Source organism: Citrobacter sp. C348 (assembly GCF_047467975.1).
Classification (GTDB): Bacteria; Pseudomonadota; Gammaproteobacteria; order Enterobacterales; family Enterobacteriaceae; genus Citrobacter; species Citrobacter gillenii.
In genome coordinates this window covers 743043-800713 of record NZ_JASJUJ010000001.1, presented here as the reverse complement: position 1 = coordinate 800713, position 57671 = coordinate 743043, and the positions used below count along the sequence as shown (strand labels likewise).

Below are 57671 nucleotides of genomic sequence, written 5' to 3'. Positions count from 1 at the left end.
TCTATGATGCCATGCAGGCGCTGGTTGCTGCGCGTAAGCTGTTGGCCTACCACGACCGTTCTGACGGTGGTCTGCTGGTGACGCTGGCGGAAATGGCCTTTACCGGTCACTGCGGTATTCAGGCGGATATCAGCACGCTCGGCGATGACCGCCTGGCGGCACTGTTTAACGAAGAGTTAGGTGCGGTGATTCAGGTTCGCGCGGCGGATCGTGAGGCGGTAGAAGCGCTGCTGGCACAGCATGGCCTCGGCGACTGCGTTCACTATGTTGGCCAGGCTGAAGCCAGCGACCGTTTTGTGATTACTGCCAACGGTCAGACGGTGTTCAGCGAAAGCCGCTCCACGCTTCGTATGTGGTGGGCAGAAACCACCTGGCAGATGCAGCGTCTACGCGACAACCCGGAATGTGCCGATCAGGAACATGACGCCAAAGCCAACGATACCGATCCCGGTCTTAACGTAAAACTGTCGTTTGATATCAACGAAGACGTTGCAGCCCCGTACATCGCCACCGGCGCACGCCCCAAAGTGGCCGTGCTGCGCGAGCAGGGTGTTAACTCTCACGTTGAAATGGCTGCGGCGTTCCACCGTGCGGGCTTTGACGCCATCGACGTTCACATGAGCGATCTGCTGGGCGGGCGCATTGGTCTGGGGAATTTCCAGGCGCTGGTGGCCTGTGGCGGCTTCTCTTACGGTGACGTATTAGGTGCCGGTGAAGGTTGGGCGAAATCCATTCTGTTCAACAACCGCGTGCGTGATGAGTTTGAAACCTTCTTCCATCGCCCGCAGACGCTGGCGCTCGGGGTGTGTAACGGCTGTCAGATGATGTCTAATCTGCGTGAACTGATCCCGGGTAGCGACCTGTGGCCACGTTTTGTGCGTAACCACTCCGATCGCTTTGAAGCGCGCTTTAGCCTGGTAGAAGTAACGCAAAGCCCGTCGCTGTTGCTGCAGGGTATGGTGGGTTCCATGATGCCGATTGCCGTTTCTCACGGTGAAGGGCGTGTGGAAGTCCGTGATGATGCGCATTTGGCGGCACTGGAAAGTAAAGGTTTGGTGGCGTTACGTTTCGTCGACAACTTTGGCAAGGTCACCGAAACCTATCCGGCTAACCCGAACGGTTCGCCAAACGGGATCACGGCGGTGACCACCGAAAATGGCCGCGTAACGATCATGATGCCACATCCGGAACGTGTGTTCCGCACGGTGAGCAACTCCTGGCACCCGGAAAACTGGGGCGAGGACAGCCCGTGGATGCGCATCTTCCGTAACGCGCGTAAACAACTCGGCTAACACGACCGTGTGATGTTCAAGGCCCCTCCACGTGAGGGGCTTTTTTTATGTTGTAGGTCGGATAAGGCGCTTACGCCGTCATCTGGCAATGTGCGCGATACTGCCTGATGGCGCTGCGCTTATCAGGCCTACGGGGAAGAGCGGTTGTAGGCTGGATAAGGCGTTTACGCCGCCATCCGGCAATAAACTCAGTGTTTGTGCCGCAAAATTAAAGTGTCGGGAATTCCCGACATCGAGGGTAGGGTGGCGTCGTCAAAAAGAGACATTTAATTAATTGATTTATAAGTGTTTTGTTTTTAAGTGCTACAGTTGTTGCTAATTAGCGACACATGGCGTAAAAAACAGCCAAAACCATTCATCGATTAAATGAATATATTTTGTATATTTATCATTGTGTTAATATAATGTTTTGAATATTGGCACGCTTGCTGCATAATACTAAGCAGTGGCTCATTCACCTTCTTATGTCAGCCCCTTCGGGACGCGCTACATAAACTTCGAATGACGCACAACAAGGTGCCTGCCGTCCAACTTCTGATATTTGCCTTGCGCATATCAAACTCCGGGCGAAACGTCGAGTTAGGCACCGCCTTATTCCATAACAAAGCCGGGTCATTCCCGGCTTTGTTGTATCTGGCGTTCCCCTCAGTTAGCATCGTCCTATCCCTTTTCGTTGAGAGTAACGCCTTGAAGCGCTGGTCTGTTTTCCCCCGGTCTTTACGTCAGTTGGTTACGCTGGCATTTTTGCTGATCCTGCTGCCTCTGTTAGTTCTGGCCTGGCAGGCATGGCAAAGTCTGAATGCCCTAAGCGCCCAGGCGGCGCTAACCAATCGTACCACGCTGATTGATGCCAGGCGGAGTGAGGCGATGACTAACGCGGCACTGGAGATGGAACGCAGCTATCGGCAATACTGCGTGCTGGATGACCCGACACTGGCGAAGGTTTATCAGGGGCAGCGTAAACGTTACAGCGATATGCTGGATGCCCATGCGGGTGTGTTGCCTGACGTCAAACTCTATCAGGCGCTTCGCCAGGATCTGAACGATCTCGCGCAGTTGCAGTGTCAAAACAGCGGCCCCGACAGTGTGGCGGCTGCACGTCTTGAGGCTTTTGCCAATGCCAATACCGAGATGGTGCAGGCCACGCGAACCGTGGTCTTCTCGCGCGGCCAGCAGCTGCAACAAGAAATTGCTGAACGTGGTCAGTTCTTTGGCTGGCAGGCGCTGGTACTGTTTCTCGTTAGCCTGGCGATGGTGCTGCTGTTCACGCGGATGATCATCGGTCCGGTAAAAGCCATTGAACGAATGATCAACCGTCTGGGGGAAGGCCGCTCGCTGGGCGATACCGTATCGTTTACCGGTCCGCGAGAGCTGCGATCGGTGGGGCAGCGTATTATCTGGCTGAGTGAGCGCCTGTCGTGGCTTGAATCTCAGCGGCATCAATTTTTACGCCATCTTTCACATGAACTCAAAACGCCGCTGGCGAGTATGCGTGAGGGAACCGAACTGCTGGCCGATCAGGTTGTTGGCCCGCTGACGCCGGAACAAAAAGAAGTTGTCGGCATTTTGGATGACAGCAGCCGCAATCTGCAAAAACTGATTGAGCAACTGCTTGATTACAACCGCAAGCTGGCCGATGACGCGATTCAACTGGAAAGGGTTGAAATCGCGCCGCTCGTGGAGAGAGTGGTTTCTGCACATAGTCTGCCCGCGCGCGCCAAAATGATACATACTGATGTGGCGCTGGCAGAAAGCGCCTGTCTGGCAGAGCCGGTGCTGTTAATGAGCGTGCTGGACAATCTTTATTCCAATGCGGTGCACTATGGTGCTGAATCCGGTACCATTTGCATCCGCAGCAGCTTGCATGGTGCGACGGTGTACATTGACGTAATGAATACCGGCGAGCCGATTCCGCCAGCAGAAAAGACCATGATCTTCGAGCCTTTTTTCCAGGGAAGCCATCAGCGAAAAGGGGCGGTAAAAGGAAGCGGATTAGGACTCAGTATCGCCAGAGATTGCATCCGCCGTATGCGGGGGGAGCTGTACCTGGTCGACGATTATGCGCAAGGCGTTTGTTTTCGCATCGAACTGCCGCTATCTGCAATGAAAAACCATTAAAAATGAATCTAAGTCTGGTGAGTATGCCACACGTTGTTGTCCGAATGCTTAAACGACATTTTTTCCGCCGCGCATTATTGCTAAGCTTGCCGTGCCTGGCGCTGGTGGGGTGTGTGCCGAACGCGGTGGATCATATTATCGGCGATCCTTCACAGGAGAAAATTCCGCCCCATCAGTTGGCGGATTACCTTTCAACCGAGTGCGCAGATATCTGGTCACTGCAGGGGCAGTCTACGGACAGCAATCCGTTGTACTGGCTGCGTGCCATGGACTGTGCTGACCGCCTGATGCCAGTTCAAGCCCGTAGTGAAGCCAGTACCCAGCTCACTGACACCTGGCAGGGCGCGTTCAAGCGCGGGATCCTGCTCGCCAGTGCCAATATCACACCGCCGGAAAGACGAGATGTGGTGACGCGACTTGATGCGCTCAGTCCGCAAATTCCGGCGCAGGTACGGCCGCTGTATCAGGTCTGGTTTAGCGGCCAAACTCTGCAGTTACAGTTGGCCGAAGAGCGCATGCGCTACAGCAAACTTCAACAGTCGTCAGACAGCGATCTTGATACTCTGCGTCAGCAGCAACAGCATTTGCAGACGCAGCTCGATCTCACTACCCGCAAACTGGAAAATCTGACCGATATTGAGCGTCAGCTTTCCACGCGCAAGCCTGCCGGCAGTTACAATCCTGATGCGCTGCACGGGAATGAAAAACTCTCCACACCTGACGATGCCGGGGGCACCGGGTCCTCGAGCGAGGAGGTAACGCCATGATAAGCCGTAAACCCGCACATTTGCTGCTGGTCGATGACGATCCGGGATTGTTGAAGTTACTCGGCATGCGTTTAACCAGTGAAGGCTACAGCGTCGTGACGGCGGAAAGCGGGCAGGAAGGGTTACGGGTGCTTAACCGTGAAAAGGTGGATCTGGTCATCAGCGATCTGCGCATGGATGAAATGGACGGCATGCAGTTGTTTACCGAAATCCAGAAAGTCCAGCCGGGTATGCCGGTTATTATCCTGACCGCGCATGGTTCAATTCCGGATGCGGTAGCTGCAACTCAGCAGGGCGTGTTTAGTTTTCTGACCAAACCGGTCGATAAAGACGCGTTATACAACGCCATTGACGGGGCGCTGGAACAATCTGCCCCGGCGACCGATGACGGCTGGCGCGAATCGGTTGTCACCCGCAGCCCGTTGATGCTGCGTCTGTTAGAGCAGGCGCGTATGGTGGCGCAATCGGACGTCAGCGTGCTGATTAACGGCCAAAGCGGTACCGGCAAAGAAATTTTTGCCCAGGCTATCCATAACGCCAGCCCGCGCGGCAGCAAACCTTTTATTGCGATTAACTGCGGCGCGTTGCCGGAACAATTGCTCGAGTCCGAGCTGTTTGGTCATGCGCGAGGCGCGTTTACCGGGGCGGTGAGCAATCGTGAGGGGCTATTTCAGGCCGCCGAGGGCGGGACGCTGTTTCTGGATGAGATAGGCGATATGCCCGCGCCATTGCAGGTGAAATTGCTGCGTGTGTTGCAGGAGCGTAAAGTTCGCCCCCTTGGCAGCAACCGTGATATCGACATTGACGTGCGGATTGTCTCCGCAACGCACCGCGACTTACCCAAAGCGATGGCGCGGGGCGAATTCCGTGAGGATCTCTACTACCGCCTTAACGTGGTGAGCCTGAAGATCCCGCCGCTGGCTGAACGTACGGAAGACATTCCCCTACTGGCAAACCATTTGCTGCGTCAGTCCGCCGAACGGCACAAACCGTTTGTGCGCGCATTCTCGACCGATGCCATGAAGCGTTTAATGACCGCCAGCTGGCCGGGCAACGTGCGTCAACTGGTCAACGTTATCGAACAATGCGTGGCGCTCACCTCATCGCCAGTGATCAGTGACGCGCTGGTGGAGCAGGCGCTGGAAGGTGAAAATACCGCCTTGCCAACCTTTGTTGAAGCGCGTAACCAGTTTGAACTGAACTACCTGCGTAAGCTGCTGCAAATAACCAAAGGCAACGTGACCCACGCAGCGCGAATGGCGGGGCGCAACCGCACCGAATTCTATAAATTGCTTTCTCGACATGAGCTGGATGCAAACGACTTTAAAGAGTAGCACCGTAAATACGACTGATTTATGATACGGTGAGCAGCCGGTTACGCGATAAAAACGACAGGAAAACCATGAAAAAGATTGATGCGATTATTAAACCCTTCAAGCTCGACGACGTCCGCGAAGCGCTGGCAGAAGTGGGCATTACCGGTATGACCGTAACGGAAGTGAAAGGCTTTGGCCGTCAGAAGGGCCATACCGAGCTGTACCGTGGTGCGGAGTACATGGTGGATTTTCTGCCGAAGGTAAAAATTGAAATTGTGGTTACCGACGACATCGTGGATACCTGTGTCGATACCATTATTCGCACGGCTCAAACGGGTAAAATTGGCGACGGTAAGATTTTTGTCTTTGACGTGGCACGCGTGGTGCGTATCCGTACTGGCGAAGAAGACGACGCAGCAATTTAAGCCGCGCCGTGCTTGCCGGATGGCGGTGTAAACACCTTATCAGGCCTACAAAACCCCGTAGGCCTGATAAGCGCAGCGCCATCAGGCATGACGTAATTACAGGACTTTATGCGGACCGAAGCATTCGTAATGAATATTCTCGTTCTTTACACCCAGACCGATCAGCTGCTTCGCGGCAAACTGCATAAAGCCGACCGGACCGCACAGATAAAACTGCATCGCCGGATCGCTGATTGCACCTTCCAGTTTATTCAGATCCATCAGGCCCACGCTGTCATACGCGCCTTTTTCACGGTCTGCTTCATTCGGTTCACGATACCAGGTGTGGGCACTAAAGCGCGGCAGTGAGTTGCCCAGCTCATTCACTTCATCAGCAAAGGCATGCACATCGCCGTTTTCTGCCGCGTGGAACCAGTTTACCTGCGCCGTGTGTCCAGCTTTCGCCAGTGTATCCAGCATTGCCAGCATCGGGGTCTGACCAACGCCTGCGGAAATCAGCGACACCGGAGTATCGGTGGCGACATCCATAAAGAAATCGCCTGCCGGTGCGGCTAAATGAACGATGTCACCGACTTTCGCATGGTTATGCAGCCAGCTTGAAACCTGACCGCCGTCTTCACGCTTAACTGCAATGCGGTAGCCCTTGCCATCCGGTTTGCGGGTCAGAGAGTACTGACGAATTTCTTGATGTGGGAAACCTTCCGGCTTAAGCCAGACGCCCAGATACTGCCCCGGATGGTATTCAGCCACCGCACCGCCGTCGACGGGCTCAAACTCAAAGCTGGTAATTAATGCGCTACGCGGTGTTTTTGCCACAATGCGGAAGGGACGAGTACCTTCCCAGCCGCCATTTTTGTTGGCGTTCTCACTGTAAATCTGCGCTTCGCGGTTGATGAAGACGTTAGCCAGCACGCCATACGCTTTACCCCACGCGTCCAGCACTTCTTGCCCTGGGCTGAACATCTCGTCCAGCGTTGCCAGCAGGTGACCGCCCACGATGTTGTACTGCTCAGGCTGAATCTGGAAGCTGGTATGCTTCTGGGCAATTTTTTCGACCGCAGGCAACAGCGCCGCCAGGTTGTCGATATTGCTGGCGTAAGCGGCGATAGCGTTAAACAACGCTTCACGCTGATCGCCATTACGCTGGTTACTCATGTTGAAAATTTCTTTGAGTTCTGGGTTATGCGTAAACATGCGATCGTAGAAATGGGCGGTCAGTTTCGGGCCGGTTTCGACCAGCAGGGGAATAGTGGCTTTCACTGTAGCGATGGTTTGTGCGTCAAGCATACGGTCTTCCTTTATCTGAGGCTTTAATGATGTATGTCAAATACATCTTATAAAAAATACCCCTGCATTGTAAATGGTTCTTTGTAACTTTGCGCTGCAAAGGTTACAACTTGAAAAATCTGCATCACAAACCTGAAAAGAAATCCGTTGAAATTTGCCATGTCTTTATTCTCCAAAGCCTTGTGTGCCGTGAAGGTAATCGTTTGCGTAAAATCCTTTGTCAAGACCTGTTATCGAAGATTGATTCGGTTATACTGTTGGCCGTCGTCCAACAGGACTGCCTTTTTAGGCCGAAATTCTATTGTTAGCTGAGTCAGGAGATGCGGATGTTAAAGCGTGAAATGAACATTGCCGATTATGATGCCGAACTGTGGCAGGCTATGGAGCAGGAAAAAGTACGTCAGGAAGAGCACATCGAACTGATCGCCTCCGAAAACTACACCAGCCCGCGTGTCATGCAGGCGCAGGGTTCTCAGCTGACCAACAAATACGCTGAAGGTTATCCGGGCAAGCGCTACTACGGCGGTTGCGAGTATGTGGATATCGTTGAACAACTGGCGATTGACCGCGCGAAAGAGCTGTTTGGTGCCGACTACGCTAACGTCCAACCGCACTCGGGTTCTCAGGCTAACTTCGCGGTCTACACTGCGCTGCTGCAGCCGGGCGATACCGTTCTGGGTATGAACCTGGCGCAAGGCGGTCACCTGACTCACGGTTCCCCGGTCAACTTCTCCGGCAAACTGTACAACATCGTCCCTTACGGCATCGATGAATCCGGCAAGATTGACTACGAAGACATGGCTAAGCAGGCGCAGGCCCACAAACCGAAGATGATTATCGGTGGCTTCTCTGCGTATTCCGGTGTGGTTGACTGGGCAAAAATGCGTGAAATCGCTGACAGCATCGGCGCATACCTGTTCGTCGACATGGCACACGTTGCCGGTCTGATTGCTGCAGGCGTCTACCCGAACCCGGTTCCGCATGCACACGTTGTTACCACCACGACCCACAAAACCCTGGCGGGTCCGCGCGGCGGCCTGATCCTGGCAAAAGACGGCAGCGAAGAGCTGTACAAAAAACTGAACTCCGCGGTGTTCCCAAGCGCGCAGGGCGGCCCGTTGATGCACGTGATCGCGGCAAAAGCGGTGGCGCTGAAAGAAGCGATGGAGCCAGAGTTCAAAGTTTACCAGCAGCAGGTTGCGAAAAACGCCAAAGCAATGGTTGAAGTGTTCCTGAACCGCGGCTACAAAGTGGTGTCTGGCGGCACTGAAAACCACCTGTTCCTGCTGGATCTGGTCGACAAAAACTTGACCGGTAAAGAAGCCGATGCGGCGCTGGGCCGTGCGAACATCACGGTTAACAAAAACAGCGTACCGAACGATCCGAAGAGCCCGTTCGTGACCTCCGGTGTCCGTATTGGTTCTCCGGCAGTGACCCGTCGCGGCTTTAAAGAAGCGGAAGTGAAAGAACTGGCTGGCTGGATGTGTGACATTCTGGACAACATCAATGATGAAGCCACTATCGAACGCGTGAAAGCGAAAGTGCTGGAGATCTGCGCACGCTTCCCGGTTTACGCATAAGTCATACGGATTGCCGGATGGCGGTGTAAACACCTTATCCGGCCTACATATGAGTAACTTGTAGGCCGGATAAACGCAGTGCCATCCGGCAGTTATATCGACTTAAGCGTCACCGTCTCATCAAGTAAAGCCGCCAACAGCGGCTTTTTCTTTGCCTGAATCCATTTGCGCAACTGCCGCATTTCCCGTCCCTGGTTGAGCGTTACCGCGCCGACTATCATCTCGTTTTGCAGGTTGAACCAGATAGCCTTGCCGTCATCTGGACTGCCGCGCACGACCCAGCTATCACCACGCATATCGCCAATAAACTGCAGGTTGTCGCTGAACTGATCGGTCCAGAACCAGGGCGGAGGTAGCGTCGGGAGTGTCAGCCCCAGCATGGCCGCCGCGGCAGTTTGCGCCTGATTATTGGCGTTTTCCCAGCTTTCGCAACGTTGCAGCGTACCGTCTGGCGAACGCTGTACTGCCACATCTCCGGCGGCAAAAATGTTCGGATCGACGGTTCGGCACGACGCATCAATGATAATGCCGTTTGCCACATCAAGACCCGCTTCACGGGCAAGCCCGTCGTTGGCGACAATCCCGATCCCGTAGATCACGCTATCAACCTGAAGCTGCTTACCGCTTTGCAGCGTGAGGGCGACGCGTTCCCCGCCAGCCACCTGTTCAATCGCATTATTCAGCAGCAAATGTACGCCAGCCTGCTGGTGGCGGGCGGCGAGATAACGTTGTATCGCTGGTGGTGCGTTGCGACCCATCACCGTGGCGGCCCGTTCAATGACGGTGACCTGACAACCGCGCTGCGTGGCGCTGGCAGCCAGCTCAAGTCCGATGGTTCCGGCTCCGACAATGGCGATCGACTGCCCGGGGCTGAGCGCGTCTCGTAGACGCGCTGCATCTCCGGCGTGGCGCAGCGTGAAGCCGCGGTCACCGAGCGTATCCAGTAATGGGAACGGGCGTGCCGCTGCGCCTGTGGCAATCAGTAATTGATCCCACGGGTAGGTCTGTCCGTCAGCCAGTACCAGCGTTTGCGTTTCTCGCCCGAGCGTTTGAACGGTGACGCCCAGATGCAGCTGAACATTATTATCCCGCCACCAGTCTGCGTTCAGCACCGGCTGCAGCTGCGGCACGTCGTCCAACAGCATGGTTTTGGAAAGTGGAGGGCGTTCGTAGGGCAGATGCGGTTCATCGGAAAACAGATGGATCTCGCCGTCAAACCCCTGTTGACGCAGTGCGGCTGCCGCCATTGCCGCGGCCTGTCCGCCGCCGACAATGGCGATGATATTGTGGTACATAATGCCTCCTCAGAGATCCAGTCCGGCGGCAACGTGACGAATCCCGCGAATGCCCAGACCGGCGTCGGCATTGATCATCACGCCGCTCAGCGTGCGGTTATTGCGCCGTGACGCCAGCATCACATACGGGCCGGTAAAATCTGCCGGCTCCGGGAAAAACTGCAGCGGCAAAATGGCGGCAATTTTTTCTGGCGTTAGTGACTGCATAATCGATGTGTCGCTCTGACCCAGCGCCTGCGGGCCGCGCAGGTCGGTCGCCATACCGCACGGTCCCACGCCGTTGACGCGAACTTTGGGTGCCAGCTCGTAGGCTAACTGGCGAATCAGACCGGTTGCTGCATGCTTGCTGGCGGTATACAGCGGACCGCCGCCGCCGGGGTACCATGCCGCGTTGGACAGGGTAAAAATGATGCTGCCTTCGCTGGCGATAAGCGCGGGGGCGCAGGCTTTGGCCCCCAACAGATAACCCAGCACGTTGACATTGAATAACTCGTGAAAACCGGTTTCCAGTGCTTCGGCAGAGGTGCTCACCAGCGAGGCATTGTGATCCCAGATCCCGGCATTGCCGATAAAACAGTCCAGCTTACCGAAGTGAGTGAGAATATGATCCACTGCGCGCTGATAGTCGGCGTAGCAGGTGACGTTCCCCTCCACCGCCAGCACATGCTCACCAAAACGCTGGCGCAGGTAGGCGACTTTGGCAGCGGAGAGCTCCAGTGTAGCGATCCGCGCACCTTCTTCAATAAAGCGCTCGACCAGCGCCAGGCCAAGGCCGGAACCGCCGCCGGTAATAAAAACGACGTTATCGCGTAAATCGCTCATCAGGCCCCCTCAGGCATATCAATAAATACCTCGCCGCCTTCCACATGTACCGCATAGGTGATCAGCGGATCGGTGGCGGGCAGGCACAGCGCCTTGCCGGTTTTCAGGCAGAAACTGGCGGCGTGCAGCGGGCACTCCACGGTGGCATCGTCTTCCAGGTACCCTTCCGACATCGAGGCATTACCGTGGCTGCAGCGGTCGTTAATGGCATAAAACGCACCGCCAACGTTAAACAACGCGATGACCGGCGAGGTGTCGAGCCGCAGCGCTTCACCTTCCGGCAAATCCCCTACGGGGCAGGCAAATACACGATTCATCAGAACAATACACTCAGGTTATGGGAGGAGATCACCGCCTGATCCAGCACGATCTCACGCTCCAGTAAACGCCACTCATCGCCCGGCAAGCGGCGTACTTTGTCCACGCGCATGCCAACGTATAAGGTTTCATCCCGCTCTTTTTGTGCGCGAGACAGCAGGTAGTTCAGTCGGACGCGAAACACATCGGGAACGTCGGTTTCACTGACCTGACAGTTAGTGATCAGATGCCGGGTGCGCGACGGCGGCTCTTCCGCCCAGGCCATGCCGGTTTCCAGTCTTGCAATACGGCGCTCGAGCTGATCTTTGTTGTCGTTGAAAATCCAGGTGGTCGGCGGCTGCACCCCTTTGCGGCGGTCGCGGGTCTGGGCATTCACCGTGGTACGCATGGTGTAACGGATCTCGTCATCAAGCTGCGCCAGCCAGTCGCGAAACTTCCAGTCGTCCAGCAGGCTGGCTTCGTGGTAGAGAAACTGGGTAATGCGATGATGCAGTTCCAGAGAAACTAACGCGCTCATTTCATTACCTCCTGCTGGTAAGCGGTGGTTTTTTCCTGCACTTCCTGCCAGCTTTCGCTGCTTAGCAAATCGGCCCAACGCTGGTACATCCCGCGTGCGGCCGTTTCCGAGAAGATGTAGTTGGTGATCCCCGGAATGCCGTCTTCACGACGTTTTTCCTGACCCAAGCCCATTTCCAGACACAGCTGGCTGTTCCGCGCGCGGTGGCCTTTGAGCAGCTTCTGGATCTCGCACCAGTTTTCTGAATCATCTTGTTCAAGAAAACCGGCCGGGCCAAAGGCGCGAGTGGCGCTATTTTCAAATGCGGCTTTGACGTCGTCAGAGGCCGCTTTATCGGCAATACAGAACGCCCACACTTCGACCTGATCCGGCCCGCGAGGATGCCAGACGCGCAATGTGGCGGTGCCGTTCAGCCACGACAGAGTCGGGAAAATGTTGTTATGACCGGCCAGACGCAGGGCGCGAACCTTGCCCAGACGCTGCTCGGCTTCGGCGTAGGTGTCGCGGTAGTAGCTGGAGACGTCGCCGTCGACCCAGACGTTGGCATCGGGATTCTCAGTAAAGAAAAATCCGCTGCCGTGCCCGTCCTGACCGAACTGCAGTGCATCTTTGGCGGTTTCCCACACCGGACGTGCGGTTTGCCCGTCGCCGAGGCGTTTGTCGCTGCCGTCATCTTTGGCGCCGAGCACCTGCACGGCAGAAGCGTGGCTAAACAATGCGTGATACTGGTCGCTGGCGAACTGCTCAGCGGGGAATTTCCAGTTGCAGTCAATGACCCATTTCTGTACGCCGCCAACGATTTCGGTGCCGCCTTCGCGACGATCCAGCACGCCGTCCAGGTACCAGGCGATATCGCCGAGATAATCACGCAGGGCAGGCGCGGTGGTGTCCCAGTTGCCGAAGATTAGCCCTTTGTAGCTCTCGACGCCGGGCACTTCGTTCAGCCCCCAATGGGACTTGCACAGCCCTTGCGGGTAGGCGCGTGGCTCCAGCGGCACGTCAATCAGCTCGCCGTTAATGCCGTAAGACCAACCGTGGTACGGACAGGTAAAAGCGCGGGTATTGCCGCAGTCGGCGTAGCTGACACGCATGGCGCGGTGTCGGCACTGATTGAGAAAGGCTTTGATGCTGCCGTCTTTTTGTCGCACGACCACCACCGCATCCTCGCCCATGTAGGTATTGAAAAAGTCACCCGGCTTCGGGATCTGACTTTCGTGAGCGAGAAACAGCCAGCAGCGTCCGAAGATGCGTTCCAGTTCCAGTTGGTAAATGTCGGGGTCGGTATAAATCCGTGGGGTTACGCGACCATTTTGCGTGTCGATCAGTGAGTAGATGTCTAAATTTGAGGGTGTGGTCATATTTTTTAATCCCGAAAGCTAAGATGTATTGACCTTCTTTTTTTGTACCCCAAGGATGTTGCTGGTTAGTTATCAATCTGTGAAATAGTAAATATCTACCAGCTGAGACGTTTTTTCGATAACAAGGAGCAGGGTATGGAACTGAGGCACTTACGCTATTTCGTCGCGGTGGCGCAGGCGCTGAATTTCACCCGTGCGGCAGAGAAGTTGCATACCTCTCAGCCGTCGTTAAGCAGCCAGATCCGCGATTTGGAAGCCTGCGTCGGAGTGACGCTGCTGGTGCGGGATAAACGCAAAGTCGCGCTGACGGCAGCAGGGGAGTGCTTTTTGCAGGATGCGCTGGCGATCCTTGAACAGGCAGAAAATGCCAAAATTCGCGCCCGTAAGGCGGTGCAGGAAGACTGTCATTTCTCGATTGGGTTTGTCCCTTCCGCGGAGGTGAATCTGCTGCCGAAGGTTCTGCCGCTGTTTCGTTTAAAACAACCGGACACGCATATTGAACTGGTGAGCCTGATAACCACTGAGCAGGAAGAGAAAATCCTGCGCGGCGAGCTGGATGTTGGCTTAATGCGCCATCCGATTTACAGCCCGGAACTCGACTATCTGGAACTGATTCATGAGCCGCTGGTCGTGGTACTGCCAGTTAACCACCCGTTAGCCAGCGAGAAAACGATTTCAGCCCAGCAGCTGAACGGCGTGAACTTTGTCAGTACCGATCCGGCCTATTCCGGCGCGTTGGCGAAGATTGTCAAAGCGTGGTTTCAACAGCAGGAAAGCCAACCCAATATTGTGCAGGTCGCCACCAATATTCTGGTGACCATGAACCTGGTTGGTATGGGGCTGGGGGTGACTTTGATACCCGGTTATATGAATAATTTTAATACCGGCCAGGTGGTTTTTCGCCCTATCGCCGGTGATGTGCCGACCATTGCGTTGCTGATGGCCTGGAAAAAGGGCGAGTTGAAGCCCGCCCTGCAGGATTTTATCGCGTTGGCGCAGGATCGTTTAGCCGTGCCCCTGGCGGCATTATCATGACAGTTCGCTAAGCTGTGATTCCACATACAGATAGCCAATACCCATCAACTGCTGCGAGCGATTAAGCTGACCGAAACTTATTTGCGTGGCTCTGGCACGTGGGCTATCGCCGTGATCAAACGGATTAAACCCGGTTTGCTGTACCAGCGTATTGAGCCAGCTTTCGCCAAAGGCACAGCTGCGACCGTATAACCAAATCTGGTTAATATTTAATATATTCAAAAAGTTATATAAACTCAGGCCAATGGCGCTGGCAGCGTGCTCGGCCCACGCCTGAATACGGACATCGCCCTGTTCCCAGGCGTCAATCAGCTGATCGGTGGTCAGCGTTTCTGGATCGTAATGGGGGGCAGGCTGAGATTTCATCCACACGCGAGCCTGCTTTTTCAGGGCGCTTAATGAGGCGACCGTTTCCAGACAGCCGTAACGACCGCAGTCACAGGCGATGCCGTCAGGGTTGATTATGGTATGTCCAATCTGGCCGCTGCCAAACAAACTGCCGCGCCAGATGTTGTCGTTGATGACGAACGATGAACCAATGCCGTAATCAACGTTAATCACGCAAAAATCGCCGTTCGCCGCCGGGTTCTGCCACTTTTCCGCCAGCGCCAGCATCACGCAGTCATTATCCAGCAGGACCTGCACGCCGAGCATTTCTTCCAGCAAATACTTTATTTCCACCGCTGTTTTCCACGGTGCCTGTGGCATGGTTTTTGATGCGCCGGTAATCGGATCAACCTGACCGTGAACGCCCAGCGCGAGGTTGATTGTGACCTCAGGATAGTGCCGACGGTATTCCCGCCAGTGCGCTGCCAGCGCGGTCAATAGCGCTTTTGGCGTTTCGGGATTGATCACTTCATGCCGCCAGTCACCGACTGCGACCAGGCGCGCATCTGCCAACTGGCTGGTGATACTGGTGGGGGTGACGTTGATGCATAATGTCCAGGCCCCTTTTTCCGGCAAATGAAAGCTGCCGCTGCTCAAACCGCGCTGGCTTAATGTCTCGCGGGAATGGTCGATCCGCCCTTCATCCATCAACTCTTCGAGAATATTGCTGACCGCCGGGATCGACAAGCCGGTGAGCTGTGCCAGTTGTGATTTGCTGAGCTGCTTTTCCCGCCACAGGTGCGACAAAAAGATCTGTTTATTCGCCTGGCGAACCCTGGTGTTGTTGAACCCCGAACGCTGCATTCACTTAACTCCCTTTACTGTATTGCGTGAGCATTGCGCATTTTAACGCCACTTAACTGCCGCAGAATAGCCTCAAGTTAAATTTTTACTTTTGTTTATTGAGTGGAGAGCGGCATGTACGGTTCAGTGATGGTCTGGCAGGAAACGATCACCCTCCCAACGTGGACGGCAGGCGAGGAAGACGCTAACCCAATGTTCCTTGAGAAACGGGTTTATCAGGGATCTTCTGGTGCGGTGTATCCCTATGGCGTGATTGATACGCTAACCGGCAAGCGTGAAATGCGCGACTACAAAGCGGTGTGGATGGAGAATGACTTCATTCGCATCATGCTGCTGCCGGAGTTGGGGGGGCGTATTCATCGCGCCTATGACAAAGTACAACAGCGCGATTTCGTCTACTACAACGAAGTCGTCAAACCTGCGCTGGTGGGCCTGCTCGGGCCGTGGATCTCCGGCGGCATTGAGTTTAACTGGCCTCAGCATCACCGTCCCACCACCTTTATGCCGGTTGATTTTACTCAACAGCAGGGCGAGCAGGGCGAATACACGGTGTGGATGGGTGAAGTTGAGCCGATGCGTGGCTTGCAGGTGATGACAGGATTCACGCTGTATCCGGATCGCGCCCTGATTGAGATAACCGGAAAAGTGTTTAACGGTAATGCCACTCCGCGCCATTTCTTATGGTGGGCGAATCCTGCGGTGAAGGGCGGGGACGATCATCAGAGCGTGTTCCCGCCGGATGTGACTGCCGTTTTTGACCATGGTAAGCGCGATGTTTCCGCGTTCCCGATAGCGACCGGCACTTATTACAAAGTGGATTACTCCGCGGGCGTGGATATCTCACGCTACAAAAACGTGCCGGTTCCGACCTCCTATATGGCTGAAAAATCGAACTATGACTTTGTCGGCGCGTGGCACCATAGCGAACGCGGCGGACTGCTGCATGTCGCCGATCACCACGTTTCGCCAGGGAAAAAACAGTGGACCTGGGGATACGGTGAGTTTGGCGTCGCCTGGGATCGCAACCTGACCGATGACAACGGGCCGTATATTGAACTGATGACCGGGGTCTTTACTGATAATCAGCCGGACTTTACCTGGCTTGCGCCGTACGAAGAGAAAGTCTTCGTACAAAACTTCCTGCCCTACAGCGAACTCGGCATGGTGCAAAACGCCAGCACTCAACTGGCGCTGCGTCTGGTGCGTGACAATGGCCAGCTCTCTGTTGGCGTTTACGCTATTGCGCCGCTGCACGACGTGTTGGTTACGCTTTCTGCTGATGGGAAACCGTTTTATGAACAGATGCTGACCCTTGAGCCGGGCAAAAGCTGGCTGGCTGAGGTGTCCGATCGCGGTCACGAGCGGGTGACCATGGCCGTGACCCGCGCGGATGGCTCGTCGCTGCTGCAATACGAAGAGCACATTGCCGAAGAATTACCGCTGCCTTCGGCCGCCGTTGCGCCGGCACTGCCAGAGGCGCTGTCCAATACCGATGAACTCTATTTTATTGGTCAGCATCTGGAACAATACAATCACGCCAGCCGTTATGCAGAGGATTATTATCGCCGCGCGCTGGAGGTTGATCCGCTTGATTACCGCAATAATGTGGCGCTGGGAACGCTGGCGCTAAACCGGGCGGACTGGGCATTGGCCGAGCACTGTGCGCGTGCGGCGCTTGAACGCGCGCATAAACTCAATAAAAATCCGCGTGATGGCGAGGCGAGCATGCTGCTGGCCGCCGCTCTGGAACGTCAGGGTGATAATGACGGTGCGTGGGAGAGTTACTACAAGGCAAGCTGGAGCGGTAACTGTCGCGATGCCGCCTTCTGGTCGCTGGCTCGTCTGGCAATGAAGCGTGCAGACTATGCTGGTGCGCTGGAGAAGGTCGATCAGAGTCTGCGTTTCAACGGCAGTAATAACCTGGCGATGGGGCTGAAAGCGTTGGTGCTGGCGAAGCTTGATCGCAGCGAGCAGGCGCTGGAATATATTCGCCAACAGCTGGCTGACTATCCGCTGAGTTACACCCTGCACTATGCGCGCTGGGCTATCGGCCAGGACGAAGATTCAGCCGCCGCACTGCTGTCCGTTACCGGGCGACGTGGTACCAATGCCTGCGAGCTGGCGGGTTGGCTGACTTCTTTGGGGCAGCAAGATGCGGCGCGCGATGTGCTGGAACTGCTCGACAGCCAGGAAACGCTGCCGATGTTGTGGCGGGCTTCACTCAGTGATAACCCTCAGTCTTTCATCATGCGCGCTCGCGAGTGTCTGCAAAACCGTGTGCGATTCCCCAATACGCTGGATGAAGTGCAGATGCTACAAACGCTGGCGCATAGCGCGTTTGCCCGCTATTTGCTCGGCTGTTTCTGGTATAGCAAACGACGTTATGACGAGGCGGTCTCCTGCTGGCAATTCACGCTTGAGCAGGAGCCGGATTTTGCCCCGGTACACCGATTGCTGGGGATTTATGCCTGGAACAAGCAGCATGATGCTCAACTGGCAGAGCGTTATCTGTCGCAGGCCGTGGCGCTGGAGCCGAAAAATGCGCGCTTCCTGTTTGAGCTCGACTACCTCAATAAACTTCTGGCACAACCGGCTAAACAGCGTTTGGCAAGGCTGGAAGCCAGCAAGGAGGTGGTTTTCCATCGTGATGACCTGACGGTAGAACTGCTCAGTTTATGGAATGGCGTGGGTCACTATGATGCCGCGGCGGCCGTGCTCAACGAGCGCGTGTTCCACCCGTGGGAAGGCGGTGAAGGCAAAGCCACCGGGCAGTATCTGCTCAATCACCTGCATCGGGCACTGGCCGCTATTCACATCAACGATTTCACGGCTGCCATCGTCTTGCTGCAACAGGCGCTGCACTACCCGCAGAACCTCGGCGAAGGACGTTTACCCGGACAAACGGATAACGACATCTGGTATTTGCTGGGATATTGCGCACAGCAGCAGGGACACCATGACGAGGCCCAGCGCTATTTTGTGCGGGCAACGCGGGGCGGTAGTTCGCTTGACGCCGGACGTTATTACAACGACCAGCCGGTGGACTATCTGTTCTGGCAAGGCATGGCGTTGAAAGCGATGGGGGACACCGCGCAAGCGGACACGCTGTTCCACAGCTTCCTGCAGTGGGTTGATACGCAGCATGACCAGGTGCCGGACGTCGATTTCTTTGCCGTATCGCTGCCTGATTTAGTGGTGTTGGATACCTCTGCACACGAGAAACATCAGCAACACTGTCTGTTCATCAACGCGCTTGGGCACCTGGGGCTGGGCAATCTGCCAGCCTGCCAGCATGACCTTGATGCGCTATTGCAACGTCATCCGGCGCACGACAAAGCCTTGCTGCTGCGTCACGCCATCAACATATCGCTTTTCCAGTAACACCCTGATTGGGTGGGGGCAACCCCACCTGAAACCTTCTGTTTCCTGCGTTTCCCTGAAAGAGGAATGATAATGAATAACGCGCAGACACATTTAAAGATTGGCTATGTCTGGACTATCTGCCTGGTTGCGGCCTGCGGTGGTTTACTGTTTGGCTATGACTGGGTAGTGATTGGTGGGGCGAAACCCTTCTATGAAGCGTATTTCTCGATTACCGATCCGGCGCAGTCCGGCTGGGCGATGAGCTCGGCGCTGGTCGGCTGTATTTTTGGTGCGCTGATCTCCGGCTGGTGTGCCGACAAGTTTGGTCGAAAAATGCCGCTGATCCTCTCTGCGATACTCTTCAGTGCCTCTGCCTGGGGCACCGCCGTTGCCAGCAATTTCGATATGTTTATTGTCTATCGTATCGTCGGCGGGGTGGGGATTGGTCTGGCGTCGGCGCTGAGTCCACTGTACATCGCTGAAGTCAGCCCGGCTGAAAAGCGCGGTCGTTTTGTTGCCGTTAACCAACTGACCATCGTGATTGGCGTGCTGGCGGCGCAGCTTATCAATCTGATGATTGCTGAACCCGTTGCCACTGGCGCGACCCAGCAGGCGATTGTGGAAAGCTGGAACGGTCAGACGGGCTGGCGCTGGATGTTCGGTGCCGAGTTAGTCCCCGCTCTGGCGTTTCTTGTACTGATGTTCTTTGTGCCGGAATCTCCGCGCTGGTTGGTGAAGGCCGGGAAACCTGAGCGCGCACGCGCCATGCTGCAACGGATTGGCAGTACAGCGTATGCAGAGCAAACCCTGAAGGAGATTGAACACACGCTGCAAAAAGATAATCACAAGGTCGCCTGGTCTACGCTGCTGCAACCGCAGATCAAACCGATCGTGATTATTGGTATGGTGCTGGCCGTATTCCAGCAGTGGTGTGGGATTAACGTTATCTTCAACTATGCGCAGGAGATCTTTGCCTCCGCCGGGTTCGATATCAACGGTACGTTAAAATCGATCGTGGCGACGGGGATCATTAATCTGGTCTTCACCCTTGCCGCTCTGCCGCTGGTGGACAAAATTGGACGTCGCAAACTGATGCTGTTTGGCGCATCGGGGCTGACCGTTATCTATGTGCTGATTGCCAGTGCCTACGGCTTGGGCATTATGGGATGGCCGGTGTTGGTACTGGTGTTGGCGGCAATCGCTATTTACGCCCTGACGCTGGCCCCGGTGACCTGGGTGCTTCTGTCGGAAATTTTCCCTAACCGCGTACGCGGTCTGGCGATGTCGCTGGGTACGCTGGCGCTATGGATTGCCTGTTTCCTGCTGACCTACACCTTCCCGCTGCTCAATGCCAGCCTGGGTGCGGCCGGGAGCTTCCTGCTGTACGGTGTGATTTGTGCCATGGGTTATGTTTACGTTCTGCGCCATGTGCCGGAAACCAAGGGCGTCACCCTGGAAGCGCTGGAAGAACAGCTGGCGGCGCAGCACAGCAAAGCCAGCACTTCGGCCCAACCACGTAGCGCCCGGTAATGGACAACCTTTTGATGCTACAAAACGCACATCTGCGGATGTGCGTTGATCCTCAGGGCGGGTCGCTGTTGAGTCTGGTGTCGTTACAACATCAACAACCGGTTTTACGTGAGGGCCAGGGGAAACAACCGGGGGATTGCGGCCTGTTCCCCATGTTACCGCTGGCTAACCGGGTGGCAGGTAATCGCTTTCTGCTGCGGGGGGAAGAGGTGGTTTTGCCGCAGCATGAGGCGGACGATAAATTCTTCTTACACGGTGACGGCTGGCTGCGGCGCTGGGAGGTGGTTAATGCGACTCAAAGTGGCTGTTTGCTGCGCTTACGCGGCTGGCATCCGTGCGGTTACGACTATACGGCGCAGCTGTGCTATCAACTGGAAGCATCCAGCCTGCATGCCTCGTTGACCCTCACCCACAGCGGCGAACGACCGATGTTGTACGGCTGCGGCTTCCATCCGTTTTTTACCTTTGATGTGCGCAGTACGGCGCAGTTTTCGGCCAGCGGCTACTGGCCGGAGGGTGAGCAACACTTGCCGTTACCCTGGCAGCACGATATCCCACCCGCGGCTGATTTCACTCGCGCGCAGTATGGTGAAGATGCCTGGCTGAACGTAGGTTATTCCGGCTGGGGCGGACAGGCGGTCATTCAACGCGATGTGATGAAGGTCACGATTCTGGCGCAAACTCCGTGGCTTATGCTGTTCAGAATGTCGGGTGAGGAGTTCCTGTGCCTCGAACCACAGACGCATCCGGTGAATGCCCACCACATGCCGGGCCAGCCGGGATTACGCCTTTTAGCGCAGGGAGAACAGTGCCATTTTGCGCTGCAAATTCGCGTAGAATAGGGCAATTATCATGTTATCTGCCTGTTAATACTCGCTTGCGCCAGCCGGGGTTTATCGCCAGACTATCGCCTCCAAACGGGAGGGAATCATGGTTTTGCACTCCACGCGCTGGCTGGCGCTCGGTTATTTCACCTACTTTTTTAGCTACGGGATTTTTCTGCCTTTCTGGAGCGTGTGGCTCGAAGGGTTGGGGCTGACGCCTGAAACCATCGGCCTGCTGTTAGGCGCGGGGTTAATTGCACGTTTTCTCGGTAGTTTGCTCATTGCGCCGCGCGTGAGCGATCCCTCTCGTCTGATTTCCGCTTTACGCATTTTAGCGCTGCTGACGCTGGTATTTGCGCTGGCCTTCTGGGCGGGGACGCACGTGGCGTGGCTGATGGTGGTGATGGTCGGGTTTAACCTGTTCTTCTCGCCGCTGGTGCCGCTGACGGATGCGCTGGCGAATACCTGGCAAAAGCAAATCACCATGGACTATGGCCGGGTGCGGTTGTGGGGGTCTGTGGCCTTTGTGATTGGCTCGGCGCTGACCGGTAAGCTGGTGACCCTGTATGACTATCGGGTGATCCTGGTACTGCTGTCACTGGCGTTGGCGTCAATGCTGCTGGGTATGATGATCCGCCCGAGCGTGCAGCCTGCGGGAGAAGTTCGCCAGCAGGAGAGTACCGGATGGCCAGCATGGCGTCAGCTGGTTATGCAGAGCTGGCGCTTTCTTGCCTGCGTGAGCCTGCTGCAAGGGGCGCACGCAGCCTATTATGGTTTCAGCGCTATTTACTGGCAGTCTGCCGGATATTCGGCGTCAGCGGTGGGCTATTTATGGTCACTGGGTGTGGTCGCGGAAGTGATTATCTTCGCACTCAGCCACAAGCTGTTCCGCCGCTTTAGCGCCCGCGATCTGTTGCTGCTCTCCGCCGTGTGTGGCGTGGTGCGCTGGGGGTTGATGGGCTGGAGTACCGAGCTACCGTGGCTTATCGTGGTGCAAATCCTGCATTGCGGTACGTTTACCGTGTGTCACCTGGCGGCCATGCGCTACATTGCCGCACGCCAGAGCAGTGAAGTGATTCGTTTGCAGGCGGTCTATTCCGCCATTGCGATGGGCGGAAGTATTGCCATCATGACCGTGTTCGCTGGTTACCTGTACCAGAATATGGGCAGCGGTGTATTCTGGGTTATGGCGCTGGTGGCGCTGCCCGCCATCGTCTTGCGGCCTAAAGTGACGGCGCAATCACCGGTGTTATGATTCGAGGATTTTGCGGATCTGCTGCTGCTGATGCAGCGTAAGCGACAGATCCGCATGAATCAACGGCGGTGAAAACAGCGGTAGCGGCGTGGTGTACGGGGTAATAATCAGCGCCACGCCACGCGGCGAGCCCTGTTTCTGAAAGTCCTGCATTGGCATATGTTTTACGTTCAGCGGCAGCAGGGTCAGCTCACGCAATTGCTGCTCAATATGCGTCTCCAGTCGTTCATTATTGCCCGTCAGCAGAATGATTTGCTTCTCGTGCAGATCTTTTTCCTGCATCAGCCATGCGCCAAAAATGACGGCGACCAGCCCCGCTTCTTCTTCAGAAAAATGCACCTCGTATTCCGCTTCAAATCCCTTGAGCGCTTCTCGCGTGGTGCGCACCAGCCGGGGATAGAGCCGACTGAACTCCTCCGGCAGAGTGTTATCAATGCCAATCGCGAACACGCTACGGTTCAACGCCTGAGCAAGATGCACGTACAACTGGTCGTTCAATCCTTGTTCGTCGCTGAAGCGGACGTTGCCGCTCTCGCGAAAACGTAGCACCAGTCGGGCAATGGCCAGACGCAGGCGGCGGTCCTGCTGATGGTTATCGCGAATGGGATCGGGGATGCGGATCATCGAGAACAGCAGCGCCATAAACAGCGACTCGCCCGGTGGCGCACTTTGCATCACACGGCGCTGCCAGTGACGACCGATTTCTTCGGCGAGCGCATACTCGGCGCAGGATTGCGCCCAGCGCTGTTGTAGCGGGTTAAACTCCGGGTGGAGCCCGGCGTGATGTTGCAGCAGGCTGTACTGTAAAAACAGGCGCAGAAACTGGACATCCCGGCATTCAAACGGCTTTTGCAGTCGCCGGGAACAGAGGTTGATGAGCGCATGCAGATTGGTGTCGTCATACAGCGTGCGGGCGATACCGCGTTGTTTGAGCTGCATTTTTAACGCTGGTGTGAACTGCCCTGTGATAAAGCCTGGGCACAGCCGCAGGCCGCGTCGTAGCCAGTGCAGAAAGCACAATCGTTGATTGAGTGCCGATCCTTCGATCTGGTAGCCACCATTCTGCGTGGCAATGATAGTAAGACGATGATAGCGCTGGATTTCAATCCCCGCGCCGATGATATCCTCGCGGACCACATCGTCTTCGACGCCATTGAGGGCGCTAAATGTCTGGGTGGTCGCGATTTGCCCCGGCTGGAACAGCGTCAGCAGCACATGGCAGCGGCGCTGGGGAGCAGAAAGTACAGATGGCGGGGCAAGCGTTGTCATCATCTGTAGAGTCTCCCGAAAGTATGTTTGGTAAGAATAGCTAAAGTTTGCTCATAGAAATGAAGAATGGAATCCTTTCCGCCAGGAATGCTGGAGACCGTCACAGAATTTTTAACGCGAGGAACAGTGGGCGGGAGTTAAACGCAGCGCGTTAACACGTTTTTTCACTGTTTTATCTTTTGTTGCAATATAAAAAAACACTACCAGTGGCTGTACTGTTTGTCAGTTAAGCATTATGGAGAACATGTGATTCCGGCTCAGGGTCACGTTCACGGGTACTATCATTTCAGATAAGTGAAAAACATAAGGTGAACGTAGCAATACACCGGAGGCAACAGATCCATTACCTCCGGAACAACTGTCTGGCGTTACTGCCCACGGCTCAGCGTTAATCCTACATCGCCGCCAGGATGCACGGCTAACAGCGTTTCCTTTGAGTAACCACTCTCGCTCATCAGACAGGCGCAGGCGGCATCAAATATCGCCAGCACCAGAAGAATGGACGTGGTTGCCAGCATGTCCAGCGGATCGGCCTCGCGCTGGACGCCGGTGGAAATCACCAGCCTCGACGCCTTAGCAATGGCTGAGTCGGCGTTTTCCGTCACGCTAATTACCGGTACGTTCCGCGCAGCCAGTCCGGGCAGCAGTCGGGTAAGCTCATCTGAATTCCCTCCGCGCGACAGCATAATCACCCGATCGTCTGCGCGTAAAAAACCCAGGTCGCCATGAGCGGCGTCGGTGGCATTGAGGTAAATTGCCGGGCGTTCGACGCAGGCCAGCATATGCGCCACTTTACGCGCGGCAATGCCGGACGTGCCGACGCCGGTGACGACGATTTTTCCTGTGCAGTCGCGCAATTCGCTCATTAAAGACTGCCAGGTCTGCTCTGTCAGATGCTGGCCCAATCCCGCCAGAGCCTCGCTGTAGAGTTGCCATACGCCGGTCGCCTGGGACCATGAATCACTCATGCGTCCTCCTGCATCAACTGGCGGTATTTCATATGGTCCTGGTACATCTCGTGGAAAACCCGGTATTTGCGATCGTAGTACTGCTTAATACGGTTGGTTTGCGGGGTGACCGTTTTACCAATGCGGCTCATCGCTGACATCGCTTCCGGGAAGGTATCGAACACACCTGCGGCGAGGGTTCCCATCATGGCGCTGCCCAGCAGCATGGCTTCACTTTCTTCCGGTAGCAGCATCGCACAGCCGGTGGCGTTGGCATGTTCCTGCACGAAAATTGGGTTTTTCGTGCCGCCGCCGCTGGCCATAATGGTATCGATGGTATACCCGCTTTGGTTCATCGTTTCGATAATATGCCGCGTCCCCAGCGCAATGGCCTGAATGGTCGCCAGATACTGCAGCGCCATATCTTCCGGCGTCCGGGACAGCTTCAACCCGGTAATCGCCCCGGTGAGCGTTGGGTTGGCGCGCGGGGAACGGTTACCGTGGAAATAGGGCAGAATGTGCATATCGCGGGTCAGAAATGCGATATCTTCCGGTTCGCCGGCCATTTTACGCAGCAGCGCATTCAGCACTTCGTAAATGGTCTGCCCCTGTGATTTTGCCTGCGCCAGCAGCGTGTCGTAGCACGGGTGTGACTGAATAACGTGGTCGATTAACGCGCCGGTGGCCGACTGTCCACCTTCGTTGAGCCAGTATTGCGGCAGGACGGCGGAGTAGTAAGGACCCCAGACGCCGCTGATAAAGCGCGGCTCTTTAGATATTGCCATATGACCGGTGGACGTGCCGCCAATCAGCGCGACGCGGCGGTCAAAATCAGCCACCTCGCCGGTCACACCGCTGGCACCGAGGGTGCCCAGCGTTCCGGCGTGGGCATCGATAATCGACACGCTGACCGCGGTCCCTGGGATCAGACCCATTTCGCCGGCGGCCCGTGCAGAAAGGCCATGACCGAGCGGTTCCCCCATCGTTTTCACGTCGCGGCCAATTTTAGCGGCATCGTGCTCCAACAAGTCTTCCAGCCCAATCTGGCGGAAATAGCTGGCATCCCATTTGTCCTCATGACCCATATAGGTCCATTTACACACCGTCGAGCACAGCGAGCGCGTGTCGTCGCCGGTCGCGCGCCAGGTGAGGAAATCCGGCAGGTCAAAGTAGTAGCCTGCATTGGCCCAGGTGTTGGGCATATGCTGCTTCAGCCACAGCAGTTTTGGCGTTTGCATTTCCGGTGAGATAATCCCGCCGACGTAGTCCAGCACTCGATGATGCAGGGCGTTAATGCGCTCGGCTTGAGTAATGGCGCGGTGATCCATCCACACAATAATGTTTTGCTCGCTGCGCCCGGAAGGGCTGATGGTCAGTGGTTTACCTTCTTTATCGAGCACCACCAGCGAGCAGGTGGCGTCGAAGCCCAGACCTTTCACCTGAATCGGGTTGATATCTGACTGGTTAATCGCATCACGAACCGCGTTACACACTGCCTGCCAGATGTTATCTGAGGATTGCTCAACGAAATCGGCCTGCGGACGGTAAATCTCAATCGTCCGGCTGGCCTGACCGACCATTCTACCGTTGAGATCAAACACGCCTGCACGGGCGCTACCGGTTCCGACATCCACACCAATAAAGTAACTTGCCATAATTTTTTCTCCTGGAATCAGGCTTTACGATTCTGTAATGCGATAAAGAGGATCAGCACCGCGCCCCACAGCGCCATCGTCAGATAGCTACTGACCCCCAGCAAGTTAAGGCCGCTTTCCAGCATTTGCAGCACAATGAGCGCCAGCACCAGGCCGATAATACGCCCGAAGCCGCCATCCGGGTTGATGCCACCCAGCACCGAGGCGAGGATGGTGACCAGCAGATAGGATTCGCCGTATCCGGCTTTTGCCGAGTTAAATTTCGCCATCATCAGGATGGCGGCTACCCAGCCGAGCAGGGCCGAAATGACGTACACGGAGATCTGTACCCGTACCGTATTCACGCCGCTGTAGCGGGTTGCCTGTTCGTTGGACCCGACGAGATACAGGCTGCGCCCAAGTGTGGTGTGTTCCAGCAATACCCACAGCAGGATGGCCACGAGGAAAAAGAGCAGTAGCGCCACGGGGATACCGGCAATCGTGCCGTTACCCAGGTATTGAATAGCGGTCGGGAAGCCGGAAATGACCGTGCCGTTAGAGAGCAGAATATTCAGCCCGGAGATAAGTGTCATGGTGCCGAGCGTGGCGAGAATAGGCGACACGCCAACCCAGGCGATCAGCGCGCCGTTCAGCGTGCCAATGGCTACCGCCACGGCGGCACCCGCCAATAGGGCGATGACCAGGAACAGCGGGTTATCAGGATGGGCGACGATGATTGCCGCCATCACCAGCGAGCAGGCGTTAGCCCCGGCAATAATGGACAGGTTAATGCCGCCGGTCAGCATGGTCATGCCCATCCCCAGCGCCAGCATGCCGAGGATCGGTAGCTGTGAGCTGATGGACTGGAAGTTAGCCACGCTGAAAAAACGGCTGCCAAGCAGGGCCGAGAAGACCAGCGCGACGACCACAATAATGATGCATTGCAGACGAATGATGGCATCACCGGGTAAAAATCTGGCGATTGTTTTCATCTCAAAGCTCCCTTGCCAGTTTACGTTTTTCGTTCCAGGCCGTGGCGCTAATGCTGACCAGGATAATGGCGCCGCTGAACACGGTGTGCCAGTAAGAGGAGACGCTCAGCAGCGTCAGGCCGTTTTGTAAGAAGGCCAGCAGGACAACGCCGAGCAGCGTTCCGGTCAGGGTACCGCGTCCACCGCTCATGCTGGTTCCCCCGAGCACGACCGCCGCCAGTACCGTCAACTCAAAACCGAGCAGGGAGTTGGGCGCGACGGATTGGGTGATTTGCGCCTGCACCACGGCGGCAACGCCTGCCAGAATCCCCATGTAGCCGTACACGTAGAAATGCAGCTTCAGCAAATTCAGACCCAGGCGCGACGCCGCGTCGCGGTTGCCGCCCATGGCGTAAACCTGGCGACCGAGGCGGGTATAGTTCATCAGTACGGCAGTCACAATAATCACCGCCGCCAGACACAGCAGGGGCAGGGTCAGTCCGTAGTCGTAGCCGTCCGCTGCGGTGAACGAGAACCAGTTGATGCCGTTCATGAACCAGTCCGGGAAGCCATACAGCCAGGTACCTTTAGTGGCGTACACCAGCAGACCGTAGTAGACGTTCAGCGTGGCGATGGTAATGATGATCGCCGGTACGCGCAGCCAGTAGACCAGAAAGCCGTTAATAAGCCCGAGCAGCAGTCCGACGGCAATGGCAATAACCAGCGCCAGCGCAAAGTTGCCGCCGTGGCCGATCACCCAACTGGCCATCGCGTACTGGGCAATGGCGGTCATCGCCGGGAATGAAATGTCGATCCCGCCGGAAATCAGCACCACAAACAGGCCGCAGGCCAGAATGCCGAGAATAGCGTAGCTGGTGGCGACGTCGGTCAGGTTCCCCAGCGACAGGAACTCGTCGGTACTGACGCTCAGCCCGACGGCGAGTGCGACCACCAGCAGGCCCAGCCAGAATTCATGTTGCCCGAGCAAACGGGAGAAACGCAGACTATTCATTGATGACCTCGACCACTTCAGCAATCTCCTCTTCACGACACTGATGAGGATTAAATTCCGCCACCAGTTTGCCGCGACGCATCACCAGCACGCGGTGGCTGTTGTAATAAGCTTCCGGGATCTCATCGCAGATCATGAGCACCGCCATTCCCTGCTCGGCCAGATCGCGGGCAATCTGGTAAATGCCCTCTTTGTTGGCAATGTCGACGCCAACGGTGGGGGAGTCGAGGATCAGGATACGCGGATGGGTCGCCACCCATTTGGCAATGGCGATACGCTGGGCGTTGCCGCCGGAGAGCGTTTTGACCGGCAGGTGCGGATCGGACACTTTTATGTTCAGCTCGCGGATCAAATCAGCGACCAGCTTTTGTGCTTTACCATGATCGAGCAGGCCGCTACCGGTATGCAGTTGATCGAATACCGTAACAATGGTGTTGTCGTAGATCGACTGTTCCATGATCAGCCCCTGGGTCAGGCGATCTTCTGAGACGTAGCCGATCCCGTGTTTGATTGCATCGTGGTTATTACGCAGCCGCACCGGCTGACCGTTAATGCGCATTTCACCGCTTTCGGGGTGAGTCATGCCAAACAGGCTCAGGCACAGCTCGGTGCGCCCGGCACCCAGCAGGCCGACAATCGAGACAATCTCACCACCGTGCAGTGACAAATTAATATTCTGGTATTTTCCGCGACGGCTCAGGTTGCGCAGTTCCAGCAACGGTTCGTGGGAGTCGAATGACTTCTCCGGCAGCGGGCTGTAATGGAAGCGTTGCCCGGTCATCAGGAAGGCCAGTTCGTGGCTGTCCAGTTCGCTGGCAGGATACGTGCCGACCAGTTTCCCGTCGCGCATCACGCTGATCCGGTCAGCCACCTCCATCACTTCATCAAGACGATGGCTGACAAATACCACGCAAATGCCGGCGGCTTTCAGTTCGTTAACCACCCGCAGCAGGCCGTTGACTTCCTGACGGGTTAACGAGGCGGTGGGTTCATCCATGATGACCAGCCGTGCGTCGGCGGCAATCGCCCGGCAAATCGCCACCAGTTGGCGGTCGGCGATGGAGAGTTTCTCGACCTTTTTGTCCGGATCGAGGGTTACACCAATGCGCTTCATGGCTGCCAGCGCTTGTTGTTTCATGGCGCCGCGACGTACCCATATATCACCGCCGGGCAGGTAGCGGTTAACCGCAATATTTTCCGCGACGCTAAAATTGGGGAATAGCGACAGATCCTGATAGATGACCTGGATGCCATAGTGAGAGGAAAGTTGCGGCGTCAGGTGATGGAACAGCTTGCCATCAAGTAAAATCTGCGCGCCTTTTTCAGGGTGATAGACCCCGGAGATCACTTTAATGATGGTGCTCTTGCCACAGCCGTTTTGGCCCGCCAGACAGTGAACTTCGCCTTTTTTCAGCGTCAGATTCACGTTATCCAGCGCCAGCACGCCCGGGAATTGTTTGCTGATATTCTCAAGAGTGATAAATGCGGTGGTGTCTGCCATGGACAATACCCCTGCGAGCGTCCTGACGGACGCTGAGTGTGAGTGTGGTGGATAGCGCCGACCAGGCGGTCGGCGTTAAGGTTCCCTGGTGTTGGCTAAAGCCTTAGAAACCGAGTGATTGCGCGTTGTCTTTGGTGACTTCGAGGATCTTGTTAAAGCGGATCACTTTCTTCTCCATGTCGATATCGGCTTTCCCTAAACCATCGATACTCAGATCGGTATTGACCTCTTTGCCTTGCAGCAGTTGGTCAGCAACCGTCACCAGTGCGTAGCCCGCATCTTTCGGGTCCCACAACAGTGCTTTTTTGATATCTCCACGCATCAGGTAAGGTGCGGCCTGGGCTGGCATGGCGATACCGACGACGGCAATTTTATCCTTGGCGCGTTTTTTCTGTACGGCCTGGCCTGCCCCAATTGGACCCAGTGAACCGAAGCCGATAATCCCTTTCATTTGCGGATAGGTTTTCATCAGATCCAGCGTCGTGGAGTAGGATTTATCAATACTTTCCGCTACCGGCAGACGCGAGGTCACTTCGAACATCTCCGGGTATTTTTCTTTCTGATACTTAATCGCATAGTCGGCCCATGCGTTATGCAACGGCACGGTCAGCGAACCGACATAGATGGCATAACCCCCTTTGCCGCCCATACTTTTCGCCAGCTCATCAACGTTGGCCTGCGCATATTTTTCACTGTCGATGGTTTCGATATCCCACTGGCCGATTTGCTCGTCCGGGGATTCGTGCGTCAGGACCACAATGCCTTTCTCGCGCGCTTTTTTCAGTACCGGCTCAAGGACCTTGGCATCGTTTGGCACTACGATTATCGCATTCACGTTTTTGGCGATCAGATCTTCAATCACTTTCACTTGCTGAGCCGGGTCTGGCGTAGACGGACCGGTCTGGTAAGCGTTCACATCCAGTTTTTTTGCTGCTTCGTTAACGCCGGTCTCCATACGGTTAAACCAGGGAATACCAGTGACTTTGGCAACCACAGCAATTTCATATTTTTCCGCCGCAAAGGACGTGCCGGACAACATGCATGCAGAAACCAGGGTTGCACTGAGTAATGCGAGTTTGAATTTCATAGTTGTACCTTTAGTAGGGGGCAGGGCATGTCACGGCGTGAGGTTAACAACGAAGGGAAGAGGGAATGAATCATAAATCCTGTGAATGTGATCTATGCCCATTTTTGTAAAATGCAGGATCTATTTGAGTTAATTTTTAGTTAAATGTGAAGGGTTTCGCGTGTGTGAAGTCAAATTTATTGTTATCAAACAATTAAAATGAAACTAAATATTAACATTTTGTTATCATTTGCATTAAGGGGATGCGGTAAATCCTCTTTTTTTCCGTTGCCAACGATGAACAAATTTTCGAAATTGAGAACTGAATCGATACCGGAAAAGGGGCCCAATATTTTATCGTTCAATGCTATCCTCAGCGTATTCTCGCCAACGACGTCCTTTTGATGGCGGGCTGGATTTATTGTGGAGAAATCATGCCGCGTGTTAAACGCATCATTGTCACGTTGTTTCTGGTCGTCCTGTCTTTTGGCACGGGCGCGCATCCTCACAGTTTTATTCATCTGAAAACCGAACTGGTGAGTGAAAATAACCAGTTTGTGGCGTTGAAAATGCGCTGGACGATGGATGAAATCACCTCCGCTGACCTGCTGTACGATGCGGGCAATGCCAAACCGGGGGATGAGATCTGGAAAAAACTGGCGGCGGAAGTGATGGCCAATGTCCTCGGACAGCACTATTTCACCGAAGTGTGGCACAACGGGCAAAAGGTAAAATTTAAAAACCGCCCGACGGAATATGGCATGGAGCGCGAGGAACACCAGGCAGTGCTGACGTTTGTTCTGCCACTGGCCCAGCCGCAACCGCTTGCCGGACAGACTTATAGTATTTCCACGTTTGATCCCACCTACTACGTGGATATGAGCTATGACAAAGACAGCGATGCCATGCTAGCGCCGGGTTTTAGCAAGCAATGTCGGATTCGCGTGCATACACCAACCCCCAATGAACAAACGTTGAGCTTTGCGCAGTCGCTGGATAAAGAAGACGCGCCGCCGGAGGATATGGATTTGGGTAAACAATTCGCGCAGACGGTGACGGTAGAATGTCAGTAATTTATCAACATCGCGTAGCCAGACGCCGCTGGCTCACCTTGTGGCCACTGGCGCTCTTTTTACTGCTGGCGACCGGCGGCGTGCTGTGGCTCTGGCAGGCCTGGTCGCAAGTGATGGTGCAAAGTATTGTCTGGCAGCGGGACGTTAACCAGCAGATGAGCGGCTTGCTGAAAGCGGTGGCCGCCAATCCCACCCGTGCGGGCGGATCGCTGCTGCTGTTTAGCTTTATTTATGGGGTATTGCACGCGCTGGGGCCTGGGCACGGGAAAATTGTCATCACCACCTGGCTGGCGACGCATCCTTCGAAGCTGAAGTCGAGCATCGGGCTGACGCTGGCCTCGTCCTTATTACAGGGGCTGGTGGCGATAGGTCTGGTTGTTGTGGTGCTGACGGTACTGCAACTGCCCGCCCGGCAACTGCATATGAGCAGTTTATGGCTGGAGAAGGGCAGCTATGCGCTGGTTGGCGTTTTAGGTGTTTTATTGTGCGTCCGTGCGTTGAAGAAATTGCGCCAGCTGTTGCATCGCCCGACATTTACCGCGTTCACACCGCATCATGTGCATGATGAACGCTGTGGTTGCGGGCATCAGCATGTGCCCAACCCGGAACAGCTGCAAAGCGGCGATGACTGGCGCGCCCGGCTGATGATTATTCTCTCGATGGGAATGCGCCCTTGTTCTGGCGCCATAATGGTGCTGTTGTTTAGTAAAGTGGTGGGCGTCTTTGGCTGGGGCATGGCGTCGGCGCTGGCGATGGCAGCGGGAACCTCTCTGACCATTACTTCTCTGGCATTACTGGTACACAGTTTTCGGACGATGGCGCTGAAACTCAGCGGCAATAAAGCGCCGGTATTGTGGCGACAGATGGCCTGGACCACGCTGGCATTGGCCGGTGGTGCGATTTTAGTGGTTGCTGCGGTGGTGATGTGGGTGAGTGCGGTGCCGGTGGGAAGGGGATTACGACCGTTTTAGGTTAGTAAGCGGTATGAGTATGAAATGTAGGCCGGACAAGACGCGTCAGCGTCGCATCCGGCACCACAACAGATTAACGCTTCAGCGCGTCGCTCAGTTCGTCACGCATGTTCGCCAGCATGGCTTTCACTACGCGCGGGTTACCTGCAACGATGTTGCCGGTTGACATGTAGTTATGACCGCCGGTGAAGTCGCATACCAGTGCGCCTGCTTCACGTGCAATCAGTTCACCTGCGGCAAAATCCCACGGCTTCAGGCCGATTTCGAAGTAACCATCAACGCGTGCGGCGGCAACATAGGCCAGATCCAGCGCAGCAGAACCGGTGCGGCGGAAGTCAGCGCATTCGGTGTACATTTTGCCGAGGATCTTCATATAAGAAGGGGCGTGCTGTTTGGCTTTGAACGGGAACCCGGTGGCGATGATGGTGCCATCCAGATCGCGAGCGGTGCTGCCACGCAGACGGTAGCCGTTCAGCTGTGCGCCCTGACCGCGCGTTGCGGTGAACAGTTCGTTACGCATTGGATCGTAAACAACGGCGACTTCAGTACGGCCTTTAATGCGTACTGCGATGGATACCGCGAAGTGCGGCAGACGTTTAACGAAGTTGGTGGTGCCATCCAGTGGATCGATAACCCATTGAACATCCAGATCTTCACCAACATGTTCACCGCTTTCTTCGGTGATGATGGTGTGCTGAGGGTAAGATTTGCGGATTGTTTCGATAATAATCGCTTCTGCGGCTTTATCGACGTTAGTCACGAAATCATTGCTGCCTTTCTGGCTGGTTTCTACAGAGTCTGGTGTTTCGTAGTGTTTGGCAATTACATTACCCGCCTTGCGCGCTGCGCGCACGGCGATGGTCAGCATCGGATGCATCGGTCTCTCTCACTGGATGTTAAAGAACGGGAAAACGGCGCAGAGTATAGCAGTGAGTTCGGTATATGTCTTCGTTTTATGATAATATGGCCGAATAATCTTTAGCCGAAGAAAGACAATGTTGCAAAATATTCGAATTGTGCTGGTAGAGACCTCTCACACCGGCAACATGGGCTCTGTTGCCCGCGCCATGAAAACCATGGGTTTAACCAATCTGTGGCTGGTGAATCCGCTGGTAAAACCGGACTCCCAGGCCATCGCCCTGGCGGCTGGTGCCAGCGACGTGATCGGTAATGCGCAAATCGTCGACACCCTCGATGAAGCGCTGGCTGGCTGTAGTCTGGTGGTTGGAACCAGTGCGCGGTCCCGTACTTTGCCGTGGCCGATGCTCGACCCGCGCGAATGCGGTTTAAAAAGCGTAGCCGAAGCGGCGAATACCCCGGTCGCGCTGGTGTTTGGTCGTGAACGCGTAGGTTTGACCAACGACGAACTGCAAAAATGCCATTACCACGTCGCGATTGCCGCTAACCCGGAATACAGCTCGCTGAATCTGGCGATGGCGGTACAGGTCATTTCTTATGAAGTGCGTATGGCCTGGCTGGCAACGCAGGAAAGCGGTAAAACGACAGAATACGAAGAAACCGAGTATCCGCTGGTCGATGATTTAGAGCGTTTTTACGGCCATCTGGAGCAGACGCTACTGTCGACGGGCTTTATCCGCGAGAACCATCCGGGGCAGGTGATGAACAAACTGCGTCGTCTGTTCACGCGTGCGCGTCCTGAGAGCCAGGAGCTGAATATTCTGCGCGGAATGCTTGCTTCTATAGAGCAGCAGAATAAAGGAAAGTAGGCCGGATAAGCGAAGCGCCATCCGGCAAATGAAAACGGCACTGAAGGTTAAATACCTGACTAATTTAGTCAAGTAAATAGTTGACTGATTTAGTCGGGAATGTCAGACTTGCCCCTGCTATGCAATACCCCCATTTTACAATAAAAAACCCCGGGCAGGGGCGAGTTTGAGGCTAAGTAAGACATGAGACTGACATCAAAAGGGCGTTATGCCGTGACCGCAATGTTGGACGTTGCGCTCAACTCCGAAACGGGCCCGGTACCGTTGGCTGATATTTCTGAACGTCAGGGCATCTCCCTGTCGTACCTGGAGCAGCTGTTTTCCCGTTTGCGTAAAAACGGTCTGGTTTCAAGCGTACGTGGACCAGGCGGCGGGTATCTGCTGGGTAAAGATGCAGGCAGCATCGCAGTAGGTGAAGTCATTAGCGCTGTTGACGAGTCGGTAGATGCCACTCGTTGTCAGGGCAAAGGTGGTTGTCAGGGCGGCGATAAGTGCCTGACCCACGCGCTGTGGCGCGATTTGAGCGACCGTCTGACGGGTTTCCTCAACAACATTACGTTGGGTGAACTGGTGAATAACCAGGAAGTCCTGGATGTGTCTGGTCGCCAGCACACGCATGACGCTCCACGCAGCACCCGCACGCAAGACGCGATCGACGTTAAGTTACGCGCATAATAAAAGTATTTTAGAATCAGGCCGGGGTGTTGGACACCCCGTTGACTCGGTCGTACATCCAGCCGGTTGCCTGATTCCTTGCATTGAAGCGATGTACGGAGTTTATAGAGCAATGAAATTACCGATCTATCTCGACTACTCCGCAACCACGCCGGTGGACCCGCGTGTTGCCGAGAAAATGATGCAGTGTCTGACCCTGGACGGAAACTTTGGTAATCCAGCGTCCCGTTCTCACCGTTTTGGCTGGCATGCTGAAGAGGCGGTCGATATCGCCCGTAATCAGATTGCTGACCTGGTGGGTGCCGATCCGCGTGAAATCGTCTTTACTTCCGGCGCGACCGAATCCGACAACCTGGCGATTAAAGGTGCGGCCAACTTTTATCAGAAAAAAGGCAAGCACATCATCACCAGCAAAACGGAACACAAAGCCGTGCTGGACACCTGTCGTCAGCTGGAGCGCGAAGGGTTTGAAGTGACCTACCTCGCCCCGCAGCGTAACGGCATTATTGACCTGCAAGAACTCGAAGCGGCGATGCGTGATGACACCATTCTCGTTTCTATCATGCACGTGAACAACGAAATCGGCGTGGTACAGGATATCGCGGCAATCGGCGAAATGTGCCGTGCGCGCGGCATCATCTATCACGTGGATGCGACCCAGAGCGTGGGCAAACTGCCTATCGATCTGAGTCAACTGAAAGTTGACCTGATGTCCTTCTCCGGTCACAAAATTTACGGTCCGAAAGGTATCGGCGCACTGTACGTTCGTCGTAAACCGCGTATCCGCATCGAAGCACAGATGCACGGCGGCGGTCACGAGCGCGGCATGCGTTCCGGTACGCTGCCAGTCCACCAGATCGTCGGTATGGGTGAAGCTTACCGTATCGCGAAAGAAGAGATGGAAACTGAGATGGCGCGCCTGCGCGGTCTGCGTAACCGTCTGTGGAACGGCGTAAAAGATATGGAAGAGGTGTACCTGAATGGTGACCTCGAGCACGGCGCACCGAACATTCTCAACGTCAGCTTCAACTTTGTTGAAGGCGAATCGCTGATTATGGCGCTGAAAGATCTGGCTGTTTCTTCCGGTTCTGCCTGTACGTCTGCAAGCCTGGAACCTTCCTACGTGCTGCGTGCACTGGGTATGACTGACGAGCTGGCACACAGCTCAATCCGTTTCTCTTTAGGTCGTTTCACTACCGAAGAAGAGATTGACTACACCATCAATCTGGTTCGCAACTCCATCGGCCGTCTGCGCGATCTTTCTCCTCTGTGGGAAATGTTCAAACAGGGCGTGGATCTGAACAGCATTGAATGGTCACATCATTAATCGGTATACCCGTCATACTTCAAGTTGCAGATGCGTTGGCCGCGCTCGCTCACCCCAGTCACGTACTTATGTACGCTCCTGGGGATTTGCTCCCTTGCCGCCTTCCTGCAACTCGAATTATTTAGGGTACACATAAGGAGAATTCAACATGGCTTACAGCGAAAAAGTAATCGATCATTACGAGAATCCACGTAACGTGGGCTCTTTCGACAACAGCGACGAGAACGTGGGCAGCGGCATGGTGGGTGCACCGGCCTGTGGCGACGTGATGAAGTTGCAGATCAAAGTCAACAATGACGGTATCATTGAAGACGCGCGTTTCAAAACTTACGGCTGCGGTTCCGCCATTGCCTCCAGTTCTCTGGTCACCGAATGGGTAAAAGGGAAATCGCTGGACGAAGCACAGGCAATTAAAAACACCGATATCGCAGACGAGCTTGAACTGCCACCAGTGAAGATTCACTGTTCTATTCTGGCTGAAGACGCGATTAAAGCCGCGATTGCGGATTACAAAAGCAAACGTGAAGCAAAATAATTAAGAGTTGAGGTTTTATTATGTCGATTACCTTAAGCGACAGTGCAGCAGCGCGCGTAAATACCTTCCTGGCAAACCGTGGTAAAGGGTTTGGCCTGCGTCTGGGCGTGAGAACCTCCGGCTGCTCAGGTATGGCCTATGTACTGGAATTTGTTGACGAGCCGGCGGCTGAAGATACCGTGTTTGAAGACAAAGGCGTAAAAGTCGTGATCGACGGTAAAAGCCTGCAATTTCTGGACGGTACGCAGTTAGACTTCGTCAAAGAAGGTCTGAACGAAGGGTTTAAGTTCACTAACCCTAACGTGAAAGACGAGTGTGGGTGCGGCGAAAGCTTCCACGTGTAACGCGCTTACCGATAACCCCACACGTATGATTTTACGTGTGGGGTTTGTTCTAACAGGCTACCCCTGAGATAGTTATGGATTACTTCACTCTCTTCGGATTACCCGCTCAATATCCTATTGATCTCCAGGCTTTGACGATCCGTTTTCAGGATCTCCAACGTCAGTATCATCCTGATAAATTCGCCAGCGGCTCCCAGGCGGAACAACTTGCTGCCGTTTCGCAGTCCGCCACGATCAACCAGGCCTGGCAAACGCTGCGTCATCCCTTGATGCGCGCTGAATACTTACTGTCTTTACACGGCTTTGATATCAGAAACGAGCAGCACACGGTGCGCGATACCGCGTTCCTGATGGAGCAACTCGAGCTTCGTGAAGAGCTGGACGAGATTGAACAGGCTAAAGACAGTGAACGTCTGGATGCGTTGATGAAACGCATCAACGAGATGTACCAGGTTCGCCATCAGTTGATGGTCGAACAGCTGGACAGCGAAGCGTGGGACGTGGCGGCTGAGACCGTGCGTAAACTGCGTTTTCTCGATAAACTGCGAAGCAGTGCAGAACAACTCGAAGAAAAACTGCTCGATTTTTAATTTCCGGAAGCGAAAATGGCCTTATTACAAATTAGTGAGCCTGGTCTGAGTGCCGCACCGCACCAGCGTCGTCTGGCGGTAGGCATTGACTTAGGCACCACCAACTCTCTGGTCGCGACCGTACGCAGCGGCCAGGCCGAAACGCTGGCTGACCACGAGGGCCGCCACCTGTTGCCGTCAGTGGTTCACTATCAGCAGCAGGGCTACGTTGTCGGCTACGATGCCCGTGCCAACGCGGCGCAGGACACTGCAAACACCGTCAGTTCGGTAAAACGTATGATGGGGCGCTCGCTGGCGGATATCCAGTCGCGTTACCCGCATCTGCCGTATACCTTCCAGGCAAGCGAAAACGGCCTGCCGATGATTGAAACCGCCGCAGGTTTGCTTAATCCGGTACGGGTTTCCGCTGATATTCTGAAAGCGCTGGCCGCACGGGCGACCGAAGCGCTGTCCGGTGAACTGGACGGCGTGGTGATCACCGTTCCCGCCTATTTTGACGATGCACAGCGTCAGGGTACCAAAGACGCCGCGCGTCTGGCGGGCCTGCACGTGCTGCGCCTGCTGAACGAACCGACCGCTGCGGCTATCGCCTATGGCCTCGATTCAGGTCAGGAAGGCGTGATTGCGGTCTATGACCTTGGCGGCGGTACGTTTGATATTTCTATTCTGCGCCTGAGCCGCGGTGTGTTTGAAGTGCTGGCGACGGGCGGCGATTCCGCGCTTGGTGGTGATGATTTCGACCATCTGCTGGCTGATTATATTCGCGAGCAGGCGGGCGTGGCCGATCGCAGCGATAACCGCGTACAGCGCGAGCTGCTCGATGCGGCGATAGCCGCCAAAATTGCGCTCAGCGATGCTGAATCCGTCACGGTTAACGTGGCTGGATGGCAGGGCGAAGTTACCCGCGAAACCTTTAACGAACTGATTTCCGCCCTGGTTAAGCGCACGCTGCTGGCCTGCCGTCGTGCACTGAAAGATGCCGGCGTTGAGGCTCAGGAAGTTCTGGAAGTGGTGATGGTCGGTGGTTCAACGCGCGTACCGCTGGTGCGTGAGCGTGTCGGTGAATTTTTTGGCCGCACGCCGCTGACCTCCATCGACCCGGATAAAGTGGTCGCTATTGGCGCGGCAATCCAGGCGGATATTCTGGTTGGCAATAAACCGGACAGCGAAATGCTGCTGCTGGACGTCATCCCGCTGTCCCTGGGGCTGGAAACCATGGGCGGTCTGGTGGAAAAAGTCATCCCGCGTAACACCACCATTCCGGTGGCCCGCGCGCAGGACTTCACCACCTTCAAAGATGGCCAGACCGCGATGTCCATCCACGTGATGCAGGGGGAGCGTGAACTGGTGCAGGATTGCCGTTCTCTGGCGCGTTTTGCACTGCGCGGCATTCCGGCGCTACCGGCGGGTGGGGCGCATATTCGCGTGACCTTCCAGGTTGATGCCGATGGACTGCTGAGCGTCACGGCCATGGAGAAATCTACCGGGGTGGAATCCTCTATCCAGGTCAAACCGTCCTACGGTCTGACGGACAACGAAATCGCCTCCATGATTCAGGATTCGATGAGCTTTGCCGAGCAGGATGTAAAAGCCCGCATGCTGGCAGAGCAGAAAGTTGAAGCTGCACGCGTACTGGAGAGTTTATCCGGTGCGTTGAACGCTGATGCCGCGCTGTTAAGCGCCGCAGAACGTCAGGCCATCGACGCCGCCGCCGCGCATTTGAGCGAGGTTGCACAGGGTGACGATGTTGACGCTATCGAACAAGCCATTAAAAACGTAGACAAACAAACCCAGGAATTCGCCGCTCGCCGCATGGACAAGTCCGTCCGTAGCGCGCTGAAAGGCCATTCCGTGGACGAGGTTTAATATGCCAAAGATTGTTATTTTGCCTCATCAGGATCTCTGTCCCGATGGCGCAGTTCTGGAAGCTGAGACCGGTGAGACCATTCTCGACGTTGCCCTGCGTAACGGCATCGAGATTGAACATGCCTGTGAAAAATCCTGTGCCTGCACTACCTGCCACTGCATCGTGCGTGAAGGCTTCGACTCCCTGCCGGAAAGCACGGAAGAAGAAGATGACATGCTGGACAAAGCCTGGGGACTGGAGCCGGAGAGCCGTTTAAGCTGTCAGGCCCGTGTCACCGAAGACGATTTAGTGGTCGAAATCCCACGTTACACAATCAATCATGCGCGTGAGCATTAACAGAGGGTAGTATGGGACTGAAGTGGACCGATAGCCGCGAAATCGGTGAGGCGTTGTACGACGCGTTCCCCGATCTCGATCCCAAGACCGTTCGTTTCACCGATCTGCACCAATGGATCTGTGACCTGGAAGAGTTCGATGATGATCCACAGGCATCGAATGAAAAAATCCTTGAGGCCATTTTGCTGGTCTGGCTGGACGAAGCCGAATAAGTCAACGGGCTGCCCACGGGTGGCCCGTTTTCCTGTATGCGCGAAAATAAGGATAAATAAAATGACAGAAGCCATGAAAATTACGCTTTCCACGCAACCTGCCGATGCCCGCTGGGGCGAAAAGGCAACATACAGTATCAATAATGACGGTATTACCCTGCACCTGAACGGAAAAGATGATCTGGGCCTTATCCAGCGCGCCGCGCGTAAAATTGACGGCCTGGGGATTAAACACGTTCAACTGGACGGTGAAGGCTGGGATACCGAGCGCAGCTGGGCATTCTGGCAGGGCTATAAAGGGCCGAAAGGCAGCCGCAAAGTTGAGTGGGCTGCTTTGGACGAGGCACAGCGCAAAGAGCTGGATAACCGTCTGAAAATTATCGACTGGGTGCGTGACACCATCAATGCCCCGGCGGAAGAACTCGGCCCGGAACAGCTGGCGCAGCGCGCGGTTGATCTGCTGTGCAGCGTGGCGTGCGATAACGTCTCTTACCGCATCACCAAAGGTGAAGATCTGCGCGAGCAGAATTACATGGGTTTGCACACGGTAGGCCGTGGATCTGAACGTCCACCGGTACTGCTGGCGCTGGATTATAACCCAACCGGTGATAAAGAAGCCCCGGTTTACGCCTGCCTGGTCGGCAAAGGCATCACCTTTGACTCGGGTGGTTACAGCATCAAACAAAGCGCGTTTATGGACTCGATGAAGTCCGATATGGGCGGCGCGGCTACGGTAACGGGCGCGCTGGCGTTCGCCATCACGCGTGGTCTGAACAAACGCGTGAAGCTGTACCTGTGCTGTGCGGATAACCTGATCAGCGGCAATGCCTTCAAGCTCGGCGATATTATTCACTATCGCAACGGCAAAAATGTTGAAGTGATGAACACCGATGCCGAAGGGCGTCTGGTACTGGCAGATGGCCTGATTGACGCCAGCGCGCAGAAACCAGAGCTGATTATTGATGCCGCCACGCTGACGGGTGCAGCGAAAACCGCACTAGGTAATGATTACCACGCGCTGTTTAGCTTTGATGACCAACTGGCGGCCCGTCTGATGGCAAGCGCGGCGCAAGAGAACGAACCGTTCTGGCGTCTGCCGTTGGCGGAATTCCACCGTAGTCAGCTGCCGTCTAACTTTGCCGAGCTGAACAATACCGGTAGCGCGGCCTATCCTGCGGGCGCAAGCACCGCGGCGGGCTTCCTGTCGCATTTCGTGGAAAACTATCAGCAAGGCTGGCTGCATATCGACTGCTCTGCAACCTATCGCAAGGCACCGGTTGAGCAGTGGTCCGCGGGCGCGACCGGTCTGGGTGTGCGCACCATCGCGAATCTGCTGACTGCATAATTTATGACTGTATTGCCGGATGGCGCTACGCTTATCCGGCCTACATGTATTCATCCAATTTGTGATACTTATGTCCGAAATAAAAAATGAATTAGAAACGTTGCTGGAAAAAGCAGCGACGGAGCCTGCGCATCGTCCGGCCTTTTTCCGCACGTTGCTGGAATCCACCGTCTGGGTTCCGGGTACCGCTGCAGAAGGCGAGGCGGTGGTTGAAGACAGCGCGCTGGATCTGCAGCACTGGGAAAAAGAAGACGGCACTACCGTGATCCCGTTCTTTACCTCCCTTGAAGCCCTGCAGCAGGCGGTTGAAGATGAACAGGCGTTTGTCGTCATGCCGGTGCGCACGCTGTTTGAAATGACGCTGGGTGCAACCCTGTTTCTCAACGCTAAACTGCCGACCGGCAAAGAGTTTATGCCGCGTGAAATCAGCTTACTGATCGGCGAAGAAGGCAATCCGCTTAGTACCCAGGAAGTGCTGGAAGGCGGCGAGTCGCTGATCCTCTCCGAGGTTGCGGAACCTCCGGCGCAGATGGTCGACTCGCTCACGACGCTGTTTAAAACCATTAAACCAGTGAAACGGGCGTTTATTTGCTCAATTAAAGATAGCCCGGATGCCCAGCCCAATCTGCTGATTGGCATTGAAGCCGATGGCGATATTGAGGAGATTATTCATGCCACGGGCAGCGTAGCGACCGATACGTTACCGGGTGATGAGCCGATTGATATCTGTCAGGTGGTAAAAGGTGAGAAAGGGGTCAGCCACTTTATTACCGAACACATCGCGCCGTTCTACGAACGCCGCTGGGGCGGTTTCCTGCGCGATTTTAAACAGAATCGGATTATCTAAAAAACCTTGCCGGATGGCGACGCATACGTCTTATCCGGCCTACAATATGCACTGTTTTGTAGGCCGGATAAGCGAAGCGCCATCCGGCATTTCCAGTTTTATAAAACTGGTTCTACCGGTAAATCATTGCGTGCACCCCATTCGCTCCACGCCCCGTCATACAGGGCCACGTTAGCGACACCCAGCGTGGCAAGCGCCAGCACCACTACGGCAGCGGTAACGCCGGAGCCGCAGCTGGCGATGATCGGTCTGTCAAAACTCACGCCGTGGCTAAAGAAGATGGCGTCCAGCTCATCGGTGGTTTTTAACTCGCCGTCGCGAACCAGTTCAGTCCACGGTACGTTCAGCGCGCCGGGAACATGGCCGCGCTTCAGGCCTGGACGCGGTTCGTCAACTTCCGCATTGAAACGGGCGGCTGGTCGAGCATCGACAATCTGCGCGGTTTTTTCATGGCTGGCCAGCAGGACATCGGTCACTCGCACCACGGCTTCCGGCGTAAACGCTGCGTCAAACTCACCTTCCGGCAAATCAACGCTCCCTTCCTGCAGCGGGAATGCATCATGCTGCCAGCTTGCGAAACCACCCGCCAGAATGGAGACATTTTCCACACCGAATGTGCGCAGCATCCACCAGGCGCGCGGGGCAGAAAACAGGTTGCCGTCATCGTAGATAACCAGGTGTTTATCCTGATGTACACCCAGCTCGCGCATAGCAACAGCGAACGCCTCCGGACGTGGCATCATATGCGGTAACGCTGAGGTATGGTCGGAGAGCGCTTCGATATCAAAAAAGACCGCGCCAGGGATATGGCCAGCGCGATACTCCTCGCCAACATCACGATCTTCCTGTCCTGGAGGCGCCATCCGGGCATCAAGAATTTGTATTTCCGGATCGTCAATGTGTTCGACAAGCCAGTCGGCAGCGACAAAGAAGGCGGTGGTCATAGGCATCTCCATTTTTACCAGGTTTCGGCAAATTGTCGGCTGTTTACCGTCAGGGGACAAGTAAAAGAGGCTGATTTGTCAGGGTGGATCGACATTATTCACGAAAATTCAGATAACGCAGATTAGTTACAGACTTCCACATCCTGAAATCTGACGCATAATAGGGGTTCTACGTAGCTAACGGGCCGCTCAGGCCAGGGATGAAAAATGAAACATTTACGCGTAGCGGCCTGTATGCTGATGCTGGCACTTGTCGGGTGCGATAATAATAACGAAAAATCACCGACGGCTGCGAAACCGGATGCACCTGCGTCACAGACTGCGCCCGCAAAAGACAAGGCCCAGTTAGAAAAGCTGACGCAGCAAAGCCAGGGCAAGTCACTGACGCTGCTGGATGCCTCCGAAGTCCAACTCGACGGTGCGGCAACGCTCGTGTTGACCTTCTCCATTCCCCTCGATCCTGAGCAAGATTTTTCTCGCGTACTGCATGTTGTCGATAAAAAAAGCGGTAAAGTGGACGGGGCCTGGGAATTGGCGCCCAACCTGAAAGAGCTACGCTTACGTCATCTGGAGCCCAACCGCGAACTGGTGGTGACTATCGAGCGCGATTTACTGGCGCTGAATAAGGCGACGTTTGGCATTGAATATGAAAAAAACATCACCACGCGCGATGTCCAGCCGAGCGTCGGATTTGCCAGTCGTGGTTCGCTATTGCCAGGTAAAGTGATCGAAGGCCTGCCGGTGATGGCGCTCAACGTCAATAGCGTGGATGTGAACTTCTTTCGCGTGAAGCCGGAATCGCTTGGCGCGTTTATCAGCCAGTGGGAATACCGCAACTCACTGTCTAACTGGGAATCCGACAATCTGCTGAAGATGGCGGAGCTGGTTTATACCGGGCGTTTTGATCTTAATCCTGCGCGCAATACCCGTGAGAAACTGCTGCTGCCGCTGGGCGACATCAAGCCGCTGCAGCAGGCTGGGGTGTACGTTGCGGTGATGAACCAGGCCGGGCAATACAATTACAGCAACGCTGCCACGCTATTTACGCTCAGCGATATTGGCGTATCCGCGCACCGTTACCATAATCAGCTGGATGTCTTTACCCAGAGCCTGGAAAACGGCGCTGCGCAGCAGGGTATAGATGTTACCTTGCTCAATGAGAAAGGGCAGACGCTGGCGCAGGCGACCAGCGATGCGCAGGGACACGTGAAGCTCGAGACGGATAAAGACGCCGCCATATTGCTGGCGCGTAAAGACGGGCAAACCACACTGCTGGATCTGAAATTACCGGCGCTGGATCTGGCTGAATTTGATATCGCGGGGGCACCGGGATACAGCAAACAGTTCTTTATGTTCGGCCCGCGCGATCTCTATCGCCCAGGAGAAACGGTTATCCTCAACGGACTGCTGCGCGACAGCGACGGCAAAACGTTGCCCGATCAGCCAGTGAAGCTGGAAGTCGTCAAGCCCGACGGGCAGGTTTTACGCACGGTGGTCAGCCAGCCTGAGAACGGTCTGTACCGCCTGAGCTGGCCGCTGGACAGCAGTGCGCCAACCGGTATGTGGCATATTCGCGCCAACACCGGCGATAACCGCTCACGGATGTGGGATTTCCACGTTGAAGATTTTATGCCCGAGCGGATGGCGCTTAACCTCACCGCCAATAAAATGCCGATTGCACCGGCTGACGATGTGAGGTTTTCTGTGGTGGGTTACTACCTGTACGGTGCGCCTGCGAATGGTAATGCCCTGCAAGGTCAGCTGTTCCTGCGACCACAGCGTGAAGCGGTGCCTGCATTACCGGGATTCCAGTTCGGTAATATTGCCGAAGAGAACCTCTCCCGCAGTCTCGATGAAGTACAGCTGACGCTGGATGAAAACGGTCGTGGTGAAGTCACAACCAGCAGTCAGTGGCAGGAAGCGCATTCACCGTTGCAGGTGATTTTGCAGGCCAGTTTGCTGGAGTCGGGTGGCCGTCCGGTGACCCGACGGGTAGAACAGGCTATCTGGCCTGCGGATACCCTGCCGGGTATTCGCCCGCAGTTTGCTGCGAAAGCCGTTTATGATTACCGCACCGATACCACGGTGAATCAGCCCATCGTTGATGAAGACAGCAACGCCGCGTTTGATATTGTCTATGCCGATGCACAAGGCGAGAAAAAAGCGGTTTCCGGCTTGCAGGTTCGTTTGATTCGCGAACGTCGGGATTACTACTGGAACTGGTCTGAAGGTGAAGGCTGGCAGTCGCAGTTCGATCAAAAGGATCTGGTCGAAGGTGAGCAATCGCTGGATCTTACCGCTGATGAAACCGGTAAGGTTAGTTTTCCTGTGGAGTGGGGCGCTTACCGTCTGGAAGTGAAAGCACCCAACGATACGGTGAGCAGCGTGCGCTTCTGGGCCGGATACAGCTGGCAGGATAACAGCGACGGCAGCGGGGCGGTGCGCCCGGATCGTGTCACTCTGAAGCTGGATAAACCCAATTATCGTCCTGGCGACACCATGAAGTTGCACATTGCCGCGCCTGCTGCCGGTAAAGGCTATGCGATGGTGGAATCCAGTGAAGGCCCGCTGTGGTGGCAAGAGATCGATGTCCCTGCAAATGGTCTGGATCTCTCTATTCCGGTCGACAAAACCTGGAGCCGCCATGACCTGTATCTTAGCGCGCTGGTGATCCGCCCTGGCGACAAATCCCGATCGGCTACGCCAAAACGCGCGGTCGGATTACTGCATTTGCCGCTGGGCGATGAAAATCGTCGCCTGGATGTGACGCTGGAAAATCCGGCTAAAATGCGCCCGAATCAACCGTTGACCGTTAACGTGAAAGCCAGTGTCAAAAATGGTGACGTGCCTAAACAGGTTAACGTCCTGGTCTCCGCTGTAGACAGCGGGGTGTTGAATATCACCGATTACGCTACCCCGGATCCGTGGCAGGCCTTTTTCGGTCAGAAGCGCTATGGCGCGGATATTTATGATATTTACGGCCAGGTAATTGAAGGGCAAGGGCGTCTGGCGGCGCTGCGTTTCGGTGGCGATGGTGATGAGCTAAAACGCGGCGGCAAACCGCCGGTTAATCACGTCAATATCGTGGCGCAACAGGCGCTGCCGGTCACGCTCAACGAGCAGGGTGAAGGCTCGGTGACGTTACCAATTGGCGATTTTAACGGTGAACTGCGGGTGATGGCGCAGGCCTGGACCGCAGATGACTTTGGCAGCAGCGAAAGCAAAGTGATCGTCGCTGCACCGGTGATCGCGGAACTGAATATGCCACGCTTTATGGCCGGCGGTGATACCTCGCGCCTGACGCTGGACGTCACCAACCTGACGGATAGGCCGCAGACGCTGAATATTCAGCTTACCGCCAGCGGCTTAGTGTCACTGATGGGCCAAAACCCTGCCCCGGTGGATCTGGCACCTGGCGTGCGTACCACGTTGTTTATTCCGGTACGGGCACTGGAGGGATTCGGCGAGGGTGAGATTCAGGCCGTTATCAGTGGTCTGACGCTGCCAGGTGAAATGCTCCCCGTTCAACATAAACAGTGGAAGATTGGCGTGCGTCCGGCGTTCCCGGCGCAAACTCTCAATAGCGGCGTGGCGCTGCAAGCCGGTGAAACCTGGCAGTTACCGGACGGGGAACTGACCAACTTCTCCCCGGCAACGGTGCAGGGGCAACTGCTGTTCAGCGGCAAGCCGCCGCTGAATCTGGCGCGCTATGTTCGCGAATTGAAAGCCTATCCTTACGGCTGCCTGGAGCAGACGGCCAGCGGATTGTTCCCGTCGTTGTATACCAACGCCGCGCAGTTGAAGGCGTTGGGTATAGCGGGTGACAGCGATGAAAAACGCCGTGCGGCGGTCGAGATCGGTATTTCCCGGTTACTGCAAATGCAGCGTGACGACGGGGGATTTGCGCTGTGGGATAAGAACGGGCCGGAAGAGTACTGGTTGAGTGCTTATGTCATGGACTTCCTCGTCCGGGCAAATGAACAGGGCTACAGCGTCCCGGCTGAGGTGATTAACCGGGGCAATGCGCGTCTGCTGCGTTATTTGCAGGATCCGGGCATGATGTCGATTCGCTACACCGACGACACCGCAGCCAGCCGGTTTGCCGTACAGGCCTATGCTGCGTTGGTCCTGGCTCGTCAACAGAAAGCGCCGCTGGGCGCACTGCGTGAGATCTGGGAACGTCGAGCTCAGGCTGCCTCTGGCCTGCCGCTGCTGCATTTGGGCATTGCGCTGAAAAACATGGGCGATGCGAATCGCAGTGAACAGGCGCTGACGTTGGCACTCAATACGCCGCGCCGAGATACGCAGCAGTGGATGGCGGATTACGGCAGTCAGCTACGCGACAACGCGCTGATGCTGGCCTTGCTGGAAGAGAATAAACTGAAACCCGACGTGCAAAATACTTTGCTGAATACGCTGTCGGAGCAAGCTTTCGGTCAGCGCTGGCTCTCCACGCAGGAGAATAATGCGCTGTTCCTTGCTGCCCGTACGCTGCAGGATCTGCCGGGCACGTGGCAGGCGCAGACCTCTCTCTCTGAACAACTGCTGGCGGGTGATAAATCGCAAACCCGAAATCTGGATGCGGAACAGTTAGCGACGCTGGCGGTGACCAACACGGGTAATCTGCCGCTGTGGCTGCGTCTGGACGTCAGCGGCTATCCGCAAAGCTCACCGCAGCCTGCCAGCAATGTACTGCTCATTGAACGTCAGGTGCTGGGCACCGATGGGCAGAGTAAATCGCTCTCGTCTCTGCGCAGCGGCGAGCTGGTGCTGGTCTGGTTGACGGTTAGAGCCAGCCAGAATGTTCCGGATGCGCTGGTGGTCGATCTTCTGCCTGCTGGTCTGGAACTGGAAAACCAGAATCTGGCCAACGGTAGCGCCAGCCTGCAGGATAGCGGCAGCGAAGTGGCGAATTTGCTTAATCAAATGCAGCAAGCGGATATCCAGCACGTTGAATTCCGCGACGATCGCTTTGTCGCGGCGGTGGCAGTCAACGAAGGGCAACCGGTCACGCTGGTGTATCTGGCGCGCGCGGTCACACCCGGGACGTATCAGGTACCTGTACCCCAGGTGGAATCGATGTATGTTCCTCAGTGGCGTGCCACCGGCACGGCTGAGGGCCCGCTGATTGTCAGACCGTAAATGATGCATCGGTGGGTTAAACGCAGCGGCTGGCTGGTCGCCGCTGCGTTGCTGACAGGGGCAGCAGTGTGGACGGCAGATAAAATCTGGCCATTGCCGTTGCATGAGGTTAATCCTGCGCGAGTGGTGGTGGCTCAGGACGGGACGCCGCTGTGGCGCTTTGCCGACGCGGACGGTATCTGGCGTTATCCGGTCACGCTTGAAGAGGTCTCGCCCCGTTATCTTGAGGCGCTCATTAACTACGAAGATCGCTGGTTCTGGAAACATCCCGGCGTCAATCCGTTTTCTGTGCTTCGCGCCGCCTGGCAGGATCTCACCTCCGGGCGCGTGGTCTCCGGTGGCAGTACGCTCACCATGCAGGTGGCGAGGCTGCTCGACCCACATCCGCGCACTTTTGGCGGGAAGTTTCGCCAACTCTGGCGTGCATTCCAATTGGAATGGCATCTCTCCAAGCGCGATATCCTGACGCTGTATCTTAACCGCGCACCGTTTGGTGGGACGCTGCAAGGCGTTGGTGCCGCAAGCTGGGCGTATCTGGGTAAATCACCGGCACAACTCAGCTACTCCGATGCCGCGTTGCTGGCTGTACTGCCGCAGGCGCCGAGCCGTCTGCGTCCGGACCGTTGGCCGGATCGGGCGCAAGCCGCGCGCAATAAAGTGCTCGATCGCATGGCGACGCAGGGCGTCTGGTCGGCAAAACAGGCGCAGGAATCACGCGAAGAGCCGGTCTGGCTGGCACCGAGGCAGATGCCGCAATTGGCGCCGTTATTCTCACGCATGATGCTGAACAAAAGCAGCAGCAACAAAATTGTCACCACGCTGGATGCCGGGCTGCAACGTCAACTGGAGGAGCTGGCGCAAAACTGGAAGGGGCGGCTTCCGGCGCGCAGTTCGCTGGCGATGATTGTCGTTGATCATACCGATATGCGCGTGCGTGGCTGGGTGGGTTCGGTGGATATGAATGATGACACCCGCTTTGGGCATGTGGATATGGTGAGCGCGATCCGCTCGCCGGGATCGGTGCTGAAGCCCTTTGTCTATGGTCTGGCGCTGGAGGATGGCTTAGTTCATCCGGCCTCGTTGTTACAGGACGTGCCGCGGCGTACCGGAGATTATCGTCCGGGGAATTTTGACAGTGGTTTTCATGGCCCGGTAAGCATGAGCGAGGCGCTGGTGCGCTCGCTGAATCTGCCGGCAGTCCAGGTACTGGAAGCCTACGGCCCGAAGCGTTTTGCCGCCAGGCTGCGTAATGTGGGTCTACCGTTGTATTTACCGGCAGGGGCTGCGCCAAATCTGTCACTGATCCTTGGCGGTGCGGGGGCCAGGCTTGAAGATATGGCGGCAGCGTACAGCGCCTTTGCCCGCCAGGGGAAAGCGGGAAAACTTCGTCTGCAGCCGGACGATCCGCTGCTGGAGCGCCCGCTGATGTCGGCTGGTGCGGCGTGGATTATCCGCAGGATTATGGCGGACGACGCGCAGCCTCTGCCGGATAACGCCCTGAGTCGCGTGGTGCCGCTGGCGTGGAAAACGGGCACCAGCTACGGCTATCGCGATGCGTGGGCGATTGGCGTTAACTCACGTTACGTGATTGGCATCTGGACCGGCAGACCCGACGGCACACCGGTGGTGGGGCAGTTTGGTTTTGCCAGCGCGGTGCCTTTGCTGAATCAGGTCAACAACCTGTTGCAGGCGCGTGGGACCAACCAGCCTGAGGACCCGCGCCCAGAGTCAGTCAGCCGGGGCGTGGTGTGCTGGCCGGGTGGGCAATTTTTGCCCAACGGGGACGGTAACTGTCGCCGCCGTTTAGCCACCTGGCTACTGGACGGTAGTCAGCCGCCTACGCTGTTATTACCCGAGCAGGAAGGGGTTAACGGTATTCGTTTTCCCGTCTGGTTAGATGAGGCAGGAAAACGCGTGGCGCCAGACTGCCCACAGGCGCGAGAACAGACGTTAATTGTCTGGCCGTTGCCGCTGGAGCCCTGGCTGCCGCCATCCGAGCGGCGAGCCGCACGGCTACCGCCGGTTTCCGCAACCTGTCCACCGTTAGGGCTGGACGCTTTCCTACCGCTGCAGTTGACAGGCGTTCGTGATGGCGCGATTGTGAAACGCCTACCCGGTTCACCGGCTGTCTCCGTACCGGTGCAAACCAGCGGTGGAACGGGTGAACGCTGGTGGTTTCTTAACGGTGAACGACTGGAAGAACGTGGGCGGAGTCTGACCCTGCGCTTAACGGTGGCAGGAGAGTATCAGTTGTTGGTTATGGATGATGGCGGGCAGGTTGCCACGGTGAGATTTGCTTTGCAGTAGACCAGTTTGATGCTATTTGTTGCTAAAATTCATCTTATTTTAAAGAAATGTTACCTTCATCAATAGTCAATTGCCGGGATGCTCTTTATAATCCGCGCCAGGTCGTACATCTATATAGACAACAACAGAACACATTACAGAGGTAATCATGACTATTGAACGTACTTTTTCCATCATCAAACCAAACGCGGTGGCAAAAAACGTTATTGGGAGCATCTTTGCGCGCTTTGAAGCTGCAGGGTTCAAAATTGTCGGTACTAAAATGCTGCACCTGACCGTTGAGCAGGCGCGTGGCTTCTATGCTGAGCACGACGGCAAACCGTTCTTTGATGGCCTGGTTGAATTCATGACCTCCGGTCCGATCGTGGTTTCCGTACTGGAAAGCGAAAATGCCGTACAGCGTCACCGCGATCTGCTGGGCGCAACCAACCCGGCGAATGCGCTGGCAGGTACGCTGCGTGCAGATTACGCTGACAGCTTCACCGAGAACGGCACCCACGGTTCCGACTCCGTCGAATCTGCGGCGCGTGAAATCGCCTATTTCTTTGGGGAAGGCGAGGTTTGCCCGCGCACCCGCTAATCTCCTGCGTCTTTCACCTCGCAGATGCGTTGGCAGCGTTCGTTTACCCCGGTCACATAGTTTTCTATGCTCCCGGGGATGCTCGAACTTGCCGCCTTCCTGCGACGCGAAATCCTTTGGAGAGGAATTCGCGATTTTCATATTATTTTCGCTAATGCTTCGTGCAAACGTGGCATCCCTGCGCCAGACTTTGTACAATGCAACGCCCCGGAAGAGCAGACCGCTTGCCGGGGCGTTTCTTTTTATCAACCCTCCACGGGCCATAACGTGTAACAACGAGGCCGGAAAAAATTATGTCTGAATTAGTTAACACCTCTGAAGTCCTCATTGCTGCGGTTCCAAATAAAAATGGAAAAATTAACCTGCTGGATCTGAACCGTCAGCAGATGCGCGAATTCTTCAAAGAGATGGGTGAAAAGCCGTTTCGTGCCGATCAGGTCATGAAATGGATGTACCACTATTGCAGCGACAACTTTGATGACATGACTGACATCAACAAAGTGCTGCGCAACAAACTGAAAGAAGTCGCTGAAATTCGCGCCCCGGAAGTGGTGGAAGAGCAGCGTTCATCTGACGGCACTATCAAATGGGCGATTGCCGTAGGCGATCAGCGCGTAGAAACCGTGTATATCCCGGAAGACGATCGTGCCACCCTGTGTGTCTCTTCACAGGTCGGCTGTGCATTAGAGTGTAAATTCTGCTCTACGGCGCAACAGGGCTTTAACCGTAACCTGCGGGTGTCGGAAATCATCGGCCAGGTCTGGCGCGCGGCGAAAATCGTCGGTGCAGTGAAGGCAACGGGCGTGCGTCCTATCACCAACGTGGTCATGATGGGCATGGGCGAACCGTTGTTGAACCTGACCAACGTGGTTCCGGCGATGGAAATCATGCTTGATGACTTCGGTTTTGGGCTGTCAAAACGCCGTGTTACGCTGTCTACTTCCGGCGTGGTCCCTGCACTGGATAAGCTGGGCGACATGATTGACGTTGCGTTGGCGATTTCCCTGCATGCGCCGAACGATGAAATCCGTGACGAAATCGTGCCGATCAACAAGAAGTACAATATTGCTACGTTCCTTGAGTCGGTACGTGGCTACATTTCGAAGTCGAACGCCAACCAGGGCCGCGTCACCATCGAATATGTGATGTTAGATCACATTAACGACGGTACCGAGCACGCACATCAGCTGGCGGAGCTGCTGAAAGATACGCCGTGTAAGATTAACCTGATCCCATGGAACCCGTTCCCGGGCGCGCCGTACGGACGGAGTTCTAACAGCCGTATCGATCGTTTCTCCAAAGTGTTGATGGGCTATGGTTTCACGACCATCGTGCGTAAAACACGCGGCGACGATATTGATGCAGCCTGCGGTCAGCTGGCGGGTGACGTCATTGACCGTACCAAGCGTACTCTGCGCAAGCGCATGCAGGGTGATGCTATCGACATCAAGACCGTTTGATGTTGGTGCACTACGGTATAATTAATGTACCGTAGTGCAATGTAAGTGACATACGGTCATTTGTTATACTCGTCAGGTCAATATTAACGGTGCGTTTTCGTCGACTTTAAGGCAGTATGTAGCGGCTCAACAACAGTTTAGCCCTCAGGTTTACGCTGTTTTGTCATTGATAGTCTGACCGTTTTATACTGTCTGACCAAGGTTAACTGACCAGATGTTTCGCGGTGTGGGTGAGCATTGTGGCTCACCGGCGCCAGAGCCCATATTTACGCAGCTGTAGCGAATGAATACTGAAGCCACGCACGACAAAAATGAAGCACTCTCCACCGGCGTTCGCCTGCGCAATGCCCGTGAACAACTCGGATTCAGCCAACAGGCCGTCGCGGAACGACTGTGCCTGAAGGTCTCCACGGTACGCGATATTGAAGAAGATAAGGCGCCAGCCGATCTCGCTTCAACGTTTCTGCGCGGGTATATCCGTTCCTATGCGCGTTTGGTGCATATTCCTGAAGAAGAACTGTTGCCAGGGCTGGAAAAACAGGCTCCGATTCGCCCAGCCAAAGTGGCGCCGATGCAGAGTTTCTCGCTCGGTAAGCGCCGCAAAAAGCGTGATGGCTGGTTAATGACCTTTACCTGGCTGGTACTGTTTGTCGTGGTTGGACTTACTGGCGCCTGGTGGTGGCAGAATCATAAAGCGCAGCAGGAAGAGATCACCACGATGGCCGATCAATCCTCCGCTGAGCTAAATGCGGGCAAAGACAGTGCCCAGAGCGTGCCGTTAGATACCAGCGCTGCGGCAAGTCAGGATATGACTCCCCCCGCGCCGGATGATGGCGCGGCGGCAGACGCAGCGTCAGCACCTGACGCTGCCACAGTGCCAGCAGCTGCTGCAGATGCGCAACAGAATGCGGTAGTGGCACCGTCTCAGGCCAACGTAGACACAGCGACAACGACGCCAACCACACCGGCTACGGCGGCGCCTTTGCCGACCGATCAAGCGGGTGTGACAACACCTGCCGCCGATCCTAACGCGCTGGTGATGAATTTTACCGCCGACTGCTGGCTGGAAGTCAGTGATGCGACCGGTAAAAAACTGTTTAGCGGTATGCAGCGTAAAGATGGCACGTTAAATCTTATCGGCCAGGCACCGTACAAACTGAAAATTGGTGCACCGGCAGCAGTGCAGATTCAGTACCAGGGTAAACCTGTCGACCTGAGTCGTTTTATCAGAACTAACCAGGTTGCGCGTCTGACCGTAAATGCCGAACAACCAGCGGCTCAGTAACAGACGGCAATGCGGGAGATTTTTTAATGCATAATCAGGCTCCAATTCAACGTAGAAAATCGACACGCATTTACGTTGGGAATGTGCCGATTGGTGATGGCGCGCCCATCGCCGTACAGTCTATGACCAATACGCGGACAACGGATGTGGCGGCGACGGTCAATCAAATCAAAGCGTTGGAACGCGTTGGGGCTGACATTGTCCGAGTCTCTGTACCGACAATGGATGCTGCAGAAGCGTTCAAGCTTATCAAACAGCAAGTCACAGTCCCGCTGGTTGCCGATATTCACTTTGACTACCGTATCGCGCTGAAAGTAGCGGAGTACGGCGTCGACTGTCTGCGTATCAACCCAGGCAATATCGGCAATGAAGAGCGTATTCGCATGGTAGTGGACTGCGCTCGCGATAACAACATTCCTATCCGCATCGGCGTTAACGCCGGATCGCTGGAAAAAGATCTGCAGGAAAAATACGGCGAACCCACGCCGCAGGCGCTGCTGGAATCAGCTATGCGCCATGTTGATCATCTCGATCGTCTGAACTTCGACCAGTTCAAAGTGAGCGTTAAAGCCTCTGATGTGTTCCTTGCCGTTGAATCTTATCGTCTGTTAGCCAAACAGATCGATCAGCCGCTGCATCTGGGGATCACCGAAGCCGGTGGCGCACGCAGCGGATCGGTGAAGTCCGCGATTGGCCTGGGTTTGCTGTTGTCAGAAGGGATCGGCGATACGCTGCGCGTTTCTCTGGCCGCCGATCCGGTAGAAGAGATCAAAGTAGGCTTCGATATTCTGAAATCGCTGCGCATACGCGCGCGCGGGATCAACTTTATCGCCTGCCCAACCTGTTCTCGTCAGGAGTTTGACGTCATCGGTACGGTTAACGCGCTGGAGCAACGTCTGGAAGACATCATCACGCCAATGGACGTTTCGATCATCGGCTGTGTGGTAAACGGTCCTGGTGAAGCGTTGGTTTCCACGCTCGGCGTGACGGGTGGCAACAAGAAAAGCGGCCTGTATGAAGACGGTGTACGTAAGGATCGTATCGATAACGACGATATGATTACCCAGCTAGAAGCCCGTATTCGTGCCAAAGCCAGCATCCTGGACGAAGCGCGTCGAATTGACGTGCAGCAGGTTGAAAAATAACAACGTGATGGGAAGCGGCGTGCTTCCCGTGTATGATTGAACCCGCATGGCGCCCGCATTGTTCGGGTTAGCGCTGAGGGTTCATTTTTATATCCATAAAGAGAATAAACGTGGCAAAAAACATTCAAGCCATTCGCGGCATGAACGATTATCTGCCTGGCGAAACCGCCATCTGGCAGCGCATTGAAGGCACTCTTAAAAACGTGCTCGGCAGCTACGGTTACAGTGAAATCCGCTTGCCGATTGTAGAGCAGACCCCGTTATTCAAACGCGCGATCGGTGAAGTGACCGACGTGGTTGAAAAAGAGATGTACACCTTTGAGGACCGTAATGGCGATAGCCTGACTTTGCGTCCTGAAGGAACGGCTGGCTGCGTACGCGCCGGCATCGAACATGGTCTCCTGTACAATCAGGAACAGCGTCTGTGGTATATCGGGCCGATGTTCCGCCACGAGCGTCCGCAAAAAGGTCGCTATCGTCAATTCCATCAGCTGGGTGTCGAAGTGTTTGGCCTGCAAGGCCCGGATATTGATGCTGAGCTGATTATGCTGACCGCCCGCTGGTGGCGTGCGCTGGGTATTTCTCAGCATGTCAGCCTTGAGCTGAACTCCATCGGTTCACTGGAAGCCCGTGCTAACTACCGGGATGCGCTGGTGGCGTACCTGGAACAGCATAAAGACAAACTGGACGAAGACTGCAAGCGTCGCATGTATACCAACCCGTTGCGTGTACTCGATTCCAAAAATCCGGAAGTGCAGGCTCTGCTCAACGACGCTCCGGCTCTGGGCGACTACCTGGATGAGGATTCACGCGCGCATTTCGCCGGTCTGTGTACGCTGCTGGAGTCAGCAGGTATTGCTTACACCGTTAACCAACGACTGGTTCGTGGTCTCGACTACTACAACCGTACCGTATTTGAGTGGGTCACCAGCAGCCTGGGCTCGCAGGGTACCGTGTGTGCGGGTGGTCGTTATGACGGTCTGGTCGAGCAACTTGGCGGTCGTGCTACGCCAGCGGTTGGCTTCGCGATGGGTCTGGAACGACTTGTTTTGTTAGTTCAGGCAGTTAATCCGGAATTTATTGCTTCTCCTGTTGTCGATATATACCTGATCGCTTCAGGCACAGATACGCAGTCGGCGGCAATGCAGCTTGCTGAACGTCTGCGCGATGAAGTTCCGGGCGTAAAACTGATGACAAACCACGGTGGCGGCAACTTTAAGAAACAGTTTGCTCGCGCCGATAAGTGGGGCGCTCGCGTTGCACTGGTACTGGGTGAGTCCGAAGTGGCTGACGGTACTGTTGTAGTGAAGGATTTGCGCACTGGTGAGCAAACGGCAGTAGCGCAGGATAGCGTTGCCGCGCATTTGCGCACTTTGACTTGCTAAGGAGAAGGACAGCGTGGAAATTTACGAGAACGAAAACGACCAGGTTGATGCGGTAAAACGCTTCTTTGCCGAAAATGGCAAAGCGCTGGTGGTTGGGGTTATTTTAGGGGTTGGCGCACTGGTTGGCTGGCGTTACTGGACCAGCCATCAGACGGAGTCCACACGCTCTGCTTCTCTGGCGTATCAAAATACAGTGACTGCGGTCAGTGCGGGTAAGCAGGACAGCATTCCTGCCGCAGAGAAATTTGCCGCAGAGAACAAAAATACCTACGGCGCGTTAGCGTCGATGGAACTGGCGCAGCAGTTTGTTGATCAAAACGAACTTGAGAAAGCCGCTACCCAGTTGCAACAAGGACTGGCGGCGACCAGCGATGAAAATCTCAAAGCGGTGATTAATCTGCGTCTTGCGCGTGTGCAAGTTCAGCTTAAACAAGCGGATACCGCGCTGAAAACGCTCGACACCATTAAAGGTGAAGGGTGGGCGGCCATTGTCGCCGATCTGCGTGGCGAAGCGTTGCTGAGCAAAGGCGATAAACAAGGCGCGCGTAGCGCATGGGAAGCGGGTGTAAAAAGCGAAGCCTCTCCTGCTCTGAGCGAAATGATGCAGATGAAAATCAATAATTTGTCCATCTGAGAGGGACCCGATGCAATTGCGTAAATTACTTCTGCCAGGGCTGCTTTCCGTTACCCTATTAAGCGGCTGTTCACTGTTTGGTGGCGAAGAAGATGTCGTTAAGATGTCCCCATTACCGGTGGTTGAAAACCAGTTCACTCCGTCTACAGCCTGGAGCACGTCTGTAGGTAACGGTATTGGTGATTTCTATTCCAATCTTCATCCTGCGCTGGCAGATAACGTTGTCTATGCGGCGGATCGTACAGGC

49 protein-coding genes and 1 pseudogene (2 of these 50 cut by a window edge) are annotated in these 57671 nt (G+C 55.4%); 33 read left to right on the top strand and 17 right to left on the bottom strand.

Annotated features, from left to right (window positions below; translation table 11 throughout):
- From purL to glnB, 5 genes are all read left to right on the top strand, one after another.
- Positions 1-1292 carry the final stretch of a phosphoribosylformylglycinamidine synthase gene (purL, locus tag QNN86_RS03800; RefSeq protein WP_414210649.1) on the top strand. 2596 nt of this gene lie to the left of the window's left edge, so the window shows 1292 of its 3888 coding nt (coding positions 2597-3888); its start codon lies off the left edge, out of view; its stop codon occupies positions 1290-1292.
- Positions 1293-1979: 687 nt separating this feature from the next.
- Entirely contained in the window at positions 1980-3410 is a 1431-nt protein-coding gene (gene qseE / locus QNN86_RS03795; protein ID WP_115257759.1) for a two component system sensor histidine kinase QseE/GlrK, read from the top strand.
- Positions 3411-3433: 23 nt separating this feature from the next.
- Entirely contained in the window at positions 3434-4177 is a 744-nt protein-coding gene (gene qseG / locus QNN86_RS03790; protein ID WP_096759355.1) for a two-component system QseEF-associated lipoprotein QseG, read from the top strand.
- The gene (gene glrR / locus QNN86_RS03785) at positions 4177-5511 is read left to right on the top strand and encodes a two-component system response regulator GlrR (protein ID WP_304571763.1); all 1335 of its coding nucleotides are present in this window, start codon (positions 4177-4179) and stop codon (positions 5509-5511) included. The genes qseG and glrR overlap by 1 nt, the downstream gene beginning before the upstream one ends.
- Before the next feature lie 68 nt (positions 5512-5579).
- The gene (gene glnB / locus QNN86_RS03780) at positions 5580-5918 is read left to right on the top strand and encodes a nitrogen regulatory protein P-II (RefSeq protein ID WP_002438074.1); all 339 of its coding nucleotides are present in this window, start codon (positions 5580-5582) and stop codon (positions 5916-5918) included.
- On the opposite strand, the pseudogene QNN86_RS03775 reads toward glnB, so the two are convergent.
- Both QNN86_RS03775 and hmpA read right to left on the bottom strand, forming a co-directional pair.
- Positions 5915-6010: pseudogene (locus QNN86_RS03775) on the bottom strand (hypothetical protein); the annotation flags it as partial. The gene glnB and the pseudogene QNN86_RS03775 overlap by 4 nt on opposite strands.
- Before the next feature lie 4 nt (positions 6011-6014).
- On the bottom strand, positions 6015-7205 hold the full coding sequence (gene hmpA, locus QNN86_RS03770) for an NO-inducible flavohemoprotein (protein ID WP_115257760.1): 1191 nt from the start codon (positions 7203-7205) through the stop codon (positions 6015-6017).
- Between the two features lie 326 nt (positions 7206-7531).
- Here hmpA and glyA point away from each other — a divergent pair, with 326 nt between their 5' ends.
- Positions 7532-8785, top strand: a complete 1254-nt coding sequence (gene glyA, locus QNN86_RS03765) for a serine hydroxymethyltransferase (RefSeq protein WP_182269344.1) — start codon at positions 7532-7534, stop codon at positions 8783-8785.
- 92 nt (positions 8786-8877) lie between these two features.
- Here glyA and hcaD read toward each other — a convergent pair whose 3' ends face one another.
- Genes hcaD through hcaE form a run of 5 tightly spaced genes read right to left on the bottom strand, consistent with a single transcriptional unit; the run spans position 8878 to position 13095 of the window.
- Positions 8878-10080, bottom strand: a complete 1203-nt coding sequence (gene hcaD / locus QNN86_RS03760; protein WP_414210648.1) for a phenylpropionate dioxygenase ferredoxin reductase subunit — start codon at positions 10078-10080, stop codon at positions 8878-8880.
- 9 nt (positions 10081-10089) lie between these two features.
- Entirely contained in the window at positions 10090-10902 is an 813-nt protein-coding gene (gene hcaB / locus QNN86_RS03755; RefSeq protein ID WP_414210647.1) for a 3-phenylpropionate-dihydrodiol/cinnamic acid-dihydrodiol dehydrogenase, read from the bottom strand.
- Positions 10902-11219, bottom strand: coding sequence for a 3-phenylpropionate/cinnamic acid dioxygenase ferredoxin subunit (hcaC, locus tag QNN86_RS03750; protein ID WP_414210646.1), 318 nt, complete (start codon positions 11217-11219; stop codon positions 10902-10904). Before hcaC ends, hcaB begins: the two co-directional genes overlap by 1 nt.
- Positions 11219-11737 (bottom strand): 3-phenylpropionate/cinnamic acid dioxygenase subunit beta, encoded by a 519-nt coding sequence (gene hcaF, locus QNN86_RS03745; protein WP_096756146.1) that lies wholly within the window; start codon positions 11735-11737, stop codon positions 11219-11221. Before hcaF ends, hcaC begins: the two co-directional genes overlap by 1 nt.
- A complete protein-coding gene (hcaE, locus tag QNN86_RS03740; protein ID WP_414210645.1) occupies positions 11734-13095 on the bottom strand; it encodes a 3-phenylpropionate/cinnamic acid dioxygenase subunit alpha in 1362 nt (453 codons plus the stop codon). The genes hcaF and hcaE overlap by 4 nt, the downstream gene beginning before the upstream one ends.
- 135 nt (positions 13096-13230) lie before the next feature.
- On the opposite strand from hcaE, the gene hcaR reads away from it, so the two are divergent.
- Positions 13231-14130: a DNA-binding transcriptional regulator HcaR gene (gene hcaR / locus QNN86_RS03735; protein WP_146717281.1), complete on the top strand. Its 900-nt coding sequence runs from the start codon at positions 13231-13233 to the stop codon at positions 14128-14130.
- Here hcaR and QNN86_RS03730 read toward each other — a convergent pair.
- Entirely contained in the window at positions 14125-15321 is a 1197-nt protein-coding gene (locus QNN86_RS03730; RefSeq protein WP_182269350.1) for an ROK family transcriptional regulator, read from the bottom strand. The two genes, hcaR and QNN86_RS03730, sit on opposite strands and share 6 nt — an antisense overlap.
- Before the next feature lie 114 nt (positions 15322-15435).
- Here QNN86_RS03730 and QNN86_RS03725 point away from each other — a divergent pair, with 114 nt between their 5' ends.
- From QNN86_RS03725 to QNN86_RS03710, 4 genes are all read left to right on the top strand, one after another.
- Positions 15436-18702 carry a DUF5107 domain-containing protein gene (locus QNN86_RS03725; RefSeq protein WP_414210644.1) on the top strand — a complete coding sequence of 1089 codons (3267 nt, stop codon included), beginning with the start codon at positions 15436-15438 and terminating at the stop codon, positions 18700-18702.
- A 72-nt stretch (positions 18703-18774) separates the two neighbouring features.
- Positions 18775-20214, top strand: coding sequence for a sugar porter family MFS transporter (locus QNN86_RS03720; protein ID WP_279277831.1), 1440 nt, complete (start codon positions 18775-18777; stop codon positions 20212-20214).
- The gene (locus QNN86_RS03715) at positions 20214-21056 is read left to right on the top strand and encodes an aldose 1-epimerase (RefSeq protein WP_414210643.1); all 843 of its coding nucleotides are present in this window, start codon (positions 20214-20216) and stop codon (positions 21054-21056) included. Before QNN86_RS03720 ends, QNN86_RS03715 begins: the two co-directional genes overlap by 1 nt.
- An 88-nt stretch (positions 21057-21144) precedes the next feature.
- Positions 21145-22293: a 3-phenylpropionate MFS transporter gene (locus tag QNN86_RS03710; RefSeq protein WP_096756153.1), complete on the top strand. Its 1149-nt coding sequence runs from the start codon at positions 21145-21147 to the stop codon at positions 22291-22293.
- On the opposite strand, the gene csiE is transcribed toward QNN86_RS03710, so the two are convergent.
- From csiE to QNN86_RS03675, 7 genes are all read right to left on the bottom strand, one after another.
- Entirely contained in the window at positions 22288-23565 is a 1278-nt protein-coding gene (gene csiE, locus QNN86_RS03705) for a stationary phase inducible protein CsiE (protein ID WP_135911596.1), read from the bottom strand. The two genes, QNN86_RS03710 and csiE, sit on opposite strands and share 6 nt — an antisense overlap.
- Before the next feature lie 365 nt (positions 23566-23930).
- Positions 23931-24530 carry an SIS domain-containing protein gene (locus QNN86_RS03700; RefSeq protein ID WP_414210642.1) on the bottom strand — a complete coding sequence of 200 codons (600 nt, stop codon included), beginning with the start codon at positions 24528-24530 and terminating at the stop codon, positions 23931-23933.
- Positions 24527-26164, bottom strand: coding sequence for an FGGY-family carbohydrate kinase (locus tag QNN86_RS03695; RefSeq protein ID WP_414210641.1), 1638 nt, complete (start codon positions 26162-26164; stop codon positions 24527-24529). The genes QNN86_RS03700 and QNN86_RS03695 overlap by 4 nt, the downstream gene beginning before the upstream one ends.
- A gap of 17 nt (positions 26165-26181) precedes the next feature.
- On the bottom strand, positions 26182-27135 hold the full coding sequence (locus tag QNN86_RS03690; RefSeq protein WP_096756157.1) for an ABC transporter permease: 954 nt from the start codon (positions 27133-27135) through the stop codon (positions 26182-26184).
- A gap of 1 nt (position 27136) precedes the next feature.
- Complete coding sequence (locus QNN86_RS03685; protein WP_182269355.1) at positions 27137-28126, bottom strand: ABC transporter permease; 990 nt, start codon at positions 28124-28126, stop codon at positions 27137-27139.
- Positions 28119-29627, bottom strand: coding sequence for a sugar ABC transporter ATP-binding protein (locus QNN86_RS03680; RefSeq protein WP_182269356.1), 1509 nt, complete (start codon positions 29625-29627; stop codon positions 28119-28121). The genes QNN86_RS03685 and QNN86_RS03680 overlap by 8 nt, the downstream gene beginning before the upstream one ends.
- Positions 29628-29730: 103 nt before the next feature.
- Entirely contained in the window at positions 29731-30714 is a 984-nt protein-coding gene (locus QNN86_RS03675) for an autoinducer 2 ABC transporter substrate-binding protein (protein WP_096756160.1), read from the bottom strand.
- 413 nt (positions 30715-31127) lie between these two features.
- On the opposite strand from QNN86_RS03675, the gene QNN86_RS03670 reads away from it, so the two are divergent.
- Complete coding sequence (locus QNN86_RS03670) at positions 31128-31766, top strand: DUF1007 family protein (RefSeq protein WP_414210640.1); 639 nt, start codon at positions 31128-31130, stop codon at positions 31764-31766.
- Positions 31757-32737, top strand: a complete 981-nt coding sequence (locus QNN86_RS03665) for a nickel/cobalt transporter (RefSeq protein ID WP_414210639.1) — start codon at positions 31757-31759, stop codon at positions 32735-32737. The genes QNN86_RS03670 and QNN86_RS03665 overlap by 10 nt, the downstream gene beginning before the upstream one ends.
- Positions 32738-32810: 73 nt before the next feature.
- On the opposite strand, the gene suhB is transcribed toward QNN86_RS03665, so the two are convergent.
- Positions 32811-33614, bottom strand: a complete 804-nt coding sequence (gene suhB / locus QNN86_RS03660; RefSeq protein ID WP_414210638.1) for an inositol-1-monophosphatase — start codon at positions 33612-33614, stop codon at positions 32811-32813.
- Between the two features lie 118 nt (positions 33615-33732).
- Between suhB and trmJ the strand changes: the two genes are divergently transcribed.
- The 11 genes from trmJ to sseB all read left to right on the top strand — a co-directional run bounded on the left by trmJ (position 33733) and on the right by sseB (position 42542).
- The gene (gene trmJ, locus QNN86_RS03655) at positions 33733-34464 is read left to right on the top strand and encodes a tRNA (cytosine(32)/uridine(32)-2'-O)-methyltransferase TrmJ (protein ID WP_096756164.1); all 732 of its coding nucleotides are present in this window, start codon (positions 33733-33735) and stop codon (positions 34462-34464) included.
- Between the two features lie 183 nt (positions 34465-34647).
- Entirely contained in the window at positions 34648-35139 is a 492-nt protein-coding gene (iscR, locus tag QNN86_RS03650) for a Fe-S cluster assembly transcriptional regulator IscR (RefSeq protein ID WP_005120405.1), read from the top strand.
- A 112-nt stretch (positions 35140-35251) separates the two neighbouring features.
- A complete protein-coding gene (gene iscS / locus QNN86_RS03645; protein ID WP_279277835.1) occupies positions 35252-36466 on the top strand; it encodes a cysteine desulfurase in 1215 nt (404 codons plus the stop codon).
- Positions 36467-36614: 148 nt separating this feature from the next.
- Positions 36615-37001 (top strand): Fe-S cluster assembly scaffold IscU, encoded by a 387-nt coding sequence (iscU, locus tag QNN86_RS03640; protein ID WP_132726084.1) that lies wholly within the window; start codon positions 36615-36617, stop codon positions 36999-37001.
- 20 nt (positions 37002-37021) lie between these two features.
- Entirely contained in the window at positions 37022-37345 is a 324-nt protein-coding gene (gene iscA / locus QNN86_RS03635; protein WP_003835203.1) for an iron-sulfur cluster assembly protein IscA, read from the top strand.
- 74 nt (positions 37346-37419) lie between these two features.
- The gene (gene hscB, locus QNN86_RS03630) at positions 37420-37935 is read left to right on the top strand and encodes a co-chaperone HscB (RefSeq protein ID WP_279277836.1); all 516 of its coding nucleotides are present in this window, start codon (positions 37420-37422) and stop codon (positions 37933-37935) included.
- A 15-nt stretch (positions 37936-37950) separates the two neighbouring features.
- On the top strand, positions 37951-39801 hold the full coding sequence (hscA, locus tag QNN86_RS03625; RefSeq protein WP_414210637.1) for a Fe-S protein assembly chaperone HscA: 1851 nt from the start codon (positions 37951-37953) through the stop codon (positions 39799-39801).
- Position 39802: 1 nt separating this feature from the next.
- A complete protein-coding gene (gene fdx / locus QNN86_RS03620; RefSeq protein WP_003037690.1) occupies positions 39803-40138 on the top strand; it encodes an ISC system 2Fe-2S type ferredoxin in 336 nt (111 codons plus the stop codon).
- A gap of 11 nt (positions 40139-40149) precedes the next feature.
- Positions 40150-40350: a Fe-S cluster assembly protein IscX gene (gene iscX / locus QNN86_RS03615; RefSeq protein ID WP_003037694.1), complete on the top strand. Its 201-nt coding sequence runs from the start codon at positions 40150-40152 to the stop codon at positions 40348-40350.
- Between the two features lie 61 nt (positions 40351-40411).
- Entirely contained in the window at positions 40412-41695 is a 1284-nt protein-coding gene (pepB, locus tag QNN86_RS03610; protein WP_181617595.1) for an aminopeptidase PepB, read from the top strand.
- Positions 41696-41765: 70 nt separating this feature from the next.
- On the top strand, positions 41766-42542 hold the full coding sequence (gene sseB / locus QNN86_RS03605; RefSeq protein ID WP_279277838.1) for an enhanced serine sensitivity protein SseB: 777 nt from the start codon (positions 41766-41768) through the stop codon (positions 42540-42542).
- A gap of 98 nt (positions 42543-42640) precedes the next feature.
- On the opposite strand, the gene sseA is transcribed toward sseB, so the two are convergent.
- A complete protein-coding gene (gene sseA / locus QNN86_RS03600) occupies positions 42641-43486 on the bottom strand; it encodes a 3-mercaptopyruvate sulfurtransferase (protein WP_181617593.1) in 846 nt (281 codons plus the stop codon).
- Positions 43487-43693: 207 nt separating this feature from the next.
- On the opposite strand from sseA, the gene QNN86_RS03595 reads away from it, so the two are divergent.
- The 9 genes from QNN86_RS03595 to bamB all read left to right on the top strand — a co-directional run.
- Positions 43694-48628 carry an alpha-2-macroglobulin family protein gene (locus QNN86_RS03595; protein WP_414210636.1) on the top strand — a complete coding sequence of 1645 codons (4935 nt, stop codon included), beginning with the start codon at positions 43694-43696 and terminating at the stop codon, positions 48626-48628.
- The gene (gene pbpC / locus QNN86_RS03590) at positions 48629-50935 is read left to right on the top strand and encodes a peptidoglycan glycosyltransferase PbpC (RefSeq protein ID WP_414210635.1); all 2307 of its coding nucleotides are present in this window, start codon (positions 48629-48631) and stop codon (positions 50933-50935) included.
- Between the two features lie 148 nt (positions 50936-51083).
- Positions 51084-51515, top strand: a complete 432-nt coding sequence (gene ndk / locus QNN86_RS03585; protein WP_181617591.1) for a nucleoside-diphosphate kinase — start codon at positions 51084-51086, stop codon at positions 51513-51515.
- Between the two features lie 293 nt (positions 51516-51808).
- Complete coding sequence (locus QNN86_RS03580; protein WP_181617590.1) at positions 51809-52975, top strand: bifunctional tRNA (adenosine(37)-C2)-methyltransferase TrmG/ribosomal RNA large subunit methyltransferase RlmN; 1167 nt, start codon at positions 51809-51811, stop codon at positions 52973-52975.
- Positions 52976-53258: 283 nt separating this feature from the next.
- Positions 53259-54260 (top strand): cytoskeleton protein RodZ, encoded by a 1002-nt coding sequence (gene rodZ, locus QNN86_RS03575; protein WP_414210634.1) that lies wholly within the window; start codon positions 53259-53261, stop codon positions 54258-54260.
- A 26-nt stretch (positions 54261-54286) separates the two neighbouring features.
- Positions 54287-55405 (top strand): flavodoxin-dependent (E)-4-hydroxy-3-methylbut-2-enyl-diphosphate synthase, encoded by a 1119-nt coding sequence (gene ispG, locus QNN86_RS03570; RefSeq protein ID WP_096756173.1) that lies wholly within the window; start codon positions 54287-54289, stop codon positions 55403-55405.
- Positions 55406-55515: 110 nt separating this feature from the next.
- Positions 55516-56790: a histidine--tRNA ligase gene (hisS, locus tag QNN86_RS03565; RefSeq protein WP_414210633.1), complete on the top strand. Its 1275-nt coding sequence runs from the start codon at positions 55516-55518 to the stop codon at positions 56788-56790.
- Positions 56791-56803: 13 nt separating this feature from the next.
- Complete coding sequence (locus QNN86_RS03560; RefSeq protein WP_096756175.1) at positions 56804-57424, top strand: YfgM family protein; 621 nt, start codon at positions 56804-56806, stop codon at positions 57422-57424.
- 10 nt (positions 57425-57434) lie between these two features.
- Positions 57435-57671 carry the 5' end (the start) of an outer membrane protein assembly factor BamB gene (gene bamB, locus QNN86_RS03555; RefSeq protein WP_414210632.1) on the top strand. It continues 942 nt past the right edge of the window, so the window shows 237 of its 1179 coding nt (coding positions 1-237); it begins with the start codon at positions 57435-57437; its stop codon lies off the right edge, out of view.

Bases quoted from the DNA above. Each gene is read 5' to 3' on its own strand.
- sseA (WP_181617593.1), bottom strand. From the start codon at position 43,486: ATGACCACCGCCTTCTTTGTCGCTGCCGACTGGCTTGTCGAACACATT.
- QNN86_RS03690 (WP_096756157.1), bottom strand. From the start codon at position 27,135: ATGAAAACAATCGCCAGATTTTTACCCGGTGATGCCATCATTCGTCTG.
- QNN86_RS03675 (WP_096756160.1), bottom strand. From the start codon at position 30,714: ATGAAATTCAAACTCGCATTACTCAGTGCAACCCTGGTTTCTGCATGC.
- hmpA (WP_115257760.1), bottom strand. From the start codon at position 7,205: ATGCTTGACGCACAAACCATCGCTACAGTGAAAGCCACTATTCCCCTG.
- suhB (WP_414210638.1), bottom strand. From the start codon at position 33,614: ATGCATCCGATGCTGACCATCGCCGTGCGCGCAGCGCGCAAGGCGGGT.
- hcaE (WP_414210645.1), bottom strand. From the start codon at position 13,095: ATGACCACACCCTCAAATTTAGACATCTACTCACTGATCGACACGCAA.
- iscS (WP_279277835.1), top strand. From the start codon at position 35,252: ATGAAATTACCGATCTATCTCGACTACTCCGCAACCACGCCGGTGGAC.
- QNN86_RS03700 (WP_414210642.1), bottom strand. From the start codon at position 24,530: ATGAGTGATTCATGGTCCCAGGCGACCGGCGTATGGCAACTCTACAGC.
- fdx (WP_003037690.1), top strand. From the start codon at position 39,803: ATGCCAAAGATTGTTATTTTGCCTCATCAGGATCTCTGTCCCGATGGC.
- hcaC (WP_414210646.1), bottom strand. From the start codon at position 11,219: ATGAATCGTGTATTTGCCTGCCCCGTAGGGGATTTGCCGGAAGGTGAA.
- QNN86_RS03580 (WP_181617590.1), top strand. From the start codon at position 51,809: ATGTCTGAATTAGTTAACACCTCTGAAGTCCTCATTGCTGCGGTTCCA.
- hcaD (WP_414210648.1), bottom strand. From the start codon at position 10,080: ATGTACCACAATATCATCGCCATTGTCGGCGGCGGACAGGCCGCGGCA.
- trmJ (WP_096756164.1), top strand. From the start codon at position 33,733: ATGTTGCAAAATATTCGAATTGTGCTGGTAGAGACCTCTCACACCGGC.
- QNN86_RS03710 (WP_096756153.1), top strand. From the start codon at position 21,145: ATGGTTTTGCACTCCACGCGCTGGCTGGCGCTCGGTTATTTCACCTAC.
- ndk (WP_181617591.1), top strand. From the start codon at position 51,084: ATGACTATTGAACGTACTTTTTCCATCATCAAACCAAACGCGGTGGCA.
- QNN86_RS03685 (WP_182269355.1), bottom strand. From the start codon at position 28,126: ATGAATAGTCTGCGTTTCTCCCGTTTGCTCGGGCAACATGAATTCTGG.
- iscA (WP_003835203.1), top strand. From the start codon at position 37,022: ATGTCGATTACCTTAAGCGACAGTGCAGCAGCGCGCGTAAATACCTTC.
- QNN86_RS03695 (WP_414210641.1), bottom strand. From the start codon at position 26,164: ATGGCAAGTTACTTTATTGGTGTGGATGTCGGAACCGGTAGCGCCCGT.
- pbpC (WP_414210635.1), top strand. From the start codon at position 48,629: ATGATGCATCGGTGGGTTAAACGCAGCGGCTGGCTGGTCGCCGCTGCG.
- iscU (WP_132726084.1), top strand. From the start codon at position 36,615: ATGGCTTACAGCGAAAAAGTAATCGATCATTACGAGAATCCACGTAAC.
- QNN86_RS03665 (WP_414210639.1), top strand. From the start codon at position 31,757: ATGTCAGTAATTTATCAACATCGCGTAGCCAGACGCCGCTGGCTCACC.
- hscA (WP_414210637.1), top strand. From the start codon at position 37,951: ATGGCCTTATTACAAATTAGTGAGCCTGGTCTGAGTGCCGCACCGCAC.
- rodZ (WP_414210634.1), top strand. From the start codon at position 53,259: ATGAATACTGAAGCCACGCACGACAAAAATGAAGCACTCTCCACCGGC.
- hcaB (WP_414210647.1), bottom strand. From the start codon at position 10,902: ATGAGCGATTTACGCGATAACGTCGTTTTTATTACCGGCGGCGGTTCC.
- iscR (WP_005120405.1), top strand. From the start codon at position 34,648: ATGAGACTGACATCAAAAGGGCGTTATGCCGTGACCGCAATGTTGGAC.
- QNN86_RS03670 (WP_414210640.1), top strand. From the start codon at position 31,128: ATGCCGCGTGTTAAACGCATCATTGTCACGTTGTTTCTGGTCGTCCTG.
- QNN86_RS03595 (WP_414210636.1), top strand. From the start codon at position 43,694: ATGAAACATTTACGCGTAGCGGCCTGTATGCTGATGCTGGCACTTGTC.
- iscX (WP_003037694.1), top strand. From the start codon at position 40,150: ATGGGACTGAAGTGGACCGATAGCCGCGAAATCGGTGAGGCGTTGTAC.
- QNN86_RS03680 (WP_182269356.1), bottom strand. From the start codon at position 29,627: ATGGCAGACACCACCGCATTTATCACTCTTGAGAATATCAGCAAACAA.
- glyA (WP_182269344.1), top strand. From the start codon at position 7,532: ATGTTAAAGCGTGAAATGAACATTGCCGATTATGATGCCGAACTGTGG.
- qseG (WP_096759355.1), top strand. From the start codon at position 3,434: ATGCCACACGTTGTTGTCCGAATGCTTAAACGACATTTTTTCCGCCGC.
- hscB (WP_279277836.1), top strand. From the start codon at position 37,420: ATGGATTACTTCACTCTCTTCGGATTACCCGCTCAATATCCTATTGAT.
- pepB (WP_181617595.1), top strand. From the start codon at position 40,412: ATGACAGAAGCCATGAAAATTACGCTTTCCACGCAACCTGCCGATGCC.
- QNN86_RS03720 (WP_279277831.1), top strand. From the start codon at position 18,775: ATGAATAACGCGCAGACACATTTAAAGATTGGCTATGTCTGGACTATC.
- QNN86_RS03730 (WP_182269350.1), bottom strand. From the start codon at position 15,321: ATGCAGCGTTCGGGGTTCAACAACACCAGGGTTCGCCAGGCGAATAAA.
- ispG (WP_096756173.1), top strand. From the start codon at position 54,287: ATGCATAATCAGGCTCCAATTCAACGTAGAAAATCGACACGCATTTAC.
- hcaF (WP_096756146.1), bottom strand. From the start codon at position 11,737: ATGAGCGCGTTAGTTTCTCTGGAACTGCATCATCGCATTACCCAGTTT.
- QNN86_RS03725 (WP_414210644.1), top strand. From the start codon at position 15,436: ATGTACGGTTCAGTGATGGTCTGGCAGGAAACGATCACCCTCCCAACG.
- hcaR (WP_146717281.1), top strand. From the start codon at position 13,231: ATGGAACTGAGGCACTTACGCTATTTCGTCGCGGTGGCGCAGGCGCTG.
- csiE (WP_135911596.1), bottom strand. From the start codon at position 23,565: ATGATGACAACGCTTGCCCCGCCATCTGTACTTTCTGCTCCCCAGCGC.
- glnB (WP_002438074.1), top strand. From the start codon at position 5,580: ATGAAAAAGATTGATGCGATTATTAAACCCTTCAAGCTCGACGACGTC.
- QNN86_RS03715 (WP_414210643.1), top strand. From the start codon at position 20,214: ATGGACAACCTTTTGATGCTACAAAACGCACATCTGCGGATGTGCGTT.
- sseB (WP_279277838.1), top strand. From the start codon at position 41,766: ATGTCCGAAATAAAAAATGAATTAGAAACGTTGCTGGAAAAAGCAGCG.